The organism is Streptomyces sp. RG80 (assembly GCF_040446465.1).
Taxonomy (GTDB): domain Bacteria; phylum Actinomycetota; class Actinomycetes; order Streptomycetales; family Streptomycetaceae; genus Streptomyces.
In genome coordinates, this window is the sequence record NZ_JBEAAJ010000024.1 from 1 (window position 1) to 49,292 (window position 49,292).

General features: G+C 69.4%; 42 protein-coding genes and 2 pseudogenes. 19 read left to right on the plus strand and 25 right to left on the minus strand.

All coding sequences use genetic code 11. From position 1 onward, the window contains the following. The 13 genes from ahcY to ABKA17_RS47125 form a co-directional block, all read right to left on the minus strand. Window positions 1-1,299, minus strand: a 1,299-nt coding sequence (gene ahcY, locus ABKA17_RS47065) for an adenosylhomocysteinase (protein ID WP_353698634.1), incomplete at its 3' end; no start/stop codon positions are given. Continuing rightward, window positions 1,277-2,182, minus strand: a complete 906-nt coding sequence (gene metF, locus ABKA17_RS47070) for a methylenetetrahydrofolate reductase [NAD(P)H] (protein ID WP_353698635.1) — start codon at window positions 2,180-2,182, stop codon at window positions 1,277-1,279. The genes ahcY and metF, both read right to left, overlap by 23 nt. After that, the gene (gene metH / locus ABKA17_RS47075) at window positions 2,179-5,682 is read right to left on the minus strand and encodes a methionine synthase (protein WP_353698636.1); all 3,504 of its coding nucleotides are present in this window, start codon (window positions 5,680-5,682) and stop codon (window positions 2,179-2,181) included. Before metH ends, metF begins: the two co-directional genes overlap by 4 nt. Further along, entirely contained in the window at window positions 5,679-6,662 is a 984-nt protein-coding gene (locus ABKA17_RS47080) for a carbohydrate kinase family protein (RefSeq protein WP_353698637.1), read from the minus strand. The genes metH and ABKA17_RS47080 overlap by 4 nt, the downstream gene beginning before the upstream one ends. An 88-nt stretch (window positions 6,663-6,750) precedes the next feature. Then, entirely contained in the window at window positions 6,751-7,959 is a 1,209-nt protein-coding gene (gene metK / locus ABKA17_RS47085; protein ID WP_353698638.1) for a methionine adenosyltransferase, read from the minus strand. 213 nt (window positions 7,960-8,172) lie between these two features. Beyond that, a complete protein-coding gene (locus tag ABKA17_RS47090; RefSeq protein ID WP_353698639.1) occupies window positions 8,173-11,535 on the minus strand; it encodes a condensation domain-containing protein in 3,363 nt (1,120 codons plus the stop codon). Between the two features lie 516 nt (window positions 11,536-12,051). Further along, window positions 12,052-13,020, minus strand: a complete 969-nt coding sequence (locus tag ABKA17_RS47095) for an aromatase/cyclase (RefSeq protein WP_353698640.1) — start codon at window positions 13,018-13,020, stop codon at window positions 12,052-12,054. A gap of 191 nt (window positions 13,021-13,211) precedes the next feature. After that, entirely contained in the window at window positions 13,212-13,961 is a 750-nt protein-coding gene (locus ABKA17_RS47100; RefSeq protein WP_353698641.1) for a thioesterase II family protein, read from the minus strand. A gap of 408 nt (window positions 13,962-14,369) precedes the next feature. After that, on the minus strand, window positions 14,370-15,191 hold the full coding sequence (locus tag ABKA17_RS47105) for an AfsR/SARP family transcriptional regulator (protein ID WP_353698642.1): 822 nt from the start codon (window positions 15,189-15,191) through the stop codon (window positions 14,370-14,372). A gap of 370 nt (window positions 15,192-15,561) precedes the next feature. Continuing rightward, window positions 15,562-16,407 carry an AfsR/SARP family transcriptional regulator gene (locus ABKA17_RS47110; protein WP_353698643.1) on the minus strand — a complete coding sequence of 282 codons (846 nt, stop codon included), beginning with the start codon at window positions 16,405-16,407 and terminating at the stop codon, window positions 15,562-15,564. 290 nt (window positions 16,408-16,697) lie between these two features. After that, on the minus strand, window positions 16,698-17,363 hold the full coding sequence (locus tag ABKA17_RS47115; RefSeq protein ID WP_353698644.1) for a ScbR family autoregulator-binding transcription factor: 666 nt from the start codon (window positions 17,361-17,363) through the stop codon (window positions 16,698-16,700). 73 nt (window positions 17,364-17,436) lie between these two features. Further along, on the minus strand, window positions 17,437-19,026 hold the full coding sequence (locus ABKA17_RS47120; protein WP_353698645.1) for an acyl-CoA carboxylase subunit beta: 1,590 nt from the start codon (window positions 19,024-19,026) through the stop codon (window positions 17,437-17,439). A 123-nt stretch (window positions 19,027-19,149) separates the two neighbouring features. Next, window positions 19,150-19,338 carry an acyl-CoA carboxylase subunit epsilon gene (locus ABKA17_RS47125; protein ID WP_353698646.1) on the minus strand — a complete coding sequence of 63 codons (189 nt, stop codon included), beginning with the start codon at window positions 19,336-19,338 and terminating at the stop codon, window positions 19,150-19,152. Between the two features lie 336 nt (window positions 19,339-19,674). Here ABKA17_RS47125 and ABKA17_RS47130 point away from each other — a divergent pair, with 336 nt between their 5' ends. The 3 genes from ABKA17_RS47130 to ABKA17_RS47140 all read left to right on the plus strand — a co-directional run bounded on the left by ABKA17_RS47130 (window position 19,675) and on the right by ABKA17_RS47140 (window position 24,009). Then, window positions 19,675-20,667, plus strand: a complete 993-nt coding sequence (locus ABKA17_RS47130; protein ID WP_353698647.1) for a ScbA/BarX family gamma-butyrolactone biosynthesis protein — start codon at window positions 19,675-19,677, stop codon at window positions 20,665-20,667. Window positions 20,668-21,453: 786 nt separating this feature from the next. Beyond that, window positions 21,454-22,125, plus strand: coding sequence for a ScbR family autoregulator-binding transcription factor (locus ABKA17_RS47135; protein ID WP_353698648.1), 672 nt, complete (start codon window positions 21,454-21,456; stop codon window positions 22,123-22,125). Window positions 22,126-22,938: 813 nt separating this feature from the next. Continuing rightward, window positions 22,939-24,009: an NAD-dependent epimerase/dehydratase family protein gene (locus tag ABKA17_RS47140; protein ID WP_353698649.1), complete on the plus strand. Its 1,071-nt coding sequence runs from the start codon at window positions 22,939-22,941 to the stop codon at window positions 24,007-24,009. On the opposite strand, the gene ABKA17_RS47145 is transcribed toward ABKA17_RS47140, so the two are convergent. The 3 genes from ABKA17_RS47145 to ABKA17_RS47155 are packed head-to-tail and all read right to left on the minus strand — an operon-like array spanning window position 23,993 to window position 26,996. Beyond that, window positions 23,993-24,394: a DUF6009 family protein gene (locus tag ABKA17_RS47145; RefSeq protein WP_353698650.1), complete on the minus strand. Its 402-nt coding sequence runs from the start codon at window positions 24,392-24,394 to the stop codon at window positions 23,993-23,995. The two genes, ABKA17_RS47140 and ABKA17_RS47145, sit on opposite strands and share 17 nt — an antisense overlap. Next, window positions 24,391-25,902, minus strand: a complete 1,512-nt coding sequence (locus tag ABKA17_RS47150; protein WP_353698651.1) for a DNA primase family protein — start codon at window positions 25,900-25,902, stop codon at window positions 24,391-24,393. The genes ABKA17_RS47145 and ABKA17_RS47150 overlap by 4 nt, the downstream gene beginning before the upstream one ends. After that, window positions 25,899-26,996 carry a bifunctional DNA primase/polymerase gene (locus ABKA17_RS47155; RefSeq protein WP_353698652.1) on the minus strand — a complete coding sequence of 366 codons (1,098 nt, stop codon included), beginning with the start codon at window positions 26,994-26,996 and terminating at the stop codon, window positions 25,899-25,901. The genes ABKA17_RS47150 and ABKA17_RS47155 overlap by 4 nt, the downstream gene beginning before the upstream one ends. Before the next feature lie 795 nt (window positions 26,997-27,791). On the opposite strand from ABKA17_RS47155, the gene ABKA17_RS47160 reads away from it, so the two are divergent. The 6 genes and pseudogenes from ABKA17_RS47160 to msrA all read left to right on the plus strand — a co-directional run bounded on the left by ABKA17_RS47160 (window position 27,792) and on the right by msrA (window position 33,440). Then, window positions 27,792-28,364, plus strand: a complete 573-nt coding sequence (locus tag ABKA17_RS47160; RefSeq protein WP_353698653.1) for a transcriptional regulator — start codon at window positions 27,792-27,794, stop codon at window positions 28,362-28,364. Window positions 28,365-28,624: 260 nt separating this feature from the next. Further along, a pseudogene (locus ABKA17_RS48055) lies at window positions 28,625-28,867 on the plus strand (hypothetical protein); the annotation flags it as partial. Window positions 28,868-29,337: 470 nt separating this feature from the next. Then, window positions 29,338-30,609: a ParA family protein gene (locus ABKA17_RS47170; RefSeq protein WP_353698655.1), complete on the plus strand. Its 1,272-nt coding sequence runs from the start codon at window positions 29,338-29,340 to the stop codon at window positions 30,607-30,609. Next, complete coding sequence (locus ABKA17_RS47175; protein ID WP_353698656.1) at window positions 30,606-31,634, plus strand: ParB/RepB/Spo0J family partition protein; 1,029 nt, start codon at window positions 30,606-30,608, stop codon at window positions 31,632-31,634. Before ABKA17_RS47170 ends, ABKA17_RS47175 begins: the two co-directional genes overlap by 4 nt. A gap of 348 nt (window positions 31,635-31,982) precedes the next feature. Beyond that, the gene (locus tag ABKA17_RS47180) at window positions 31,983-32,819 is read left to right on the plus strand and encodes a prephenate dehydratase (RefSeq protein WP_353698657.1); all 837 of its coding nucleotides are present in this window, start codon (window positions 31,983-31,985) and stop codon (window positions 32,817-32,819) included. 105 nt (window positions 32,820-32,924) lie between these two features. Then, the gene (msrA, locus tag ABKA17_RS47185; RefSeq protein ID WP_353698658.1) at window positions 32,925-33,440 is read left to right on the plus strand and encodes a peptide-methionine (S)-S-oxide reductase MsrA; all 516 of its coding nucleotides are present in this window, start codon (window positions 32,925-32,927) and stop codon (window positions 33,438-33,440) included. 172 nt (window positions 33,441-33,612) lie between these two features. Here msrA and ABKA17_RS47190 read toward each other — a convergent pair whose 3' ends face one another. Next, window positions 33,613-33,840: a replication initiation protein, RepL2 gene (locus ABKA17_RS47190; protein ID WP_353698674.1), complete on the minus strand. Its 228-nt coding sequence runs from the start codon at window positions 33,838-33,840 to the stop codon at window positions 33,613-33,615. A gap of 80 nt (window positions 33,841-33,920) precedes the next feature. Then, window positions 33,921-34,355: a MarR family transcriptional regulator gene (locus ABKA17_RS47195; protein ID WP_353698659.1), complete on the minus strand. Its 435-nt coding sequence runs from the start codon at window positions 34,353-34,355 to the stop codon at window positions 33,921-33,923. A gap of 903 nt (window positions 34,356-35,258) precedes the next feature. On the opposite strand from ABKA17_RS47195, the gene ABKA17_RS47200 reads away from it, so the two are divergent. The 3 genes from ABKA17_RS47200 to ABKA17_RS47210 are packed head-to-tail and all read left to right on the plus strand — an operon-like array spanning window position 35,259 to window position 36,481. After that, window positions 35,259-35,501 (plus strand): hypothetical protein, encoded by a 243-nt coding sequence (locus tag ABKA17_RS47200; protein ID WP_353698660.1) that lies wholly within the window; start codon window positions 35,259-35,261, stop codon window positions 35,499-35,501. Further along, complete coding sequence (locus ABKA17_RS47205; protein WP_353698661.1) at window positions 35,501-35,878, plus strand: fic family toxin-antitoxin system, toxin component; 378 nt, start codon at window positions 35,501-35,503, stop codon at window positions 35,876-35,878. The genes ABKA17_RS47200 and ABKA17_RS47205 overlap by 1 nt, the downstream gene beginning before the upstream one ends. A gap of 12 nt (window positions 35,879-35,890) precedes the next feature. After that, window positions 35,891-36,481, plus strand: coding sequence for a TetR/AcrR family transcriptional regulator (locus tag ABKA17_RS47210; protein WP_353698662.1), 591 nt, complete (start codon window positions 35,891-35,893; stop codon window positions 36,479-36,481). 659 nt (window positions 36,482-37,140) lie between these two features. Here ABKA17_RS47210 and ABKA17_RS47215 read toward each other — a convergent pair. Beyond that, window positions 37,141-37,356, minus strand: coding sequence for a DUF397 domain-containing protein (locus ABKA17_RS47215; protein ID WP_353698663.1), 216 nt, complete (start codon window positions 37,354-37,356; stop codon window positions 37,141-37,143). Window positions 37,357-37,477: 121 nt separating this feature from the next. On the opposite strand from ABKA17_RS47215, the pseudogene ABKA17_RS47220 reads away from it, so the two are divergent. Continuing rightward, window positions 37,478-37,603: pseudogene (locus ABKA17_RS47220) on the plus strand (hypothetical protein); the annotation flags it as partial. A 241-nt stretch (window positions 37,604-37,844) separates the two neighbouring features. Here ABKA17_RS47220 and ABKA17_RS47225 read toward each other — a convergent pair. Both ABKA17_RS47225 and ABKA17_RS47230 read right to left on the minus strand, forming a co-directional pair. After that, the gene (locus ABKA17_RS47225) at window positions 37,845-38,057 is read right to left on the minus strand and encodes a DUF397 domain-containing protein (RefSeq protein ID WP_353698664.1); all 213 of its coding nucleotides are present in this window, start codon (window positions 38,055-38,057) and stop codon (window positions 37,845-37,847) included. Then, complete coding sequence (locus ABKA17_RS47230) at window positions 38,054-38,911, minus strand: helix-turn-helix domain-containing protein (RefSeq protein WP_353698665.1); 858 nt, start codon at window positions 38,909-38,911, stop codon at window positions 38,054-38,056. Before ABKA17_RS47230 ends, ABKA17_RS47225 begins: the two co-directional genes overlap by 4 nt. A gap of 798 nt (window positions 38,912-39,709) precedes the next feature. On the opposite strand from ABKA17_RS47230, the gene ABKA17_RS47235 reads away from it, so the two are divergent. Genes ABKA17_RS47235 through ABKA17_RS47245 form a run of 3 tightly spaced genes read left to right on the plus strand, consistent with a single transcriptional unit; the run spans window position 39,710 to window position 41,398 of the window. Continuing rightward, the gene (locus ABKA17_RS47235) at window positions 39,710-40,342 is read left to right on the plus strand and encodes an ATP-binding protein (protein ID WP_353698666.1); all 633 of its coding nucleotides are present in this window, start codon (window positions 39,710-39,712) and stop codon (window positions 40,340-40,342) included. 4 nt (window positions 40,343-40,346) lie between these two features. After that, window positions 40,347-40,742: a hypothetical protein gene (locus tag ABKA17_RS47240; RefSeq protein ID WP_353698667.1), complete on the plus strand. Its 396-nt coding sequence runs from the start codon at window positions 40,347-40,349 to the stop codon at window positions 40,740-40,742. Next, window positions 40,742-41,398, plus strand: a complete 657-nt coding sequence (locus ABKA17_RS47245; RefSeq protein WP_353698668.1) for a hypothetical protein — start codon at window positions 40,742-40,744, stop codon at window positions 41,396-41,398. The genes ABKA17_RS47240 and ABKA17_RS47245 overlap by 1 nt, the downstream gene beginning before the upstream one ends. A 1,304-nt stretch (window positions 41,399-42,702) precedes the next feature. Here the strand turns inward: ABKA17_RS47245 and ABKA17_RS48060 are convergent. Then, complete coding sequence (locus ABKA17_RS48060; protein ID WP_502994556.1) at window positions 42,703-43,509, minus strand: Ku protein; 807 nt, start codon at window positions 43,507-43,509, stop codon at window positions 42,703-42,705. 24 nt (window positions 43,510-43,533) lie between these two features. Between ABKA17_RS48060 and ABKA17_RS47255 the strand changes: the two genes are divergently transcribed. Continuing rightward, window positions 43,534-43,656, plus strand: a complete 123-nt coding sequence (locus ABKA17_RS47255; protein ID WP_353698676.1) for a hypothetical protein — start codon at window positions 43,534-43,536, stop codon at window positions 43,654-43,656. A 60-nt stretch (window positions 43,657-43,716) separates the two neighbouring features. Then, the gene (locus ABKA17_RS47260; protein ID WP_353698669.1) at window positions 43,717-43,839 is read left to right on the plus strand and encodes a hypothetical protein; all 123 of its coding nucleotides are present in this window, start codon (window positions 43,717-43,719) and stop codon (window positions 43,837-43,839) included. 83 nt (window positions 43,840-43,922) lie between these two features. Here the strand turns inward: ABKA17_RS47260 and ABKA17_RS47265 are convergent, their stop codons facing one another. After that, window positions 43,923-44,804 (minus strand): replication-relaxation family protein, encoded by an 882-nt coding sequence (locus ABKA17_RS47265; protein ID WP_353698670.1) that lies wholly within the window; start codon window positions 44,802-44,804, stop codon window positions 43,923-43,925. Window positions 44,805-45,013: 209 nt separating this feature from the next. After that, window positions 45,014-47,026, minus strand: coding sequence for an NACHT domain-containing protein (locus ABKA17_RS47270; protein ID WP_353698671.1), 2,013 nt, complete (start codon window positions 47,024-47,026; stop codon window positions 45,014-45,016). Window positions 47,027-47,530: 504 nt separating this feature from the next. Here ABKA17_RS47270 and ABKA17_RS47275 point away from each other — a divergent pair. Further along, complete coding sequence (locus ABKA17_RS47275; RefSeq protein WP_353698672.1) at window positions 47,531-47,740, plus strand: hypothetical protein; 210 nt, start codon at window positions 47,531-47,533, stop codon at window positions 47,738-47,740. Window positions 47,741-48,202: 462 nt separating this feature from the next. Here the strand turns inward: ABKA17_RS47275 and ABKA17_RS47280 are convergent, their stop codons facing one another. Then, on the minus strand, window positions 48,203-48,703 hold the full coding sequence (locus ABKA17_RS47280; protein WP_353698673.1) for a hypothetical protein: 501 nt from the start codon (window positions 48,701-48,703) through the stop codon (window positions 48,203-48,205). Between the last annotated feature and the right edge of the window lie 589 nt (window positions 48,704-49,292).

A 49,292-nucleotide genomic window follows, 5' to 3' on the forward strand; every position in this document is an offset into this window, starting at 1 on the left:
TCGGGCGACCTTCTCGTCGAGGTGCTTGGGCAGCGTGTAGACGCCGATCGGGTACTCGGCCTGCTTGGTGAACAGCTCGATCTGGGCCAGCGTCTGGTCCGCGAAGGAGTTGGACATCACGAACGAGGGGTGGCCGGTGGCGTTGCCCAGGTTCAGCAGGCGCCCCTCGGACAGGACGATGATCGTCTTGCCGTCGGGGAAGGTCCAGGTGTGGACCTGGGGCTTGACCTCGTCCTTGACGATGCCCGGCACGCTCGCGAGGCCGGCCATGTCGATCTCGTTGTCGAAGTGGCCGATGTTCCCGACGATCGCCTGGTGCTTCATCCTGGCCATGTCGGAGGCCATGATGATGTCCTTGTTGCCGGTCGTGGTGATGAAGATGTCGGCGGTCTCCACGACCTCGTCCAGCGTCGTCACCTGGTAGCCGTCCATCGCCGCCTGGAGCGCGCAGATCGGGTCGACCTCGGTGACGATGACGCGGGCGCCCTGACCGCGCAGTGACTCCGCACTGCCCTTGCCGACGTCGCCGTAGCCGAACACGACCGCCGTCTTGCCGCCGATGAGGACGTCGGTGGCCCGGTTGATGCCGTCGATCAGCGAGTGCCGGCAGCCGTACTTGTTGTCGAACTTCGACTTGGTGACGGCGTCGTTCACGTTGATCGCCGGGAACAGCAGGACGCCGTCGCGCTGCATCTCGTACAGACGATGGACGCCGGTCGTGGTCTCCTCGGACACCCCGCGGATCTCCGAGGCGATCCGCGTCCAGTCCAGCGGGCTGTTCTCCAACAGGGCCCGCACGACGGCCAGTTCCTCGTTCTCGGCGACCGGCAGCTCGCCCGTCTTGCGGTACTCGACGCCCTTGTGGACGAGAAGGGTGGCGTCACCGCCGTCGTCGAGGATCATGTTCGGGCCGGCGTGCCCGGGCCAGGTCAGGGCCTGCTCGGTGCACCACCAGTACTCCTCGAGCGTCTCGCCCTTCCAGGCGAACACCGGGATGCCGGCGGCTGCGATCGCGGCGGCCGCGTGGTCCTGGGTGGAGAAGATGTTGCAGGACACCCAGCGGACCTCGGCGCCGAGCGCGACCAGCGTCTCGATGAGGACGGCGGTCTGCACCGTCATGTGGAGCGAACCCGTGATGCGCGCACCGGCGAGCGGCTGCGCCTCGGCGTACTCCTTGCGGATCGCCATCAGACCGGGCATCTCGTGCTCGGCGAGGGTGATCTCCTTGCGGCCGAACTCGGCCAGGGAGAGGTCGGCGACCTTGAAGTCCGTGAAGTCAGCGCTGGGCTGCGAGGGCATGCTGGGCACTCCTTGAGTTCGTCACGTTGCGGTGGATTTCGAGCGTCGCCGTCGAGCGGTTCAGCGTGATGTAGTGCAGCCCCGGCGCGCCTTCGGCGAGGAGCCGCTCGGCCATCGCGGTGGCGTACTCGACGCCGATGCGGTGACCGTCCGCCGGGTTGTCGCGCACGGCGTCCAGCCGGTGGGCCAGGTCCTCGGGGAAGGCGGCGCCGCTGAGTTCGGCGAAGCGGGCGATCTGGCGTACGTCGGTGGCGGGCATGATCTCCGGGATGATCGGGGTGTCGCAGCCCGCGGCGACCACCCGGTCGCGCAGCCGCAGATAGTCCTCGACCCGGAAGAACATCTGGGTGATCGCGTAGTCGGCGCCCGCCCGGCACTTGGCGACGAAGTGCCGGATCTCGCTGTCCCAGTCCACCGAGCGCGGATGCCGCTCCGGGAAGGCGGCCACTCCGACACTGAACTCTCCGGAGTCCTTGACCAGCCGCACCAGTTCATCGGCGTGGGTGAAGCCGGCGGGGTGCGGGATCCAGGGCGCGTTGGGGTCGCCGGGCGGGTCGCCGCGCAGGGCGAGGACGTCCCGCACACCGGCGTCGGCGTACTGCCCGATGATGTGCCGCAGCTCCGCCACCGAGTGGCCGACGGCGGTCAGATGGGCGACGGGCCGAAGGGTCGTCTCGGTCGCGATCCGCTTGGTCACCTCGACGGTACGGTCCCGGGAGGAGCCGCCGGCCCCGTAGGTGACCGACACGAAGCTCGGTGCGAGCGACTCGATCCGGCGGATCGCCTCCCACAGCGTCCGCTCCCCCTTGGCCGTCTTCGGCGGAAAGAACTCGAAGGAGAACGACGGCGTCCCCCGGTCGAGGATGTCGCGGAGTGTGCTCATTCCCGGCCTCCGGCGTTGAAGTAGCTGGCCTCGGGGTGGTGCAGGACGATCGCGTCCGTGGACTGCTCGGGGTGCAGCTGGAACTCCTCCGACAGATGGACCCCGATGCGCTCGGGCCGGAGCAGCTCGGCGATCTTCGCCCGGTCCTCCAGGTCGGGGCAGGCCGGGTAACCCAGGGAGTAGCGGCAGCCCTGGTACTCGGTACGGAACATGCCGTCCAGCGAGCCCGGGTCGCCCCCGGCGATGCCGAGCTCGTCGCGCACGCGCGCGTGCCAGTACTCGGCGAGCGCCTCGGCCAACTGCACGGACAGTCCGTGCAGTTCGAGGTAGTCGCGGTAGGCGTTCGCCTCGAACAGCTTCGCCGTCTCCTCCCCGATCCGGGAGCCCACGGTGACGACCTGAAGTCCGACGACGTCCGTCTCCCCCGACTCCTCGGGGCGGAAGAAGTCCGCGAGGCACAGCCGCCGGCCCCGGCGCTGACGCGGAAAGGAGAACCGGGTCAGCTCGGACCCGTTCTCGTCGAGCAGGATCAGGTCGTCGCCCTTGGAGACGGCACGGAAATAGCCGTGTACGACGGCCGCCTCCAGCAGGTTCTCCGTCTGGAGCTTGTCCAGCCAGCCGCGCAGCCGGGGCCGCCCCTCGGTCTCGACGAGCTCCTCGTACGTGGGACCGTCGCCTTTCCGGGCCTGCTTCAGCCCCCACTGCCCCTTGAACAGGGCGCCCTCGTCGAGCCAGGAGGCGTACTCCTTGAGCTGGATGCCCTTGACGACACGGGTCCCCCAGAACGGCGGGGTGGGCACGGCGTTGTCGACCGCGACGTCGGAGCGCCCCAGCTCGGGGGTCTCCGCCACGACGGGGACGGCGGTGGTGGTGCTCTTGACCCGCCGCTGCTTCAGCTCGGGCAGCTTCGCCCCCGGCACACCCCGCTTGACGGCGATGAGCGCGTCCATGAGGCGCAGGCCTTCGAAGGCGTCGCGGGCGTAGCGGACCTCGCCCTCGTAGATCTCGTGCAGATCCTGTTCGACGTACGCCCGGGTGAGGGCCGCGCCACCCAGAATGACCGGGTAATCGGCCGCGAGACCACGGGAGTTGAGCTCCTCGAGGTTCTCCTTCATGATCACCGTGGACTTCACCAGCAGCCCGGACATCCCGATCACATCGGCCTTGTGCTCGGCGGCGGCCTCGAGGATCGCGGAGACCGGCTGCTTGATACCGATGTTGACCACGTTGTAGCCGTTGTTGGACAGGATGATGTCGACGAGGTTCTTGCCGATGTCGTGCACGTCGCCGCGGACGGTGGCGAGGACGATCGTGCCCTTGCCCTCGGCGTCCGACTTCTCCATGTGCGGCTCGAGATGGGCCACGGCCGTCTTCATGACCTCGGCGGACTGGAGCACGAACGGCAACTGCATCTGGCCGGAGCCGAACAGCTCGCCGACGACCTTCATGCCCTCCAGGAGGGTGTCGTTGACGATGTCCAGGGCCGGGCGCTCCTGGAGAGCCGCGTCCAGATCCTGTTCGAGCCCGTTCTTCTCACCGTCGATGATCCGGCGCTGGAGACGCTCCTCCAGCGGGAGGGCGGCGAGTTCCTCGGCCTTGCCGGCCTTCAGCGACTTGGCCGTGGCGCCCTCGAACAGCGCCATCAGCTTCTGCAGCGGGTCGTAGCCCTCGGCACGCCGGTCGTAGACGAGGTCGAGGGCCGTCTGCACCTCTTCCTCGCTGAACCGGGCGATGGGCAGGATCTTGGAGGCGTGCACGATCGCCGAGTCCAGGCCCGCCTTCACGCACTCGTCCAGGAAGACCGAGTTCAGCAGGATCCGGGCGGCCGGGTTCAGTCCGAAGGAGATGTTCGACAGGCCGAGGGTGGTCTGCACGTCCGGGTGGCGGCGCTTGAGCTCACGGATCGCCTCGATGGTGGCGATGCCGTCCTTGCGCGACTCCTCCTGACCGGTGCAGATGGTGAAGGTCAGGGTGTCGATCAGGATGTCCGACTCGTGGATGCCCCAGTTGCCGGTCAGGTCGTCGATCAGCCGCTCGGCGATGGCGACCTTGTGCTCCGGGGTCCGGGCCTGGCCCTCCTCGTCGATGGTCAGCGCGATCAGCGCGGCGCCGTGCTCCTGGGCGAGCTTGGTGACCTTGGCGAAGCGGGACTCGGGGCCGTCGCCGTCCTCGTAGTTGACCGAGTTGATGACCGCACGCCCGCCGAGCTTCTCCAGACCGGCCTTGATGACCTCCACCTCGGTGGAGTCCAGCACGATCGGCAACGTAGAAGCCGTCGCGAAGCGGCCCGCCAGCTCCTCCATGTCGGCGACACCGTCCCGGCCGACGTAGTCCACGCACAGGTCGAGCATGTGCGCGCCCTCGCGGATCTGGTCCCGGGCCATCTCCACACAGTCGTCCCAGCGGGCCTCCAGCATGGCCTCACGGAACTTCTTCGACCCGTTGGCGTTCGTCCGCTCACCGATCGCCATGTACGACGTGTCCTGCCGGAACGACACCGTCTGATAGAGCGAAGCCGCTCCGGGTTCCGGACGCGGTTCCCGTGCGGTCGGGGCCAGGCCGCGCACCCGCTCGACGACTTGCCGCAGATGCTCCGGCGTCGTACCGCAGCAGCCGCCGACCAGCGAAAGTCCGTACTCGCGGACGAAGTTCTCCTGCGCGTCCGCCAACTCCGGCGCGCCCAGCGGATAGTGGGCGCCGTCCTTGCCCAGCACGGGCAGGCCGGCGTTGGGCATGCAGGACAGCTGGATGCGGGAGTGGCGGGCCAGATAGCGCAGGTGCTCGCTCATCTCGGCCGGACCGGTCGCGCAGTTCAGGCCGATCATGTCGATGCCGAGGGGCTCCAGCGCGGTGAGCGCGGCGCCGATCTCGGAACCGAGGAGCATCGTGCCGGTCGTCTCCACCGTCACCGACACGATGAGCGGTACGTCCAGGCCGAGGGCGTCGAGGGCGCGGCGGGCGCCGAGGACGCCGGCCTTGGTCTGGAGGAGGTCCTGGGTGGTTTCGACGAGCAGCGCGTCGGCGCCGCCGGCGATCAGGCCCTCGGCGTTCTGCTGGTAGGCGTCGCGCAAGGTGGTGTAGGGGGCGTGGCCCAGGGTGGGGAGCTTGGTGCCGGGGCCGATGGAGCCGAGGACCCAGCGCTGGCGGCCGTCGCGGGCGGTGTACTCGTCGGCGACTTCGCGGGCCACGCGGGCGCCGGCTTCGGAGAGTTCGAGGACGCGTTCGGGGATGTCGTACTCGCCGAGGGCGGCGTGGTTGGCGCCGAAGGTGTTGGTCTCGACGCAGTCGACGCCCGCGTCGAAGTACTCGGCGTGGACCGAGCGCACGATGTCGGGGCGGGTCACGTTGAGGATCTCGTTGCAGCCCTCGAGCTGCTGGAAGTCCTCCAAGGTGGGGTCCTGCGCCTGGAGCATGGTGCCCATCGCCCCGTCGGCGACCACCACCCGGGTGGCGAAGGCTTCGCGGAGCGCGGTGATGCGGGTGCGGTGGTCAGCGGTCATGAGCGTGCTCCGAGGACTGGCGCGAGCGGGGCGGCCGTACCGGGGCCGTAGGCTCGCTCGACGATGTCGGACAGTTGTGCCAGGTCGACCTCGTAGGACTGCGAGCCGACCGCGCCGAGGACCACGGAGGCCAGGGCGCAGCCGAGGCGGGCGGCGGGCTCGAGCGGTACGCCGTGGCTGACGGCGGCGAGGAAACCGGCGCGGAAGGCGTCGCCGACTCCGGTCGGGTCGGCCGTCTCGGTGTCGGGGATCGCGGGGACGACGAGCGGGGGCTGCCCGGCGCGTTCGATGCGTACGCCCTTGTCACCCAGGGTGGTGACCCAGGTGCCGACGACCGCGAGGATCTCGACGCGGCTCCAGCCGGTGCGTTCCTTGAGCAGGGCGGCCTCGTACTCGTTGGTGAACAGCCAGGTGGCGCCGTCGACCAGGTCGCGGACCTGGTCGCCGTCGAGGCGGGCCAGTTGCTGTGAGGGGTCGGCCGCGAAGGGCAGGCCGAGGGCCCGGCACTCGGCGGTGTGGCGGAGCATCGCGGCCGGGTCGTTGGGCGAGACCAGGACCAGGCCGGGGCGGTCGGGGCCGGTGACGAGGGCGCCGAGGTCGATGTCGTGCGCCTCGGTCATGGCGCCCGCGTAGAACGCGGCGATCTGGTTGGCGGCCTCGTCGGTGATGCACATGAAGCGGGCCGTCTGGTGTTCGGCGGAGACGTGCACTCCCCCGGTGTCGACGCCGTGCTCCTTCAGCCACACCGCGTACTCGGCGAAGTCGGTGCCGACCGCCCCGACCAGGAGCGGTGACAGGTCGAATCCGCCGAGCCCGTAGGCGATGTTGGCGGCGACACCGCCCCGGCGCACCTCGAGGCGGTCGACGAGGAAGGAGAGCGAGACGTGGGCGAGCTGGTCGGGCAGCAGCTGGTCGGTGAACCGGCCGGGGAAGACCATCAGATGGTCGGTGGCTATGGATCCTGTCACCGCGATGCGCACGGGAACTCCTTCGGTCGCTTCGGTCGCTGATCGCCGGTGTCGCACGGCGTCGGCCGCGACCGTCGGGCCCGGCCGTCAGGTGTCGGGCTCAGTTGCCCGCGGCTGCCTTGAGCTGCTGGGCGCGGTCGGTGCGCTCCCAGGTGAAGTCGGGGAGTTCACGGCCGAAGTGGCCGTAGGCGGCGGTCTGGGAGTAGATGGGGCGCAGCAGTTCCAGGTCGCGGATGATGGCGGCCGGGCGCAGGTCGAAGACCTCACCGATGGCCTGCTGGATCTTCTCGACCTCGACGGTGTGGGTGCCGAAGGTCTCCACGAACAGCCCGACGGGCTCGGCCTTGCCGATCGCGTAGGCGACCTGGACCTCACACCGGGAGGCGAGACCCGCGGCGACGACGTTCTTGGCGACCCAGCGCATCGCGTACGCCGCCGAACGGTCCACCTTGGACGGGTCCTTGCCGGAGAAGGCACCGCCACCGTGGCGGGCCATCCCGCCGTACGTGTCGATGATGATCTTGCGGCCGGTGAGGCCCGCGTCGCCCATCGGGCCGCCGATCTCGAAACGACCGGTCGGGTTCACCAGCAGGCGATATCCCTCGGTCTCCAGCTTGATGCCCTCGTCGGCGAGCTGCTTCAGCACGTACTCGACGACCTCGTCGCGGATGTCGGGGGTCAGCAGCGACTCCAGGTCGATGTCGGAGGCGTGCTGCGAGGAGACCACGACCGTGTCGAGGCGGACGGCCTTGTCACCGTCGTACTCGATGGTGACCTGCGTCTTGCCGTCGGGGCGCAGGTAGGGGACGGTGCCGTCCTTGCGGACCTGGGTGAGCCGGCGGGACAGCCGGTGGGCCAGCTCGATGGGCAGCGGCATCAGGTTCGGCGTCTCGTCGGTGGCGTAGCCGAACATCAGGCCCTGGTCACCGGCGCCCTGCTTGTCCAGCTCGTCGTCGTCGCCCTCGACGCGGTTCTCGTAGGCGGTGTCGACACCCTGCGCGATGTCCGGCGACTGCGCGCCGATCGACACCGACACACCGCAGGAGGCGCCGTCGAAGCCCTTGGCGGAGGAGTCGTAGCCGATCTCGAGGATGGCCTCGCGCACCAGTTGGGCGATGGGCGCGTAGGCGGTCGTGGTGACCTCGCCGGCGATGTGCACCTGACCGGTGGTGATCAGCGTCTCGACGGCGACACGCGAGGTGGGGTCCTCGCTCAGCAGTGCGTCGAGGATGGTGTCGCTGATCCGGTCGGCGATCTTGTCGGGGTGACCCTCGGTCACGGACTCCGAGGTGAACAGGCGACGGGACATGGCTCTCCTGATGGCTGCGGCTCAAAGCCTGAAAGGGGGTCAGAATCCGGGCGTGGTCACCCGTGACACAGCCAAAGATGTACGACTTCGAACGAGGAGCACTCGAAGAGCGGCGGAACCCCAGCGGAGAGAGCCGGCCCGCCGGCCGTACCGCCATGTCAGCCGTGGTACGCCGATGTCGTGGCGCCCGCCCCGGACTTCGGGGCGGGCGCCTCAGCCGTCCGGTGAGGCGGTGGCGTCCTCGAGCGCCCGGGCGAGATCGCGGGCCCGTTCCTCCTCGTCCGCGCCCGCACCGGCGAGCACCACGCGGGGTGGCCGCCCGCCGTCCGCGGCGATGCGTCGGGCGAGGTCGCAGGCCAGGGCGCCGGCCCCGGAGAAGCCGCCGAGCAGCAGGGACCGGCCGGTGCCGTGCGCGGCCAGGGCGGGCCGGGCGCCGTCGGCGTCGCCGGTGAGCACCAGCAGCTCCCGGGAGCCGTCGTAGGTGTGCGCCAGCAGGTCGTAGCAGGTCGCGGGCGCACCCGGCGGCGGGACCAGGCAGATGGTGCCCGCCTGCTCCTGCGCGGCCGGACGCAGGGTGAGCAGCGGCCCGTCCGGGTCCGCCCCCGAAGACTCCGCCATCTGCGGTACGGCCCTGCCCTCCAGGAGCTTCACGGCGTCCGCGACGGTGGTGGACTCCCCTGCCCACAAGGGGAGTTCGCGCAGCAGCAGGGCGCTCTGCATCAGCAGTTCGGCAGCCGCTTCCTCGTCGAGGACATCACGGTCGTGCACCCCGGTCAGGACCAGGCCACCGGTGCTGTCGTGGTGGGCGAGCAGCCCGATGGGCAGCACCGAGCGTGCGGGTACGGTGCCCGAGAACTCGGCCCTGATCCCCTGTGCGGCGAGTTCGTTCTCGAGGCCCTCCACCGGGTGCGGGGGGTCCTCGAAGACGATGACGGTGGCGGCGGGGTCGGTGCCCGTGCCGCGCCTACCGGGGGGCCGGATCCAGTCGGCGGGGACCCATTCGTAGGCGGCCATGTCCAGGGCGTTGTCCCGTAGTTGCCGCATCAGGTGGGGCAGGGTTCCGGCCGGGTCCACCTCGATGGACATGGGCAGCGAGTTGCGCAGCGGTCCCAGCATCCGGGCCGCGCCGTCGAGGGGGATGCCACGCCCCGGGACGGTCACCGCGAAACAGACCGGGGCCGGTCCGCCGGCGCCGGAGGCCCGGTGGATCAGAATCGCCCAGACGGCCTGCAGCACGCTGCTCTCCGCGATGCCCCACATGCCCGCCCAACGCGCGAGGCGGATGGTTTCTGCGGAGTCCAGGCGCAGCCGGGTGCGGCCCACCCCGGTCAGCCCCGTGGCCCCGCCGGGCCGGGCCGGCCTCGATGCGGCGTCGGCCGGCGGCACGGACCGCGCCCAGAACCCCCGTACGGGCTCCAGGTCCTGGGCCGCGATCCAGGCGGTGAAGTCACGCAGATCGGGACGGCGCTCCCCGCCCGGCAGGGAACCGCCCGCGAGATACGCCCGGTGGAACTCGCGCAGCATGATGTGCGCGCTCCAGGTGTCCAGCAGCGCCCGGTGATAGGTGAGCACGATCCGGGTGGGTGAGGCGGCGCCCTCCAGCGGGCTGCCCTCCGAGCCCAGCAGCGTCAGGCGCAGCGGTCCGGGACAGCGCAGGTCGAAGCCGCGCAGCCGGTCCCGCTCCAGCAGGCCCGACAGGTCCTCGTCGCCGCGCCGGACCCGGACGGTGATCTCGGGGGCGACCCGGCTGTGCACCATGAGCTGCGGTTCGGGGCCGCCGGTGAAGGAGGTGCGCAGCACGGTTTCGCAGTCGAAGACCGACTGCCAGGCGGAGGTGAAGCGTTCGACGTCGAGCGGGCCGTGCCAGACCCACACGAGCTGCTCGACATGGCGGCCGGTGCCGGGCTGCGCGTCGCCTTCCGTGTACAGGGCCGTCTGCTGGGGGGTGGCCCGGAAGACGGACGGGATCGGGGCGTCGGCCGCGTCGGCCAGCTCCCCGAGCGTCTCGCGCAGCAGGTCCGCGAGGGCGGCCACGGAGGTGTCGGTGATGCCCTCGGCGGGGTCGGGCACCCAGTCCAGGCCGAGGTGCAGCTGGCCGCCGGTGACCTGGACCCGCACCTCGAGCCCGTGCGCGGGCCGGCCCGGCGCGCTGCCGGGCACGGGACGGGCGGCGCCGGGCAGCGCCTCCTGCGGGCCGTGCAGAACCAGGCAGACCGGGGCGGGCGCCAGAGCGCGCAGGGTGTCGCGCAGCAGCGGGTCGGGACTCCACTCCCGGCAGGCGCCGAATCCGGCGCCGCCCGCGGCCTGCCCGGCGGCGGCCGCCAACGGGCCCGCCACCGCCGCCAGTTGACCGAGGGGGTCCAGTCCGGGGTCGAGGGCGAGATGCACGGGGTGTACGCCGGTGAGCCGGCCCACGTGACGCCGTAGCCCCGGATGGCCCTCGCGGGGGTCGCTGCGCACGTCGAATCCGATGTCGTCGACCCGCTGCCAGCGGGCGAGTGCCAGGGCGAACACCCCGGTCAGCACCTGCCCGGCGGTCAGTGAGAGCCGGCGCGCGAGCCCCTGGGTGATCCGCCCGGTCAGCTCCTCGTCCACCACGAACTCGAGGTGCCGCTCGCCTCCGGGCCCGCTGTCCCACACGGCCGCCGGGGCGCTGTCGGGCATGTCGCCCGACCGGGTCACCGCGGCGGAGCGCCGGGAGCTGAGCGCGCGGGCCCTGCGGTCGGCGACGAGGGACCAGTGCCGGACCTCGTCGGGGTCGCGGGCCAAATCCCGCAGTTCACCGACCCAGTCGGCCAGTCCGTCCGGCACGCGCCGCGGCCGCGGCCGGACGGTGGCGGTGCCGAGGGCGGCCGACAGGTCGTCCAGGAGGGTCTGCCAGGACGCGGCGTCCACGGCGAGTTGATGGACGATCACCGCGAGCCGGTCGGTGCGCGGCCCCGCCGCCCGGCGGTCCCGGGCGAGCAGGGCCCGCAGCTGCACCCCGCTGCCCGCGTCGAGGGCGCGGCCGATGGAGGCGACGGCCGCGGCGAAGCCGGCCTCGTCGGTGAACTCCCCTTCCGCCAACGGGTCCTGACCGTCTCCGGTCGCCACCTGTCCGATCAGCCGGCCGCCCGTCGCGTCCAGACGGGAGCGCAGCTGAGGGTGGGCGGCCACGACGGCCCGCAGCGCCTCCCGGACCGTGCCCGCGTCCAGCGGTACGTCCGGCTCGATGTACACCGCCTCGTAGCGGTGCCGTACGGGACGGGTCAGGACCGCGCACTGGGCGGGGACGAGCGGACGGTCGGCGAGCGGCGGCTCGGTGAGCAGATCGGCGATACGGCCCACCACGGACGCCGCGATCGCGCCGTCCCGCTGGATGAAGCGCAGCGTGTGGTGGTCGGGCCCGTGCCGCAGCAGCCGGTGCTGCCAGCCGGGCCGGCCCGGGTCACCGCAGGCGAGTTCGCCCAGGACGTCTTCCAGCGCGGCGGCATCGAGGGGTCCGCGCAACTCGAGGTCCCACGGGGCCGTGTGCGGAGGGGGTCCGGGGTCGACGATCACGGAGATCGCCGCGTGGGAGGAGCGGGAAACAGTCATGCGTGTCCGGGGACGTGCGGTCCGCTGAGACCGGCGCGGTCCCCTCCCTCCTCTCCTCTGTAGGCGCTGGATGAGCTGCGACGCCCGGCCCCCGCGGGGACCGTGCCACCGATGCGGTGGCCGACGTACGGAGGCCGGCCCTGCCGGCGTGCTGGACGGTTCGCGTCCGGTTGCGCCGTGCAGGGCCGTGGCGAAGACAGGGAAGCGCCCGAGGACGGGTGGTCGGCGGTGCGGACGGGCCGCGTGCGTGCCCGGTGGAGCCGGTACGGCCAGGACGCACGGAGTGGCTGCGACACGGCGGGCGGGGCGCGGGACGCACGGGGGCGTTGCCACGCTGCCTCGCTTCCATGACGCCTCCTGGTCAGCAGATATCCACAATCCTTCGACTCAGCACGCTAGTGGCAGCACCGGCCCCCCGTCCGTTTTCCCAAGCGGGTGTGCAGCGGTGCCCAAGCCCGTCAGGGCCCATCCATGAGCGGCCGGCCCGGATATCCCTCTCCCGCGCCCGGGGCGCCGTCACAGCATGCGGACGGCGGTCTCGGCGTGCTGCTTGGCGTGGGCGAGCAGGACCCGGCTGTTCCGGCCGATCGCCTCGCGCACCCGTCGGCGGGCGTGGTCCAGGGTCGCGTGCTCGCCCAGTTCGGTGGCGATGTCCTCCTCGCGCAGTACGACGGTGTGCTGCGCGATGACGGTCACGCCCCGCTCGTCCGGGACGACGGACCACTCGCCGGTGTGTGCCTGGATCAGGGCGGGCGTGGTGACCTGCTTGTGGATGATGCGCTCCGCGTGCGGGAAGCAGATCCGCACCGAGTCCGCGGCCTGGGTGCCGTACTCGGTCAGGGTCTCCATGCTCATGCGCTGCACTCCGGGCTCGTCCTCGGTGAGGTCGACCCGGGTGACGTGCGGCACCATCTCGGGCCAGTCCGCGGCCCGGTACAGGAAGTCGTAGACCAGCTCGGCCGGGCCGTTGACGTGCACCGACTCCTCGAAGGTCAGGATCAGTTCGTCCAGACGCGCCCACCGCTCGGCGATCGCCTTGAGGCCCGAGAGCTGGCTGCGGGTGTGCCCTTCCGCGGCCCGCTCCGCCCACGCCACGTCGGCGGGCAGGCCGTCGACGACGCTGAAGTCGTAGACCAGCTCCAGCTCACAGCTGTCCGGCCCGTCGGAGCGTACGGTCACGATGCCGCCCAGCGCGCTCAGCGGAGGCGCGGGCAGCTCCTGCCGGAACTCCACCCGGCGCTTGACCGGGTCCAGGCGCCGCCACGACGTCCATGACTTCAGCTCGCCGTCCAGGAAACACCACGTCCGCAACCGCTCCCGTTCGCCGTCGAACTCCAGGCGTTCCACATGAACGCTCGGGGAGAAATAGAGCGGCCAGTTCACCGCGTCGGCGAAAAGGGCGTAGACGACACCGGCGGACGCGGACACGCGGACCTTGTGCGTCGTCTTCTCGTGTGTCGTCTTCTCCGCGAACTCAACAGACATGTGAACACCTCTCCTACATTGCGCCGACGAGTACGCGAACAGAATTCAGACGGCCGGATGAAAACCGCTGAAGAACGAGCGGAAAGCAGATCGAACAATGCTGGTCCCGTCAGCCGTCGACTGCCGCGTCGCGCAAGGATTCAGGGGCCGGCGGGCGGGCGTGCCCGCACCGGGAGACCGGGGCCGAGGGCTCAGCCGACCGGCACGCTCTCCCGGGCGAGGCGGCTGCTGACACGGCAGGCCCGGCCCAGCAGCCCGGGCAGTTCACGGCCCCGTGCGAAGAAGTGGTGGCCCGGGACGGTACGCAGCCAGGTGGGTCCCTCGGTCCACCGCCGCCAGCCTTCGGCGATCGTGGGCGGCGCCAGCGGGTTGTCCTGCGAGGCGACCACGAGCACGGGCGTGGTGAGCGGCCCCGCGGACGAGGGCCTGCGGGCCGCCTCCTCCAGGGCCTGGGCGAGCTCCAGGTCGGCGCGGAGCACCGGCAGCATGGCCCGCAGCCAGAGCCCTTCGTCGCTCTGGGGCGGCACGGCGCCCTTGCCGCCCAGGACGTGCAGCAGTTCGGCGTCCGTCACCGCGCGGGCGTCGGGCAGTTCCGAGGGAGTGTCGGGTGGCGGGCAGGCGCCCACGGCGAGGAGTGCCGGGCCGGGCAGACCCGCCTCGTGCAGGGCGCGCGTCACGGTGAAGGCGACCATGGCACCGAGACCGTGGCCGTAGAGGACGTACGGCTGCGGGCGCGGGTCCGCGAACCGGGGCAGCACCTCGGCGAGCAGCGCCTCATGGGTGGTCACCCGGGGTTCGGAGCGCCGCCGTTCGCCGCCCGGCAGGGCGACGGGGAGCACTTCGACACCGGGGCCGGTGTGGGCGGCCCAGTGCTCGAAGATCGAGAGGCCCCCCTCGGAGTGCGCGAAACAGTGCAGTCGCACCGGCTGTCCGTCCGACATGGCATCCTCCTCTCCCGCCGCCCCTGGACACACGGGGGCGGGGTTCGAGAATCGCCGGACGACCTCAAAGGCCGCTCGAGAACGGCCAGAGGTCGACCTTCGTCGGCTGTGCCGCACCGCCGAACGGTGTGATCATGGAGAAGACCTCCCTTGCGGCGAGCCTCCAAGAGGTCCGCGCACGGAGGTCTTCGGGCCGGCACCGGCGCCGGCCGGTCGAACGGATGCCGGGCCGGCGCTGTTCCCCCAGCCGCCCGGCCCGCGGCCACTCCGTCCCGCACACTGTCCCGAGGCGCGTTCCACCTGGTCGGGGCCGTGTCCGCCGGCCCGCCGTCCCCCGGCGGGTCACAGGACGAGGCGATGGTGGAAATCGGCCTCTGAGTACGACTCGAGCCCCCGCTCCGGCCGGCCTCAGGCGGCGTAGAGATCGAAGGTCGAGCTGCGCCGGACACCGGCGGCGACATCCAGCTGCGGGTCGACGGCCAGCATCGCCTGGTGCAGCCGCTGCACCTGCGGTGAGGGCTCGACGCCCAGTTCCTCGATGAGCCGGATGCGCAGCTTGCGGTAGACGGCGAGGGCCGAGGCCTGCCGTCCCGACCGGTACAGCGCCACCATGGCCTGCGAGTGCAGCCCCTCGTGCTGCGGGTAGCGGGCCGTCAGTTCGGCCAGTTCCGCGATGAGTTCGGAGTGCCTTCCGAGCCGCAGATCGGCGTCGATGCGCCGTTCCACGGTGCCGAGCCGGCTCTCCTCCAGGCGCATGACCTCGATCCCGAGGATCGGTCCGACCCGGACGTCGACCAGTGCGGGGCCGCGCCACAGTTCCAGTGCCTTGCGGAAACAATTGGCCGAAGTCTCGTCGTCCCCGGCCTCGAACGCCGACCGGCCCTCGGTGACCATGCGCTCGTACTCGTGGACGTCGACGCTCTCCGGCGATATCTGGAGGAGATAGCCGCCGTGCCGGGTGGCCAGCACCTCCTTGGCCGCGCCGGGTGCGTCGGGTCCCATCGCGGTGCCCAGGCGCCGGCGCAGTTGCAGGATGTAGGTCTGCAAGGTGGTGAGCGCGCTCTGCGGCGGCTCGGTTCCCCAGATCTCTTCCATGAGCATGGGGACAGGCATCACCCGTCCGGGGTAGAGAGCGAGCAGGGAAAGAATCTGCCGCGGCTTACCGGCCGTCGGGACGATCGATCCCCCGTTGACCTCGGCACTCAACGGACCCAGAACTTGAATCTTCACTGCTTTCCTCCGTACCTCGTCGAGTTCCTCTCGTGGCTGAATTCCATCACCGTCAGCACACTAGCCGGATTCGCGTCACACCCGACTTTCCTCAACCGGAGCTTGAGGACGTTTCAACCGAAGGCCACAGTCCGGAAATTGATCCACTCAAGGGCATGTGAACGACGACTGGAAGAAAGTGTCCCGCACTATCACGAAATGATTGGCCGGGTTACCTTTTCCATTGAATTCCGTTGCGGAGAAACCGAATTGCGGAATGTGCGGCCCCGCTTGTCGGCGGCCCCTGCGGGCCCGGACATGCCGCTTCCCAAGGCGTCGGCGTACCGGACGAACCGACCGCGCGGAGGCCCTGGGAAAGGGAGGCAGGCACTCAACTCGTGGGAACGAGGCGGTCCTTGGTGGTCTTGGGTGCCGCCGTCGTGGTCTCGGGGTTGGCCGTGAGGATGGACCGCTGAAGGCGCCGCAGCCCCGCCGACGGCTCCAGACCGAGGTCCCTCACGAGCGTGGCGCGCAGCCGCTGGTAGACCTCCAGGGCCTCGCCGCGTCGTCCCGAGCGGTAGAGCGCGAGCATGAACTGGCCGTGCAGGCTCTCATGCGTGCGGTAACGATTCACCAGTACGGTCAGCTCGGCCAGCAGCTCACGGTGGCGTCCCAGCCGCAGATCGGCCTCGATGCGCTGGTCCAGCGCGCACAGCCGGCTCTCCTCGAGACGCTTGATCTCCATGTCCAGCTGCGTCCCGGCCTGGACGTCCGCGAAGGCGGTCCCCGACCACAGCATCAGCGCGTCCCTCAACTGCCGTGCGGCGCCGGGGAAGTCACCGGCGTCCATGGCCCGGTACCCCACGCCCGCGAGACGCTCGAAGGTGCGCACGTCGCTCTCGCCGCCGCCGCTGGCCAGCAGATAGCCGCTGGGCATCGTCACCAGCACATCCTTGGGGGTGCGCGGCCGGCTCTCGCCCTCCGCACCGTCCCGCTCGTCCTTCTCCAGGGCCACGGCGATGAGTTCGCGCAGCTGGAGGACGTACGTCTGCAGGGTGGTGCGGGCGCTGCGCGGCGGGGTGGTGCCCCACAGCTCCTCGATCAGTGCGGTGACGGGCACGACCCGGTCGGCGTGCAGCGCCAGCAGGGCCAGCACCTGCCGCGGCTTGGGGGCCGTCGGTGTGATGGAGACTCCGTTCTCCTGTACGGCCAGTGCGCCGAGTACCTCGATGTCCACGTGATCTCCCCTGTCTTGTGCCCGAGTGCTCCGGTCGGTCCGCGGCCGTCAGCAGATGCCAGTCCGGCGCCATGACAAGAGTAAAAACCGCACGCGCGGTCTGTCAATACCAAACCGCACATCCTGTATTTTCTTAGTGGAGGCATAGCGGCTCAACGCCACTGACCTGCACTTATATATGGTCTCTAGCGCGGCTCAAGGGGTTCTGGATCTGCCCTCCAGGGCGCAACAGGGCGACATGGAGGGAGAACGATACAGAAACAGACCATGTGGTCTGCTAGAGCGGGAGTTCAGCCCGCGGGGCGCTCCGGCGAGGAAGCGGACGAGGAGAGGCCGGCCGCGGGCCGCGAACCGGCGCTCACCAGCCGGTGCAGGTCCCCTCCGTGGGCGAGCCGCGGCAGCAGCACGTCCCAGAAACGGGTGACGCTCTGCCGCGACAGCCAGGAACTGTCGTCGCCGCCGAGAACCTCGAAGCCCGTGGTCGCGGCGACGATGACACGGGCGCTGTCCGCCCAGGACACCCCCTCCGCCAGCGCACCGCTGCGCTCGGCCCGGCGGAGGCTGTCCTCGACCCAGTGCCGCCACTGGGTCCGCAGGGAGGTCTCCCCCCGGCGGGTGCAGTCGCCGGCGAGTTCGAAGCCGCCGCGGACCACGATGTCGTGGGCGAGGCTGCCCATCAGTTCGTGCGTGGCGTCCACCACGGCCTGGAGCGAGTCGCCCTGCCAGGCCCGCGCCGTCTCGGTGATGCGGTGGACGGCCTTGGCGGCCTCCGCCTCGACCGCGTCGGCGAGCATGCCCTTGTTGGCGAAGTGGAAGTGCAGCGCGCCGTTGCTGACACCGGCCCGCCTGCTGATGGTGCTCAACGCCGCGGTGACGAAGCCCTCCTCGGCGAACACCTCGGCCGCGGCCTGGATCAGTGCCTGCCGGGTGCGAGCCGCTCGCTCCTGTTTGACCATGTGCTGTCTCCTGAGAACAGGGACGTCGAAAGCCGGCACCGCACCGACATCCCCGGTCCCTCGGAACGTACTGCTACTGCGGTGGGTTGCCGTGCTTGCGGGAGGGCAGCTCGGCGTGCTTCCTGCGGAGCATGGCCAGGGAGCGGACGAGGACCTCGCGGGTCCGGGCGGGGTCGATCACGTCGTCCACCAGACCGCGCTCGGCCGCGTAGTAGGGGTGCATGAGCTCCGCCTTGTACTCCTTGACCATCTTCTGCCGCATGGCCTCGGGGTCCTCGGCCTCGGCTATCTGCCGGCGGAAGATGACGTTGGCGGCGCCGTCGGCGCCCATCACGGCGATCTCGTTCGTCGGCCACGCGTAGGTGAGGTCGGCGCCGATGGACTGGGAGTCCATGACGATGTAGGCGCCGCCGTAGGCCTTGCGCAGGACCAGCGAGATCCGCGGCACGGTCGCGTTGCAGTAGGCGTACAGCAGCTTCGCGCCGTGCCGGATGATGCCGCCGTGCTCCTGGTCGACGCCGGGGAGGAAACCGGGGACGTCCAGGAGGGTCATGATCGGAATGTTGAAGGCGTCGCACATCTGCACGAACCGTGCGGCCTTCTCACTGGCCTCGATGTCCAGTACGCCGGCCAGGGTCTGGGGCTGGTTGGCGACGAAGCCGACGGTCTGCCCGTCGAGGCGGGCCAGCGCGCAGATGATGTTGCGCGCCCAGCCCTCGTGGACCTCCAGGTACTCGCCGTCGTCGACGACCTCCTCGATCACCTTGGCCATGTCGTAGGGCCGGTTGCCGTCGGCGGGCACCAGGTCGAGGAGCGCGTCCGAGCGGCGGTCGATGTAGTCGTCGCCGCGCACCCTGGGCGGAGCCTCCCGGTTGTTCTGCGGCAGCAGCGACAGGAGGTAGCGCACCTCCGCGATGCAGGTCTCCTCGTCGTCGTAGGCGAAGTGGCAGACACCCGACACCTCGGCGTGCACGTCCGCGCCGCCCAGACCGTTCTGGGAGATCTCCTCACCCGTCACGGCCTTGACCACGTCCGGGCCGGTGATGAACATCTGCGAGGTCTCGCGGACCATGAACACGAAGTCGGTGAGGGCCGGGCTGTAGGCCGCGCCGCCGGCGCACGGGCCGAGCATCACGCTGATCTGCGGGATGACACCCGACGCCTTCGTATTGCGCTGGAAGATGCCGCCGTACCCGGCGAGCGCCGACACACCCTCCTGGATGCGGGCGCCGGCGCCGTCGTTCAGCGACACCAGCGGTGCCCCAGTAGCGATGGCCATGTCCATGATCTTGTGGATCTTCGTGGCGTGGGCCTCGCCCAGCGCACCGCCGAAGATCCGGAAGTCGTGCGCGTACACGAAGACGGTACGTCCCTCGACCGTCCCCCAGCCCGTGATCACACCATCCGTGTACGGCTTCTTCACTTCCAGTCCGAAACCGCTTGCCCGGTGCCGGCGCAGCTGTTCGACCTCCTGGAAGGAACCCGGATCCAGCAGCAGTTCGATGCGCTCCCGGGCGGTCAGCTTGCCCTTGGCGTGCTGCGCCTCGGTCGCCTGCTGGCTGGGGCCGGCGAGCGCCTTCTCCCGGATGCTGTCCAGTTCCGCCACGCGCCCGCGGATGTCGGCGGCTCCCGGGGCCATCGATGCCCGGCTCGTCATAGCCATGTCAGGTGCCTTCCTGGGACAAGGCCGAGGAGGTCCCGCCCCGAGTCCGTGAAGCCATCGTAACAAACCGCTCATGCGGTTTCTGGTTGAGAAGTGAAGGAATTCGGGAGATGCACCTCGCCATCAGCGCCAACTCTCGGGCGCCGCGTAGGCATCCGGCTCTCGCCACCAGCTGATTTCAGCCGTCGGCGGTTCCTCGGGCGCCTCCTCCGCGCCCGGCCGCAGGCCGAGCAGCACCGCGACCACGGCGGCCAGTTCGACCTCGTCAGGATGGCCTCGCTCCACCCTGATCAGGGCTTCTCCCGTCTCCATGCCACCGATCCCCCTTTATGTCGGGCCTGGAGACACGGTCGGGGAAGCCACTCAAGGACGACTTTCGGATCACTCGAGGTAGGGGCCGGGCCGTGTTCCGCAAACCCGGACCGATGGCGGGCACCCCACAGATCGGCGCACCACGGGAGGCGTGGACGGGGGTCCCTCACCCCAGGAGCCACCCCGTGATCATCTACACATCCAGGAACGCACCGTTCCATTTATCGCACGGTTGAGCGACGCGTTCCTTCTAGAAATTAAACCGGATGGTATGTATCTTCGCTCTCCTGAGGGATCCACCACTCACATTCAAGCCGAGGCGGCTCAGGGGGAGCTATGTCTGCGAGCACGTTCCACATGAACGATGTGAAACCCGGCGCGGCGCTCATCGAAAGCGACACGATGACCTCCATCGAGGCTCGTGCCCTGCTCTACAGGTCTCTGACCACCACTGTTCCCAAGGAACTCGTCCACCGGGCGAGTGTCGCCGAGGTCATGCTGACCGACTGGGAACGCGTGCACGACGAGCACTTCAGCGTCGCCGCCCAGTGGCCTCGCGGACACAGCTTCTTCGCCAACGTGGACGGCTGCCACGATCCTTTGATCGCAGCCGAAACGATCCGGCAGGCCGGAACGCTCCTGGCTCACGCGGAGTTCGGCGTCCCCCTCGGTCATCACTTCCTCATGTGGGACCTCTCGGTCTCCGTGCAGCCGACGAACCTCCACGTCGGCACCACGCCGGCCTCGGTCGACGTCGAGATGACCTGCCAGGACGTCAAGCGACGCGGAGACAGGCTGGCAGGCTGCCGCTACAACGCGGTGATCCGCCGCAACGGCCAGGTCGCCGTCACCGGAAGCGCCAACTTCACCTGCGCCTCCCCCAAGGTCTACGAGCGACTGCGCGGCGAGCACGGCGATGCCATGCACCAGCCGCTGCCGCTCACCGCGCCCACTGCGCCTCAGAACGTCGGCCGGGTCTCCCCCATGGACGTCGTTCTGTCACCCATCGGAGAGCCGGACCGCTGGCTGCTGAGGGTGGACACCCGCCACCCCATCCTCTTCGACCACCCCGTCGACCACGTGCCCGGCATGGTTCTGCTGGAGGCTGCCCGCCAGGCCGGGACCGCGCTCCTGGGCCACCCTTGCCTGCCCCTCGACATCACCAGTGAGTTCAAGAAGTACGTGGAACTGGACGCTCCTTGTGTGATCGAGGCGCGCCGCCTGCCCGACTCGGGCACGGACCGAGGGGAGCGCGTGCTCGTGACCGCCTATCAGGACGAAGCGCCGGTGTTCCGGTCCACCGTCACCATGGCACCGGTCGCCGAGTGACGACCCGGCCGGCCCGGCGGAGCCCCGCTCCCACCGGGCCGGCCATGGCACCGCGGTCCGCGAGTGAGCCTGGGCCCCTTCGCGAAAGCCCGAGGACGGTGCTCCGCGCGAGGAGCTCGCCGGGCGCCAGCCACTGATCGAGGCGCCCGACGCATCGAAGGCGTGCCGACGGCCCGGAGGCTGCCGTTGCGCAGGTACGGGCAGGTCCGCGCCCTGCCGTAGGCGCCTGACGCCCACTGACCGACGCCGTGTCACCGAGAGCGGACGCCGTCGGCCCGGCCCCCGAGAAGGGCCGGCGAGGTGGTCTTGCCACCCGTCGCACTCCAGCCATTTATGCGGTCCGGACGAAGCGGGGCCCGTCGTCACCCGCGACGCGGACGACGCCTGTGATCACCAGCCGCGCTCCCCCATCGGTGATCACAGGCCCTCGATGCGTCCGGCCGCCGTCGCCTCCGCCACGACCGCCCCCGCGCCCTTCGCGGAATTCCCTGGCCATGAGGCGGACACGTAGTTCGGCCGGAAGCCGCCCAACCACTTCACCGCCTACCGTTCCGGCGACTCTCCGACGCCAGGATCACGAGATCCTCCGCCCCCGCCCGGTCGCGTGCGGCGCCGCCGCGCACCATGATCGACTGGTTGCGCCCCGCATCCCCGACCCGGTGGTTTTCCGCAACTCATTGAATGCCGTACGGCCAGAGGGGTGCGCGATCTCCGATTGCCTGTAAGATACAAACTGGGCGGTTTTTTTAGTGGGTCTCCGGGCTCATCGATCAGAGGAGGCCGAAAGTGGCGAAACAGGACAGGGCTATCCGCACCCGGCAGACGATCCTCACGGCAGCGGCAAGGGTCTTCGAGGAGCACGGCTACCAAGCCGCCACGATCTCCGAGATCCTCTCCACGGCCGGCGTCACCAAGGGAGCCTTGTACTTTCACTTCAACTCCAAGGAAGAGTTGGCGTTCGGCGTACTCGAGGCGCAGCACGTCCAGTACCTGATCCCCGAAAGGCCCTGCAAGCTGCAGGAGCTCGTGGACACCGCGATGCTGCTCGCGTACCGGCTGCAGAGCGACCCCATGGTGCGGGCCAGCGTGCGTCTGGCCATGGACCAGACAGCGACCGGCCTGGACCGCACGGGCCCGTTCCTGCGCTGGCGCGAGCTCACGAACGATCTGCTCAAGCAGGCCTACGACCGGGGCGAACTGCTGCCCCATGTCGTACTGAGCAAGACCTCTGACGTGTTCGTGGGAGCCTTCACCGGCGTCCAGTCCATGTCCCAGGTCCTGAGCGGCTACCAGGACCTCACCGGCAGGGTCAGCGAGTTGATGCGCCATCTGCTGCCCAGTCTGGCGCAGCCCTCCGTGATCGCCTCGCTGCGGCTGTCGGCCTCCCGAGGGGCCGAGGTGTTCGAGGAGGCTCAGAGCGTGATGGCGGAGCAGAAGGAACCGGTAGCGGTCGACTGAGCGGCAGAGTCATGTGACGGGCCGTGTCACTCCCGGTCCGCGTGTACTTTGGGCTCCAGAGTCACATCCGGTTTCGAGACGTTCGGCAGTTGACGCGCGGTGCCGGTGGCAGGGGTTCCCCCACGCCCCTCAGCGAACGCCGGGAAGTATGCACGGCCAGTGCATCCGACGTCTGCTGCCCAGGGGGGGTTGGGACATGAGATCGCTTGTCGGAAAGACAGCCTCGGTCACGGTTCACGACGGCGCGGACGAACAAGCAGCCTGTGAGACCCCCGAGCCGACCGGCCAGGAGGGCGGGCCGTCCCTCCATTGCCCGAACACCAGGTCACCGCGGTTTCTCTCACCGCGGGGCCTGAAGAATCCGCGCACCGGCGCCCGTGCCGTCGACGTCCCGCCGACGGCCGCCCGGGGCGCGTACCCCGAGTCCGTCGTGAACTCGATGACGACAGGTCCTTGAGCTCCTGCACGCCGGCCCCGGTGGCGGCACGGTGAATGCGGTCGACCCCGGGCACACGGAGACCGAGTGAACGCGCGCACGCGGGCGACCGCGGACGCCGTAGCACCGGAACTCTCCGTCCTTCCCTACGTCGGGCGCATCCCGCTGGATCACCGGCGGGCGCCTCGACGCCGACGGCGGCTCCCCTCTCCCTGACGCCACGCCGTAGCCCCCTCCGCTCCCCCTGAGCGACCGTGGCCCGACCCGCATGGCCATGCACCCCTTTATAACAAACCGTATGTGCGGTATGTTTCTGATCTGGGAGGCCACGCTCGCCAGAGCGTCAGGATGCCTGCCTTTTCACAAGGAGCCCAGTCATGCTCTCTCTGACATCGAGGCCGACCAGCACCACCACCACGACCAGGAACGGCACCGATCCGGTCCTGGTCGTCGGGGGCACCGGTTTCATCGGCGGCGCCGTGCTGAGGGAACTGACCCGACAACACCCCTCACCCGACGCCGCGTCCTCGCTCCACGTACTGTCCCGCACGCCGCCTCGCGTAGCCGCGGCCACCGGAGTGCGCCATGTGGCCGGCGATCTCACCGACCCGTCCAGCCTGCGCGGCGTCTGCTCCGGCATCGAGACCGTCATCCACGCCGCCAGTTACGTGGGACGCGACCAGCAGAAGTGCCACGACATCAACTACCTGGGCACACAGGCCCTGCTGAACGAGGCCCGCCGCAGCGGCGTCCGGCGCTTCATCTACGTCAGCACCGCCTCCGTCTACGGAATGGGCCCCCATCGCGGGGCCGCCGAGGGCGAGTTGGCACCCTCGCCGACCTCGCCGGCCAGCACCTCGCGCCTGCGGGCCGAGGAGGCGGTCCGGGCTGCGGGCGGCATCGTCCTGCGCCCCCACCTCGTCTACGGCATCGGCGATGACTGGTTCATCCCCACCCTGGCCCGGGTGCTGCGCCAGGTGCCCTTCTGGCCCGCCGACACCACGCCCCAGGCCTCCGTGATCGCGGCCGAGGACCTGGCCCGTGTCATCGTCGCGCTGGCGCGACAGTCAGGGCCGCACTGGGGCGGCGGCACCTATCACGTGGCCGACCCCCGACCTCTGCTCATGAACAGCCTCCACTCGGGCCTGCGCGCCCTGCTGCGGCTGCCGGTGGCGCAGGAGGTGCCGATCGGCGACCACCGCTCGCTGGTGCGGCAGTTCATGCCCGACCTCTCCGACCACCAGTACGCCCTGCTCACCGAGGACTGCTGGTTCGACTCGAGCAGCATCTGGCAGCGAACGGGCCTGAACCCGGGCCCGGGCTTCGAGCGGCGCTTCGCGGCCTGCTCCGCCTGGTACGCGAAGCAGCTGACTCCCGCCCTGCGCGCGGAACCGAAAGCCTGCCAGTCCCTGCTCAGCCTCCCGGCCACCGCTACAGCGGCAGCGTGATCCCCAGTTCCCGCATCGCCGAGGACGGCGGCCCGCCCTCCGACCGCTCGGTCTTGCACCCCTTGCTGCCCGGTGCCAGCGTGCGCGGATCCACGGCCTCGGCGGGCGCGCCGGTCGCGTAGAGGCCTTCGGGGTCGGTGTCGCGGTCGTGCGGGAGCAGCCAGAACACCCGGCGGCGGAAGGTACCCGAGGAGCGCGACGGCTTGGCATCGGGACCCAGCAGTGCGTAGCCGACCATGCGTCCGTCGCGGTGATAGGGGGGCTTGCCGCGGCGCGTCGGCAGCCGGTCCAGGCTCTGGCGCACGTAGTCGAGCGTGCTGATGTCCTCGAGCCAGACGAAGTCGTCCTCGTGAACGAGCTCGTCCTCGGCGATGAGCGCGCTCATGCTGTCTCCTCGTCGGCAACCAGTCCGATGCCCGGATAGTACTTGCGCTGGTTGGACAGGATCATTTCCTTGGGCGACGCCAGTCCCACCACCTCTCGGACCCGTGCCGCGAAGGCCCGGGACGAGATCGCCGGAGCCCCTTCATTCTGACACCACGCCTTGTAAACCGCGTAGAGCTGTGCCTGTTCCGCTCTCAGGGCCGGGGCGAGCCGGCAGGACTCGGAGAGGAAGCGCCCGGTGTGGTCCTCGGTCTCGGCGTAGGCCGTGGTGGCGATCCGTACGCGTTCGGGACCGGTGAGGTCCTTCTCGCCTCTCAGGTAGCGACGGGCGCCCAGGATCAGCCAGTTGAGGATTCCCGGGCCCTCCTCCGTGACGAGGATGTCGGCCAGGTTGTCGATCTTGCGGTCGTCGGGCACGACCCTCTCGAACGGGATCAGCCGCATCCGCCGCCAGAACGCGAAGCCTCCGGTGCCGACTTCGGGCCGGTGGTTGCCCAGCAGCCAGAGTTTGTGGGTGGGTTCGAAGCTGAAGAAGTCCTGGCGCATGCGGCGGGCCTTGATCCGGTCGCCGCCCGTCAGCAGCTTCACGCGGGCCTCGTCGAAGCGGTCCCCCGGCTTGACCTCGCTGCACACGATGACCCGCCGGCCGTGCAGCTCGGCCAGGTCGGTGGGATGCCCCTCGTAGGGGCGGGCCATCAGGAAGCCGGGCGGCGCGGCGTCGGCGTAGTCCCCCACCAGTTTCATCAGGACGTCCAGCAGCACCGACTTGCCGTTCTTGCCGGACCCGAACAGGAACGGCATGACCTGCCCGCCGACGTCGCCGGTGATGGAGTACCCCAGCAGCAGATGCAGGAAGTCGATCATCTCGGCGCCCTCGGGCCCGTCACCGAAGGTGTCGACGAGGAACCGGTCCCAGCGCGGGGTGGGCATCGGCTGGGGGGCCGCGGTCGTGGACCGGGAGTGGAAGTCCTTGTCGGGGTCGGGCGTACGGATCAGTCCGGTGCGCAGGTCCACGACACCGGCCGGGGTGCACAGCGCGTACGGGTCGGCGTCCAGGCGGGCCGCGTTGAGCACCATGCCGGGCGCGGACCGGGCCTGCGCGAGCATGGCGTTCATACCGCTGGTGCTGAGCGCCCGGCGGCGGTGCTGCTGGAGCGCGGTGGTGGTGAACACGCCGCGCGGGTCGTTGCTCGCCAGGGATTCGGCGAGATCCCCGGCGGCCCACATGACGGTGTCGTCCTCGTCGATCTGCCAGCGGGTGCTGTCCCAGCGGAACCAGCCGAGACCGGGCACGTGCCGGTAGTCGTTGGAGTAGAGCTTGACGAACAGCTTGGCGTTGCCGCGGTCGCTGAGGGTGTCGGGCAGCAGCCCGTCGGCCGTCGCCTGTGCCTGCGGCTGCGCGTCGGCGGGAGCGTCCTCCTCGGCACGCGGGTGCGGCACGGGCTGGGCGAGGATCTGCGCGGCGACGGCCTGCGCGTCGAAGAGGGCGTCGTCCTGGCGGGACGTCATACGCGTCCTCCTGGGGCCAGTGGGCGCCTGCGGCCGGCGTTCAGGCCGCTGCGGATGATGGCGGTGTATCGGCGTTCCTGACCCGGTCGGGCGTGCTCGGCGGCCTCGCTGAGGATCCGCTCGGCCTCGGTCGCCGCGAGCCCCCCGCCGGCGACGAGTCCGCCCGCGGTGTAGGCGGCACGGTTCAACTTCTCGGAGAACGCGGCTCCTTCGGCCACGGCGGCACAGGCGGCCACTTCCGCCAGCAGCGCCCCCAGAGCCCGGCTGACGGCTCCGCGGCCGCCTCCGGCGGCAAGGACGGCCTGCCGGGCCCTCGGGGGCACCGGTCGCGGCGTGGGCACGTACGCGGGCGGCAGATGGCCGGTGCGCTCCAGTTCGCGGGCCAGCCAGTCGGGCAGCGGCGCCGGCTCCCGGGCGGGACCGACGGGTTCGTACACCCCGGCGCTGGTCACGGTGCCGGGCGCGACGATGTACCCGCCGTGCGCCCGAACGTCGACCTGCCAGGCCAGGCCGCGGCCGCCGGAGCCGGTGGAGCACTGCCAGCGGTGCCCGCTGTGGGCCCGGTACCAGACGTGCAGGCCGCCCGAGGGGGTCCTGACGCGCAGGGTCGTCTCGTCGTCGGCGGGGCTCGGGAAGCCGCGCAGGGCGGCCAGCACGCCGATGGTGTGGAAGCCGTTGGCCAGCCCGCTCAGGTCGATGCTGCCGGAGATCGTGATGCCCGGCAGCAGGCGGTCCCGGTCGGGGAGTTGGCGTTCGTGCGCGTCGATGTCGACGACCAGCAGACCGGCGGGCCCGCAGGAGATGCCGACGCCGAAGCCGGCGTTGGCGCCCCACCACTGCTCGATCCGGGCGAAGTCGAGGGTGGCGGCGTGGAATCCGTGGCACCAGCGACCCGCGGCCGGACAGCCGCAGCCCCTGTGGTGATGGCCGGGTCGACGGCAGTCCTCGCAGTTGCCCGCAGGGGTCTTGCGCCCTGGGGCCAGCGGATGGACGGGCCATCCCCGGCTGGCACACCACCGAGCCGTCACCAACGCGCCCGCGACCGGGGCGGACAGAGATGAGTAGCTACGTGAGTTGTGCAGCTCAGAGGCCATGCGCACCCCCCACCAGCGACCGAAGCGACTGAGCGACCGGAACAGCCTAGCGAAGCAAGTGGGAGCGGAGAGCCCCCTGTGGAAAACAAAGATTCGATTCGTTTGATGGGCCCAGCGACTGACCGAGTCGGGGCCCAGCGACCGGGCGTTTTCAGTAGCCGCTCAGTCGTTCGGGGAAAACCACAGGTCAGTGACGTAGGAGAGACCAAAACAGCGACTGAAGCGACTGAGCGACCGTATATATGACGCGCACGCGCACACACACGCATACGCGAATGTCTTCATATACCTGGGACTTGAGTCGCTTCAGTCGCTGTCTCATAGGGTGTATGCCGTCTGACCTGGTACTTCTTCTCAGCGACCGAAGGCGACCCAAGCCGATGTCGGTCGCTGGTCTTCGGTCGCTGCCCGCCGCACAGGCCCACCCGCGGGCAGCGACCGAAGCGGGAGCCCTCAGCGACTCAGCGATCGAAGCGACTCAAGCGACTCTGGACCTGACCTGAAGGCGACCCGGGCCCTCCGTCCGAAAAGCACCGGTGCGGGCGTGTCCCTCGGACATCTCCGACTTTCAATCGCTTCAGTCGCTGTCTGCCTGCCGAAGCCGCCGTGACCTGGGTCGTCTCGAGGACGACCGGGAGCGACTCAAGGCCGCGCCGTCCCGGGCCCTGCGCGCCAACACCCCTGCCCCCTACTGGGGACTTCTCCCCCTCCTGGCCCATACTGATCTCCTGCAAGAACCCCGAGCCCGTCCAGAACCGCGGGCCGACACCCACCCGGGGCGAGGGAGGAGACGGCATGCCGGAGCGCACTCATCAGTTCGGCGTGTTCGGTGCCCGCGGCATCAAGGGCCACGAGGCCGTCGCCCGCCGCCTGGACGCCCTGGCCGGATACATCGTCACGCCGGTCACGACCCGCCGAGGTCTGCTGGCGCGCCTGCACTACCTCACCCGCAGCGAGCACGCCCGGGGCTCCGCGCGTGCCGCTGGTCTGACGGTCACGGACCGCACCCTCAAAGCGTGGCTCGACGGGAAGCGCAGTCCGGCGAGGAAGAACCTCGAACGCATCGAAACGGCGTACCGCACCGTCCGCCGCCACAACGTGGCTCGCTATCTCCTGGCCCGCCTCAACCGAGAAGGCCGCGGCACCCGCGTCGAGATCCACCCTCTCAACCAGTCACAGGTCCCCCGCCCCCGCCAGCGCGTGGTGGAGTTCCGCACCCTCAACATCCGCCACTGGGACCGCATCGTCGAGGCCTGGGCCACCGACAACATCCAGGCCCTCGACGACGCCTGGGTGGACCAGATCGTGGACCTGGGCTCGCAGTGGGGCCAGTACGAGTACGTCACCAACGTCGGGTTCGCGGCCTGAGTTGTGACCCGTGACGGTGCGTAGCCCGAGCCATAGACACGTATCTCTATGGGGTCGCAGGCCGGAAGGTCTCCTGGAAGACACCCTCAGACTCGCCCAGCAGTATGAGGACTTCGCGGACAAGACCCGCCTGCCCGGGCAGTTGCAGGACGAGCCGGCCGTAGCAGAGATGAAGCAAGTCCCGCGCGCAGCCTCTTCCCAGCGCCCGACACCCGAGCGGAATCGCTACGGCTGGCAAGAAAGCGACGGCGAAGTCGGATGCGTCGAGGAAGTCGCGCCAGCCTCTGCTTGGTGACCTCCTGGCGGATCTGCTCGGCAACCACGACGAGCCGCGTCTGGCAAAGGAGTTGCGTGATGAACTCCTTGAGAAGCACCCCCACCGCACCCCCACGCCTCAGGTCGTGCGGAACATCCTCGAGTCCCTCGCAGCCAAGGGACGCATCAGGCGGCACAAGCAGAAGCGGTCCGTGCTGTACACCCTCATGGAGCCGGACGCCGACTGACCCCCTCCCACCGCAGTCCCCATCTCTGGCCGAGGAGGGAGTAGCGTCATACAGCCCTCTTCCGCAGGAGCAGCCACTCCCCCACGGGACCGCTAGGCCTATTACGGCGTAATAGGCGACGGGCCAGTCCGCAGCTCGAGCAGTCCAAGCACCCCCCTATTACGCCGTAATAGGGGGGTGCGCCGCACCACCTCTCCCCTCCCGGGAACCAGCCACTCAGTCGCGGCACTCAAGCGCCGCTCTCTGCCCTCCTGGCCCAGCTGCTTAGGAAGAGGAACCCTCAAGACCCGCTGGCCTCCGGCTCGGTCGCCGCTTCAAGCACAGCTCCCCCACCGCCCCCTCTGATGTGCTGTGGCTATTACGCCGTAATAAGGGCGTCGGCCCCCTGTCTTGGCTCACCCGCAACCCAAACTCGCACTAACTAACGTGTCGCTACAGTAGATGATCTACGACGTTAGTAAGGTAGCGCCATGACTATGCCAGCCACCTCTGGCGACCGGGCCAAGGTCGTCTCCAAGCTGCCGGGATGGCTCCGGCAGAACCTCAAGGTCAGAACCGCCCAACTAGGCATCGAGATCCAGACCGCCGTCGAGCAGGGCATCGCCGCCTGGTGCGACCTTGCCTCGGCCACCGCTTCGGTCGACACCGCGGGAGCCGAGTCCTTCTCCACCTTCCTGCCACCAGGGCAGTGGGAGACGTTCCGAAGCGTCGCGGAGGGGCGTCGTGTCTCCCTCATTCAGGGTCTCGCCCAGTCCGTTCAGCTCTGGCTCGACACCAACCCGGCGCCCGACGTCCAACGTCCCGCCATCACCCGCCGCATCGTCGTCTGCAACCAGAAGGGCGGCGTGGGCAAGACCGCCATCACCGCCGGCATGGGCGAGGCGCTGTCGGAGGACCCCAACCAGCTCTTCCCGGTGCGCGTGGCCAAGGCACTGGTCGCCGCACTCCGGGCCGGTGACCCCGACGCCGAGGCCGACGTAGGCCACATCGACGCCGACCCCCTCGACATCGAGAAGCTCCCCGGACACGGACTCCGCGTTCTCCTGGTCGACTTCGACCCCCAGTGCCACCTCACCAACCAACTCGGCGCCGCCCCCCTGGCGATGAACGGTGACAGCCTCACCAACCACATGGCTGGCGACCCCAAGGGCGAGTTGAAGGACCTGATCGTCTCCATCGACGAGGACCACTTCGGTGGCCGACTGCACCTCCTGCCCGCATGCCATGACGCCTTCCTCCTCGACGTACGCCTGTCCGCGGTGCGCGCCCGCGAGGCCGCCCTCGAGCGGGCCCTCACACCGCTCGAAGCCGATTACGACGTAATCCTCGTGGACTGCCCGCCCAGCCTCGGCCTCAGCATGGACGCAGCCGCCTACTACGGGCGCCGACGGGACGGCGAAAGGCCGGGCCAGTCCGGAGCGCTCATCGTCGTCCAGGCTGAGGACAGCTCCGCTGACGCCTACGACCTGCTGACGAACCAGATAGAGGATCTCCGCAACGACCTCGCCCTCGACATCGACTACTTGGGCATCGTCGTCAACCTCTACGACGGTCGGCGCGGCTACATCGCCACATCCTCGCTTCAGGGATGGGTCGACATAAAGGATCCGCGCGTCGTCGGCCTCATCAACGACCTCAAGGAACAGAAGGAAGCCGTCCGCATGAAGCAGCCACTGCTGAGCTACGCGCCCGCCTCCCAGCAGGCCGTCGCCATGCGCGCACTGGCCCGGGAGATCTCATGAGCAAGGCCGACCAACTGGGAGCAGGCCGCTTCGGAGGAGGTGCCCGGCCTGTCAGCGCCCGCCGGACCGCCATCGGTGCCGCCACCGGCGTACCCACAGAAGGAGTGGCAGCTCCGACCCGACTCCCGGTCAGGCGAATCAGCCCCAACCCCGAGAACCCGCGCTCCGCCCTCGGTGATCTGACCGACCTCGCAGGCAGCCTCAAGGAGCACGGCCAGAAGCAGGCTCTCACGGTCATGAACCGGGACGCCTACGTCAAGGCCAACCCAGCGCGCGAGAAGGACCTCGAACCCGACACCACCCACGTCGTCGTGGACGGCAGCAGCCGACTGGCAGCCGCCCGCGAGGCGGGCCTCACGCACCTCAACGTCATGGTCGACGACGAGCAGGGGAGCGACGGCGACGCCATCCTCGAGTCCGCCCTCGTCGCGAACATCCACCGAAGCGACCTCGACCCTCTCGACGAGGCACGGGCCCTGCAGCGCCTGCTCGCCATCCACGGGTCGCAGGTCAAGCTTGCCAAGCGGCTGAGCAAATCCCAGGGTTGGGTCTCCCAGCGCCTGGCTCTGCTCAACTTGAGCCCTGAACTCCAGGCAGCAGTGGGGGAGGAGCCCGTCGAACTCCTGCGGTCCGTCGCCAAGGAACCGCACGACCGGCAGGGAGCAGTCCTCCAGGAGCTCAAGGCCGAGCGTGCTCGCAAGGACGCCGAGCGGCGGGTGCCCGTACCCGCACCGGCCGCACCCTCCGAAGACCCCGCGCCGGAAGTTCCAGTGCCTTCCCAAGCCGTCGGCGAGCCGGCAGCCGTCGAGGAGGCGCCTGTTCCCCAGGCAGCCGACACCACGTCCGGCGATGCGAACCCACTGAAGGAAGACGCCGGAACGGCTCGCCGACTCCCTTACGACGACGGCGCGTTCATCGCCATGCATCTCATCCAGAAGATGAACGGCACCGAGTTCGACAAGATGCTGGACATCCTCAACGAGCATCAGAACCAGCGAGCCGGATCTCGGCCCCCTGCTTCCTGATCATCACCTCTGTGGTGGGCACGAGCAGTGCTCGTGCCCACCACAGAGGTCTCTCCCCCTATTACGGCGTAATAGGGTCTCTGGCTATTACGCCGTAATAGGGGGAGAGGGCTTCGCCTGGCCGTCCGACGAGCAGCTGCTCACCACGCGCACCCAAACAGGCCAGTCCAGACACGGTCCACCATGTGGTCGCCATGGCAACCGCACCCGCGTGGACGTCAGACTGAAGCAGCGCCTGGTACCCCTGGTGATCCTCATCGAGGCCGGTTCACCGACACTCCGCCGGCGCACTACGTGACGGAGCTTCTGGTGCCCACGACAGGACCTCCCTCAGGAAGGCTGAACACGGTGACGACCGCCGCATACCAAGGTGAACCCGGCTCCAACTCGGCGACCGCCGCACACGCCCTCTGCCCCGAGGCCGACGAGCTGCCTTGCACGGGCTTCGAGCAGGCCCTGGAAGCCGTGACACTCGGCGACGCCGACGTCGCCGTGATCCCGGTGGACAACTCCGCAGCCGGGCGCGTCGCCGACGTACACCATCTGCTGCCTGAGTCGGGGCTGTTCATCGTCGCCGAGTACTTCCTCGCCATCCGCTTCGACCTGATGGGCGTACCCGGCGCGACACTCGACGACATCGAGTGCGTACGCAGTCATGTGCACGCCCTCGGACAGTGCCGCAAGGTGCTACGAGAGGGCGGATGGCGCACCCTCGTCAGCGACGACACCGCCGGAGCCGCCCGCGAGGTGGCCGAGCTCGGCGACCCGCGACACGGGGCGCTCGCCCCGCCCGCCGCAGCCGAGCTCTACGGCCTCGAGGTGATGCGCCCCGAGGTCGAGGACGACCCCGACAACACCACTCGGTTCGTCGTCCTGTCCCGGGACGCCGCCCTGGCTCCGCACACGGGGGAGCCGACGATGACGAGCCTCTTCTTCTGCGTGCGCAACATCCCCAGCGCCCTGTACAAGGCGCTCGGCGGCTTCGCCAGCAGCGGCGTGAACCTCACCAAGATCGAGAGCTATCAGATGGGCGCAGGGTTCAACCCGAGCCGTTTCTACGTCGAGATCGAAGGCCACCCCGACGAGGAGCACGTCGCCCTCGCCTTGCACGAGCTGCGCTTCTTCTCCACCGAGGTACGCATTCTCGGGGTCTACCCAGCTCACCCGCACCGACTGAAGAGCTGACGGCCCCCTTCACTGGTCGAAACGACGCCCGAGGTACGACCTTTCCGGACCGACGTGCGAGCCTGGAACCTGCGCGAAAAGACGCGAACGGAAAGGTGAGGTGCCATGAGCGACGCCGAGGAGAAGGCGCTGTTGGCAGGCGGCTGCTTCTGGGGCATGCAAGAGCTGATCCGGGCCCTGCCCGGGGTGAAGGACACCCGGGTCGGCTACAGCGGCGACAACGACAAGCCCAACGCCACCTACCGCGACCACGGAAAGCACGCGGAGTCGATCGAGATCACCTTCGACCCCACGGCCACCGACTACCGCACGATCCTGGAGTACTTCTTCCAGATCCACGACCCGAGCACGAGGAACCGCCAGGGCAACGACATCGGCCTCAGCTACCGCTCCGCGATCTTCTACTTCGACGACGAGCAGCGCCGCATCGCGCAGGACACCATCGCCGATGTCGACGCGTCCGGCCTGTGGCCGGGACCGGTAGTGACCGAAGTGGTACCGGCTGGCCCCTTCTGGGAGGCGGAACCGGAGCACCAGGACTACCTTCAGCGCTACCCGAACGGCTACACCTGCCACTTCCCGCGCCCGAACTGGCGCCTGCCCCGGCGCAACGCATCCTGACTCACGGAGCGTCTCCCGAGCCGCCTGAAAGGCGCCGCACCAGATCCAAGGTGCGGCGCCTTCTCGACGCTTTCAGGCGCGCATCCCGACATGCTGACCGACCGAGAAGTCGTTTCACATGAACGATACGTACATGCCTGGGTCGGAACTCCAGCGATCAGCCGGTGAGCTTTTAGAGTGCGCGCCGCATGGGCACGACGTTCTCCTCACCCGTCGCGCGGGGAGTCAGTCGGTAATAGACGATGTTGGAGAACCGGTCTGACTGCTCCAACCAGCCGGCTTCCACCAGCTGCCGCCGCATCCGGGAAAACACGGTGGGTGTCATGTCGACCTCTGCCGCCAGTTCCTGTCCTGTCATACGGACTGCACCGGCCCGGTCGGTCGGCATCATCGCGTACATGAGGACGATCAGCCGCTGGCTCGCGGACAGGCCTGCGGTGCGCCGCAGCAGCGTGCGGTAGTACGTGCCGTTGGTTGCGTTCACTGGCCCTCCCAGCCCCGCGGCCCCGTTGCCGTCCATCCTGGGATGTCGGGCGGATTCCAGTCCCTCACCGCTTCCCTCTGTTCGAGGCCTGATCCATGGAAAGCGATGTATGGACTGATCCTGTACAGCTTGATCCTGCCCAGTTTCCCAGTCTCGACGATGAGACGGTGCCTGGCCAACTTCTTGATAATCCGCCCCAGGGCGTCTGGCGTCATACCGACTTCCTCGGCGATGTCCTTACCGGTTCGCTGGACCGGTTCCATCCCCGGAGGCGAGACGCCGATGAACCACAAGACCATGAACTTCTCAGCCGGCGTGAAGCCCGACGACTTGCGCGTGATCGCGCGCACTCGCTCCTTGTCGACGGTGGCATGCCAGCCGCTGTAGGCGTACGGGGCGGTGGGGACGTCGTTGCCGAACTCATCGACCACGCGCCGTACGGGCCGTGCTGATGCCAACGTTCCTCCGAACCTCAGGCATTGCTGATCGAGCGATGCGAACCGACTCAGGGATCGGCTGAGATGAACCTAACGTACATGCACCTCCCGTCAATGCATTCCGCTCCCTCGGTCGTGTCGCATGTCCGCCAAAGCCATCCATCCGAGAGAAGCGAGAGCCTGATCTCCGGCCCCAGACATGTACTTCACGTTCATCTCAACAGATCTCAGGATCGGTTGCACCCGACCCTACGATCGGGTGCAACCGATCCTGAGGTCGGGTAACCCGAGGCTGCGATCGGGTTACCCGACCTCAGGATCGGTGAGAACCTCACATATTCGCAGGTCAGAACGTTATTAGTTCGGCGTCCTCTTATACAGGGTGAACTCAGTTCAGCTCCGACCTCACCTGCCCCACCATCTCCCCACACATCAGTGGTGCATGTGGCTTCGCGTGCGGCTCCGTACAGCTCCTACAGGCAGTGGACGGCAGCAACGGCTCTGAGTCTCGGGTGGTGCCGACCGTGACGGACAAACAGCAACAGCAGGCGTGGTTGCGGCCATCGTTGGGTGCCGCCGCACGGCCCTAGGGGGCCACGCGGCTGGGTGACCTCCGCACGCTGAACTCCGGCTCCCGCTTTCAGGGGTTCCCGTTCCGGGGCTGGGCTTGGGGACGGGCAGGTGGTAGCGGCAACCGTCTGTGTCTGGCGGGCTGTTACGGATGCCTGGACCTTGCCTCCACCGAGCACCAGTACCAGGTACCAGGTACCAGTCTTCAAGGACTCAGGACAGTGGGTCGTAGGGGGTAGGACTTGGTAGGGGAGTGGGAAGGTGTTTGAGACCTTCGCCCGTGTATAGCGCCCCCAAAGATCTGGTAACGGCTGTTACCATGCTCATATGGCAAAGACCCAACTGGGCGCCCGCGTCGACGACGAGGTCGCCGAGCTAGCCAAAGCCCGCGCGAAGGACCGTGGCCTGAGCGTCGGCGACTACATCGCCGCCCTCGTCCGCGAGGACACCGACGGCCTGCGCGCCCGCGGCCTGGACGCAGCCCGCCGCTTCCTCGACGAACACCAGACCCTCTTCGACGAGGCTGAGGACGCCGACCGCGCCGCCGCCCCGGGAGCCCACGCCGCCTGATGGACCTGCACATCGACGTTCCCTGGATCCTTCAGGTCGCCGAGCTCGCCGGCGCCCGCGACCCCGCCCCCGACGACTACGGCATCCCGGTCGCCGCCGTCGCCGCCCACCGCGCCGAACTCCTTGACCAGCCGGTCTACGACGGCCCGTACGCCCGGGCCGCCGCCCTCGTCCACGTCCTCGGCCACTGCCGCTGGCTGGAACGCTCCAACATGGCCGTCGCAGCCGCCACCGGCGTCATGTACCTGGAAGCCTCCGGCATCCCCCTCAAACCCACCCGCGACGACGCCCTCGCCCTGCGCGACCTGCTCCGCGACCCCGCCTGCACCACCGCGAGGATCGCCGCCCAGCTGCGCACCTGGCCCACGGCCACCTGAAAGGGCAGAACCATGGCGCGCGCAGGACTGACCGCACAACGCCTCACCGACGTCGGCGCGGACCTGGCCGACGAGATCGGCTTCGACCAGGTCACCGTCTCGGAACTCGCCCGCCGCCTCGACGTCAAGGTCGCGAGCCTGTACTCGCACGTGAAGAACTCCCACGACCTCAAGACCAGGATCGCCCTCCTCGCCCTGGAGGAACTCGCCGACAAAGGCACCACCGTCCTCGCCGGCCGGGCGGGCAAGGACGCCCTCACCGCCCTGGCCGACGTCTACCGCGACTACGCCCGCGCACACCCCGGCCGCTACGCCGCGACCCAGATGAGACTCACCCCCGAGTCGGCAGCGTCCAGCGCTGGCGCGAGACACGCCCAGATGACCCGGGCGATCCTGCGCGGCTACGACCTGACAGAACCCGACCAGACCCACGCGGTCCGTCTCTTGGGCAGCACCTTCCACGGCTACATCAGCCTGGAGATGGGCGGCAGCTTCAGCCACAGCGCCCCCGACACCCAGGAAACCTGGACCTGGGTCCTCGGCGCCCTCGACACCCTGCTGCGCGACTGGCCTACCACCCCACACCCTGACCAGCCGTCATAAGGCCTACGACGACGCCCCGCTGCCTTCCACCACCGCCTCCTGCGCCCGCGACCGCCCGACCTACGGACGGGCGGCCACCAGCGCGAGCCCCGGAAAGGCCATCGCGGCGTGGAACGCCAGCGCGAAGGCGTTCACGGACACCGACCACGCGCCGACCCCCGCGTAGGCGACGGCCACACCGAGGTTGGACCACGCGCACACTAGGGCCCGTCTTCAAAGATCATCGGATGGTGGATCATGGCGGAGGGATACGCCGTCATGAACTCACCGTGAGCGCAGTACCGGCACGCTGAGTCCGCCGCTGTCAGTCCCGCGAGTGAAGCGGAGCCTTAGAAAAAGATCTCCGGAGGACCTATACCCGTCCCGGGTTCCCTGCGCGATGAACTGGATGGCAGGCATGGTCGATGGGGAACAGGGGCAGACGCCCGCGCACTCCCAGCCGCTGATCCCGTACACCACGACAAGGGACACCATCCGCCAAGTCCCGTGCCGAGCTCGCTCGGACGACCGCCGTCGTACTGCCTGCGCAGAAGGATGCGCGCGACCGCACAGTCGACCAGGTGCCCGCTCTCGTGTAACCGGGGAAGCGGCATGGCACTGCACAAATACGGGAGGGGCCGCCCCGATCGGGGCGGCCCCTCCTTCGCGCACGGGTTGTGTCAGACGGTCTGGCCTGCCATGCCGCCGATGAAGGCGGCGAAGGCCTGCGCGTCGAGGGCGAGGTGAGGGCCGGCATGCACCTTGGAGTCCCGCACGGCCACCCGGCCGTCCGGCACCTGCGCGACTTCCACGCAGGCGCCGTTTTCGGAGCTGTACGAGCTCTTGTACCAGGCAAGAGAGCGTGCGTCGTACGGGTGCAGGGTGGGACAGTTCATGATCATTTCTCCTCTGCGGCCAGGGATTGCAAGAGTGTCGCGGACTCCTCGGGGTCGAGTGCGGCCGCCCTCAGGCGGTCGAATACGTCGACCAGCGACCGGACTTGCCGGTCTTTCTCCAATGAACAGCAAGAAGGAGTCCCTTGTGTCGCTGGCGCCGCGCTTCGATCTGGTGCGCGAGGACGACCTGATCGTCTTGGACACGGTTGCCACCCACGTAACGGAGCCCGGCGCCCGCCCCCTCTGAACAAGATCACAAAGAGTCTTCACGATGGGACTCGGGCGCCAGCCTTGCTCCTCAAGCACGCCGAACTGCTGGACGGGGATGCAGTGGGTACAAGGAGGCAGTCCCAGTATCGACCACGAAGGTCCGACCACGGGCACGATGCGATAACCCCGCGCACACTCCCGCCGACAACTGTCCGTGCCTGTACCGGGCCTGAAGCGCGCACGGTCGAAGCGCTCCTCTTTCGTGTGCCGATATGGCGTCAGGTCGGGATGTTGAACTCGCCGCGGCCAGCGCCGTCGAGGAAGCATGTCCAGACGTGGGCGGAGACGATGAAGGGAGGGTTGCTCGGGTCTTCGTTGTCCCGCAGTGCTACCCGGCCGTCGTCGAGGAATGCAACCTCCAGGCATCCGCCGCTGCCGGAGGAGGCCGAGGCCTTGAACCAGTTCAAGCCGTCAAGGTTGGTGTTGCTCATGGTTTCTCCCTGACGGCTGTCCGCAGGAGAGCCGCCGAATCGTCGGGGTCCAGCGCGTGTGCCCGCAGCAGGTCAAGTGACCGGCTGAACTTCTTCACGTCATGTGGTCGGTCGAGGTACAGGTTTCCGGCCGGTGAGTCGACGTAGGCCACGGGCGGCGCATCCTCGAACTCCAGGATGGCAAAGGCCCCGCCCAGGCCGGGGTGTGCCCCCTTGGTCATCGGCATCATCTGCAACGTCACGTTGGGCAGAGCCGCCATCTCTAGGAGGTGTCCGATCTGCTCGCGCATGACGCCGGCGTCACCGATCGGGCGCTGAATCACGGTCTCGTCGAGGACCGCCCACAGCTCCAGCGGATTGCCGTCCTGCCTTGTCAGGAGTTCGGCGCGCTTGGTCCGCAGGTTCACCAGGTCCTCGATGTCGAGAGGGCGGTTCGCGGGCCAGGCCGCCAGGATCTCGCGCGCGTAGCCCGGGGTCTGGAGGAGTCCGTGCACCAGCACCGGCTCCCACGCCCGTTCGGTCGTTGCGTCACTCTCGAATGCCAGCAGAGGCTCAAGTCCGCTTGGGAGAACTTCCCGGTAGCCGTCCCACCAGGCTGATCCGCCGGTAGCGCCGCTCGCGAGGTTGCGCAGAGTCTGGATTTGCTGCTCATCGGAGATCTCGAACAGCTCGCAGAGGGACGTCAGTTCGTCGTCGCGCAGGCGGGTGCGGCCGGAGCCGGTCTCGATGCGGCTGACCCGGGTTTCGCTGCACCCCAGATGCCGTGCCACGTCGGCGGCTTTCAGGCCGCGGGACTTTCGCAGCCGGGCCAGCTCTGAGCCGAGCTGACGTCTGTTGGCCGCCGTCTGTGCCACTCGCCATCGCCTCCCTCGCGTGCGCAGCGTACGCGCAACTTGCGCAGCTTCCTGCGCACAGTCTGCCTCACCCGGCCTTTGTGCTGCACACACGGGCCCGACCTCCCTGATGCATATTCCGCATGCATGTGCGTACTTGCTGGAAACCTGTCGAGAACTTGCTGCGCACTTGCGCAGCAAGTGCGCATAGGGTCACTCTAGGGCCTGTTGAACACGACAGGTAGCGGGCCGGTTGCACACAGCCCGCAGGTGATCGGGAGCGCACATGCCACCGTTGGCGCAGGCCACAGCCCAGGGCCACTACTCGGCTGTTCCCGCCGACGCTGACATCTGGGCGGGGTTGCTTGACTCCCTGCGGATGACGGGAGAGCAGGGCCGGCAGTTGCACGGCCACGCCGGCGCCCGCCGTCCGCGCTCAATCGCCGCCGACACGATGTCCCTCGCAACCGAGCGAGGCCATCCCCTGGGGCCGCTGATCAACCTGCCGCGTCGATGCGTCGAGGTCCTAGTGCCGCGCGGCTCGGCCGCCGCCTGGCCGCTCCTGCAGCGGCACACGGTCTGTTCGGCTACTGCCCTGATGAGGTGTCCGGCCCCCCAGGTGACCCGGGCAAGCGGCCGATGGGTGGCAGGCCGGACCCCGACACGCTCACCCGGCACCATTCCCGCCACCACCAGCGCCGTTGCGCTCGCCGCAGCCGTCCCCGAGGTGCTGGCCCGGTGGCGCGACGTCCTCAGAGGGCGGATCGAGGGATGGGCCGACGACCGCCCCACACCAGCCCGCAACAGAAAGGAGCGGCCATGACCGACCCCGAAGGCGTCGCCAGCACCGAGGCCCCGCCGCTGGAAATCGTCTGGGGTCCGTTTCCCCAGGCACGGCCCGCACCGTCACCCGGCTTGACCGGCCCCGCGAACCGACCGCCGCGCCAGGTGTCGACGGTTCAGTCCCTGGACCAAGTCCGCCGCTTTCCGGGGCACGACCTGCGTACACCGGCCGAGGCCCGCACTTGGGCGGCCGAGGTCTGCCGGGTGTGGCACGTACCGCACCGGCTCGTCGAGGACTTGACGCTCATTGTCTCGGAGCTCGCCACCAACACGGTCACGCACGCCAGCGGGCCGGACATCTGCGTCGGTGTCTCCCTCACCGCCCTCGAGGTGTGGGTGATCGTGGTGGATCAGGGACCGCACCGACGGCTCCAGCCGCAGCAGGCTGCCGCCGACGACGCACACGGCCGTGGCCTGTTCCTCGTCGACGCACTCGCGACCCGCTTTGAGGCCACCCCCGCAGGAGACGGCACAGCCGTACGTGCCTGCCTCCCGCTCCCAGGCTCGCACCAGGACACCGCCGCCCCCACCATCCACACCCCCACGCCTGACGGCTCCGCCCCCCACCCTCTGGAAGACGCCACCGATGCCGCCCGTAGCCATAACTGACCCCGTGGCCGTGACCCGCCAGCGGCGCCTGTCGGAGGCCATCCGCTGGACATGGCCCGTCACTGACGTGGTAACGGACCTGGTCTGGGACTGCGTGGCCAGCGCCTACACCAGGTGGGGCACGCCGGAGCACCAGGCCGATCTACTGGCCGATCTCGCCGTCGATTTCGTCATCGCGGTGCTGAAGGCCACACCTCAGCCGTATGTGACCGTGACCGTGGCGTGCGATGGGGTGCGCGCCACGGTCAGCGTTATCCCGGCGGTGCTCCCCGAACGCACTGCCGTCGTTCCTCTGCCCTGCCGCGACGTGGTCATGGAGAGCTCTTGGGGCGAGGCCCGCTTAGGTCCCGGCCTGTACCGATACGCCATCGTCAACCTGAGTCCCTGGCGGAGGAACTGATGCCCTCAGCAACGAGGAGCGAGACCCGCCGGTACGCAACCGCCGACCCGGACACGGCCGAGCGGGCTGCGCTCGACGCCGGTGCGGTTCTGGGGGGATGGCAGGTCCCCACGCGGATCGTCGAGGCCCTCGTTACGCGCACCCGTGACCTCGTCGCCGAGGCCGTCGAGGGGTACGCAGGGGACCGGGTCATCGTCACGACCATCCATGAGGGCCGCCACGCCGAGGTGCACGTGATCGACAGCGCCCGCCGGCGCGAGACCCGCCACTACTCCACTACCAAGCCGACCACGATCGAGCGCGCCGCACTCGATGCCGGTGCGGTGCTGGGGGGATGGCAGGTCCCCACGCGGATCGTCGAGGCCCTCGTTACGCGCACCCGTGACCTCGTCGCCGAGGCGGTCGAGAAGCACACAGGGGACCGGGTCATCGTCACCACCACCCTCGATCAGGGCCGGGCCGCCGTGCACGTCCTCTCCGTCGCGTGCAGTCAGGACCACTACGACCTGATCGACCCGGCCACCACCGCCACCCTCCACGAGTCGGCCCGCTACTGGGGCGCCACCACGCCCCCACCCTGCATGTGCGCGACGCTCGCCCTGCCGGGCGACGACTGGCCCACCCAGAGGCTGTTCATCACCACCGGCCACCCCTAGACCCGCGGGTCCGCGCCCCCGTCGCGGACCTGCGGTGTGTCCCTGCCCGGACTCCCCGTCACCACCCGGGCAGGGGCACTGCCCCGCCCATCCCAGGACAGAGAGCGTCATGACACACACCGAACACCTGGCCCTTGCCGCCGACGGCCTGCGCCTGCTCGCCGCACCCGGCCATCACCCGTGGCTGAAGGTCGCCCGGACGCCGCCGAAGTGCCACTGCACCTCCACGCCGCCTTACAGGAGCACGAGCGGCGGGACGGGCTCCCAGCAGCGGAACAGGTGGCGCTCATCGCGGCCATCGTCGACGGGCACCTGAGCCTCCGCCTCGGTTCGGCCGGGCTCCACCAGAGCGGAGGGCCTTCAGTAACCACCCGCTTGTCTGCCAGGTGACTGAGTTCGTACGCCACCGGCCACCTGACGCCCGGGCCGCACCGCGGACCAGGACCCGCACCTTCGTGCCATCCGCCGGCACCTGCTCGGCGGCCGCAGCCTTCTCGACAGCGGACTCCTGCTGGACCGAGCCGACCGAATGAGGCGCCCTCGCCTGCGGCAGCAACCGGCACCGCGTAGTAGCGCACCGATCCGCCGTCGTACTGCGCAGCCACCGTCACCGACCACCTCCCGCCGGAGCGCTGCGCACTGCCGTCACCGAATGCGGCGACTGCGCACCCGTGGCCGGATTCGGCATCACGACGCCGGGTGCCAGTGACTGCGCAAGCCGCGTCTGCGCACTCATGGCGTGGTTGCGCTACTGCGCAACCACGCACTGACGAACAACTGTGTCGGCGACGCCTCAGAAGTTCGCACGACGCCGACACAACTGCGCATGGCCACTCGGGTCGGCGGCGAGTGCCGGCGTGCGCACGGCAGGGAGCGGGGCCGGGGGTAGCCGTCTCGACCATGGTCGGGATGGAGGCGACGGCGCCCCCAGGGCGATCGGGCCGGCCCCGACGACGGTCTAAACCGCCAGGCGCGAGAGGCGGGCACGGCGCCGCATCGTCTCCAGCCGGGCGCCGGCCGCCATTGCAGCAGCCGCCTCACTCCGGGGCCTGCTTGGCACGGGACATGGTCAAACTCCATGGTCAGAACGGACGTTGCTGACCTTGAGGAAAACCGTCGGCCTCGACCAGACCACGGGTTCGCCGCGAACAATTGAGCGGCAACCGGGGCCAGCCCTGCACGGCGCGCCAGGATCGCTGTGCGACCACCCGCGTGCGGCCACCCGACCCCGCCAACCGATACGTAGACACACCCCGCCCGGGCCTGACCGGGCACCTGCGCAGTGCCCCACCCGGACCTGCGCATCACACCGGCCGGCCAGCGCACGGTAGCCGTCCCACTTCAACTGCGCAGCCCACCCCGCGGGCAGCACGGGGTCGTTGACCGGTATAGCGCGCATCGGCTCGGGCAGTGGCCAGGCGGGTGTGGGCGAGGGCATGCTCAACGCCTTCCACCTCTGGGGCCTTCTGCCAGCACGAGACCCACGGAAGGCCACGCGGACAGCCTGCGCAATCGCTGCGCAGCGTGCCGGTGTCCAACGCGCAGCGCCAGCACACCAGACGCACTCCGGTGCGCAACGGTCTAGGTCGCTGCGCAGTCTGCGCAATCGCGGGGCGGTGGCTGGCTTCGTGCGATGCGCAGTGACCAACCCGATTGCGCAGCCTTTCGGACGTGATGACTGCGCAGGTCTGTGACCTGCATGGTCTGGTCCGTGGTCGGGAGTGGTGGGGGGTGGTGGGGGCCGTGGTCTGGTCTGTGGTCGGGGGCGGTTGAGCATCGTGGTCGGGGGAGGGGATGGACGCACACAGGCAAGGCCACGCGCACACCGGCCCAACTCCCGGCTCGGCCGCATCGAGGGATGGCCAGGCGCTCTCGATGGCCTTCGCTGTCGGCAGCCGCAGATCGCTCAGATCCTCGTCGGTGATCGCCACGACCTGGTCGCGGGCGTACTCGTATCCTTTGCCGGTCTCGGCCTGGGTGACCTCGCGGTCCTCGAGCTCGCACACCTTGCGCACTCGCACCCGGCGGCGGGACGTACGAGATCGGACCGCCGTGCAACCCGACCGCGGTTGAGCGGGTGTGTGGAGTGACCGCTTCGAGCGGTTCACCATCTCGATCCCTATCAGGAGGAGACAGTGCGTAAAGCCGTACTCGGCCTCTTCATAGCGCTGACGGCGGTGCTCGCCGTCGTACCGCTGGCCAGTGCCGACCAGACCCAGACCGTGGCCTGCTGCGGTAAGCCCCCTGGCCAACCGTAGGCAGCCGCCGGTGGAGGGGCGCTCCATCCGGATCTTCCCTCAACTCGACGAGGAGGTGTGATGCGTAAAGCCGTCATCGGCTTGTTCCTCGCCCTAGCGGCGGTGCTCGCGGTAGTACCGCTCGCCGGCGCCGAACAGTCCCGGACCGTGGCCTGCTGCGGTATGCCGCCCGGCCATCCGTAACAGCGCGCTCTGCGGGCCCCCGACCACGGCTGTGCCCGGCCGTGGTCGGAGCCCGCACAGGATGGGCCGGGTGGGTCCTCGCTTCATGCGTGCCAGCTGGTCTGCTGTTCGGGGTTGGTGAGGGGCCGCCAGACGGGCGCGGAGGGCCCGTCACGGAGCAGGTCGGTGAGGGAAGCGGCCAGCATCGGCACCTCGGCACGGAAGCCAGGCCCGGCGAGTCCGACGCCGGCGGCGAGGGCGCTGATGCGGTTGGCCACCCCGGTCGGGCCGGTGGCGTCCAGGACGAACAGCAGGCGTGGGAACTTGCGGTAGCGGCGTTGCCAGGCCTGCTCCAGCGGCTGCTGCCCGCCCCGGGGCCGGCCGACGGGAACCGGTACGTACTCATACAGCCGCTGATAGGCGTGGATCTTTGAGGCGAGGCGTTCGGGGCCCATGGTGGCCCGGTCGATCTCGACGAACGCCCGCAGCATCGACCATCCTTCGCCGTCGTCCCGCTCGCGCCGGTAGTAGAGCAGCGCGTCCGGTATCACCGCCTCCCCGCCACCAAGGGAGTGGTAGACCTCGGGAATCCAGTCCAACGGCCGACACACATCCCCACGCCGACGGGCGTCCTGCACGAACGCCAGGCCGGTCTCGGTCACGGTCAGGGAGTGCCCGACTTTCAGCCGGGCGGCGGTGCGGTCAGCACCCAGCTTCGCCGGCTGCCACTCCCGCAGTTCCGGCCACTCGGCGGCGACCTCGGCGCCGTAGTGGGTGGCGAACCAGGCCCGCGTCCGGCCCGCCTGAGGCAACGTGACCCGGTCCACGAGCCCTTCATCCCGCAGCTTCGCCAGGCGGCGCCGGGTCTGCTCGATCCGCACACCCGGCGCGATCAACACATGCATCTGCTCGGTCGTCGCCATCCGGTACTGCGCCAGCACCGCCAACGCCAGCCGGTCCCCACCACCCGCATCCACCTTCACCATCACCCGACGCCTCCCGTACAAGGCGGCACCACCGATTGCGGCGCCGCGCGTACGGGACAGGCCAGCAGCCGGCCCCGACCAGGAAGCAGACCACCAGGGCCCGACCAGCGTCACGATGCGATAACCCCACCCCCGACCACGCCCACAACCCCACCCACGTACGGAGTTGAGCGGCGTGGCGACGTCCAGCAGGGCGACGTTCCCTGCGCTCAGGGCAGGTCTGGGGGTTGGGGGTGTTGACGGAGCCAGTGCTGGAGTTCGCGGTGGCGGTATTGGTAGGCGGGTCCGCTGTAGCGCATGAGTCCTGCGGTGACGGCCCAGTCCAGGAACAGGCCGAGCCGGAACGGTAGGTGGCGGCGCGAGCAGAGCAGGAACACCGCATACCGCCGCGAAGCCTGCGCGCCGCTCAAGAGCGCGGTCGCGAGCCCGAGTGGGAGCCCGAGTGCGAGCCCGAACGCGAGCCCGCCTGTGAGTCCGGCTGCGAGCCCGGTCCCGAGGCCGACCGCGAGCCCGCACGTGAGCCCGGCCCTGGCGTCACTCCTGATGACGGCCCGGGCTCCGAGATTTGTGCCCGGCTCCCGCGTGAGCCCGCCGGCGAGTCCGAGTCCGAGCCCGACTCCGAGCCCGGTTGTGAGTCCGGCCGCGAGCCCAAATGTGGGCCCGATCATGAGCCCGCCCACGAGCCCGACCGTGAGCCCGAACGCGAGCTCCCTGGGTCCTTGAGGAGTCCTGAGCGGGTTCGCCGCACTCGTGGGGTGGTCGGTTGTGGTGGCGAGCGCTCCGGAGATGAGGGCAAGTCCAGTAGCCAGGGCGGTCAGCCCTGTCAGCCGTAGGGGGGCTGTCCAGGCGAGGGGGAGGAGGGTGAGGGTGGTGAGGAGGGCGTCGGTGGTGCGGACACGGGTGCGTCCGGCGAGGGGCCACAGTTCGTGCAGGACGAGGTCGGTGGCCTCCGTAGCTGTGGGGGCCGTGGCCGAGAGCGTGCCGGTGGGGTCGAGGTGGGTGGTGAGGCGGTGCAGCCAGCGGTGGACGTCCTGAGGGGCGTAGCCGCGAGGGTTGGGAACAGTGCGGGTGGCGGCGGGGATGTACCGGGCCAGGAGGTAGCCGTCCAGGGCGATGACGTCGGGGAGGGTGAGGAGTTCGGCGGGGTCGCCGTCACGGTGGTAGACGGTGGCGGTCAGGCACAGCCGCCAGGGGGTGGACAGCGCCGTTGCCAGGAGGCCGCCAGGATGGGCGGTCAGATGGTCGAGCAAGGGCTGCCAGCGGGCCGGGTTGAGGGCGCGGTCGGCAAGATAGGCACGGGCGTCGCTGGTGTGGACGGGGGCGATGGCGATGCGGGCAGCGTCCAGGACCTCGATATGCGTGGCCAGGGTGTCGTAGTGGTGGGTGCGGCAGGTCAGGATGAGAGGCCCGGCATCACGGCCGCGTTGGTAGGCGTTGAGGGCGCGTACGACGGCGGTGGCGCGGGGCGCGGCGGGGTCGGGGGAGCCGTCGGGGGCCAGCGGGTCCATCTCGTCCAGGCCATCCAGGACCGGCAGCACCATGCCGTACCGGACCAGACCGGCCGCCAGGTCGATGGGCCAGTCGTACGCCTCGACCAGCCGCTGCTGCAACAGATCGGGCAGGGACTGGTGTTCGGTGTCCCACCGGGACAGTGGGATCCGGACCGGGACGGGGGCGTCCTCGGCTCGGCCGTCGATGAGGGCCAGCATCAGTTCCAGGGCCAGGACGGTCTTGCCCGCGCCGGCGGCGCCGGTGACGACCAGGCGCAGCGGCTGGGTGGCGCGGTAGTAGGTGACGATGTCCGGCAGCGTCACCGGGCCCGGTCCGTCGGTGGTCAGGCGTCCAGCAGCCGGCGCCACGGCTGGGCGGGCCGCGGCGGGGTGGAGGTTGTAGGTGAGGTTGATGCGCCGGGTGTCGTCGCCCAGCAGCTGCCGCCACACCCCGCTCTCCCCGTCCTCGACCTGCCGGGCCAGCGTCGCGGCCCAACCACGCGCGAGCTCAGCATCGTTGCCCTCGATGGGCTTGCGCAGCGCCACCACCGCGACCACCAGCCCGGCCACGCCCAGGGGCAGGCCCAGCAGCCCGGCCGTGTCGGACGGTTCCAGACCGCCGTGCATCAGCTGCCGAATTGCGTACACGGCGCTCGCCATGATCGCCAGGGCGCCCAGAGTCCCGATCGCCTGCCATTTACGCCGTCGGCGGCGTCCCCTGAGTCCTGCCATCTTCCGATCATCACCACCGTGATCCCACCACGCAGGCGACTTCTCTCACCTGTGACCAGGCGGACGAACAACCCGTCAGCCCAGACATCCCAGGCGTCTGCGAACGCCCGCCACCGACCGGGGCAGGCCCAGTTGACCAGCGTCCTGAGCCCCGCCACGACGCTCAGGTTGCGATAACCCCGCCCCCGACCGCACCCGCATCCCCACCGGCTACCCCTCCCACAACCCCGCCGACAACTGTGTGCGCCCCTACCGGGCCTGACGGTGTATCCGCAGTTCACCACCCCTGACCAGGCGTGGTCTGCAGCCCGACATCCCCCTCTGCACACCCCCACGCCCCCGACGAGACAAGAAGGAAGGGAAAGGGAAGGGCGGGGACGGGTGAGGGTGCGCCTCGGGGGATCGGGGCGCCGTCCTCTTAGTGTTGCGCGTCGGCGGGGCCTCCGCGCTCGGCGCCGGACGCAGCCGGCGCAACAGGCCGGGCACTGGCAGCGTGGGGCGCCGTTGAACCTCCTCGCCAAGCGCGCTTCCCTGTCCGACCGCACACCTGCGCTCAGTCCGCTCGACGGATTCACCGCGAAGCGCGAGCGACGCGATCACAGCGCGCAGCCCGCCGACGCCGGCCCGCGCGGCCCGGCGCAGCACAACCCCGGCAGATCAACCGACGCGATCAAAAGGCACCCACCAACCCTGCGCCGGGAAGACATCGCCTAGGATAGAAGATGCTTCTTTGAGGGAAGCACTGCTGGCGGGGATTTCCGGCCCGGGTTTGCCGACCCACCGGATTCGCTATTCCCCGCCAGCAGGCAAACTTCAACAACACACAGGGAACAGCGAAATACGGCACCAATAAGGGCGCCTGCATATTTTCGCTCCACTTCCCGAATTCTTTGCGCGCGGTCTGCTCCGCAGACACGGGGCGCCGCCGCTACGCGGCGGAGACCCCGGGCTGCTCCGCGCCCGGACGAGAGCAGCGGTGGCATCGCTACGCGATGCACGACGTAGGGGGCGGCCCGTTGATGCGGGCCACCCCCTACTTGGTCTCTACGACGCTTCGCGTCGTCGTGGGTGGGGGTGCCGGGTCCCTTGACCGGCACCCCCACCCACCCTGCCCCGCCCGGCGGTCCACGGAGCAGGGTGCGGGCCAGGTCGCCATCCCAGCCCGCCCCGGGGCAGCTACAGGACGGTGTAGGCGACGGGCGGGTAGACCGCCTCGCCCTCATCCTTGTCGCTGCCGTGCAGCCCGAACGCATCCAGGAACACGGCCGGTTCGCGGTCGCCGATCAGCGCGGCCGCCTCGGACGCAGTGCACTCGTTGAGCGTGCAGTAGGCCAGATGCCAGGCCCGGATCACGGACGCGCCCTCCGTGCCCTGCGCAGGCGAACGCAGGAACAGCGTGCCGTACGACAGCGGCTGCGCCAGCCCGACCATCAGCAGAAACGCCATGTTGTCCAGGTACTTCTCCTCGGCGCCCACCAGGTCATCCGGGCCGCCCTCACCCTCCACGCTCAGCGGGAGCGCCGCGCACAGCGGCTTCTCCTGGCCGTCCATGGTCACGCCCAGCCGCACCATATGCTCGCCCGGTGCCAGCTGGCCCATCAGACGGGCCAGCACCCCATAGGCCTCCTCGCGGGCCTCCGCGATCCGGGTCGGAGAAATCGGCTTCAGCTTCGCCATTGCACTACCCCTTCGCTTACTTTGAGGGAATTTCCACCCGGTGAGGTTGCCGCCTCACCGAACGCAGTAATTCTATTACGGCCCCAGACCCATCGGAATAGAGCGATCAATCAAGCAGGGGCGGAATTAGGACAGTTACTGTTCGTGACTCCCATACAGGCCCGGAGGACATGCGAAGTGAACCCAGAATGCAGCCGAGACGCGAAATGACACACCCCGCAAGGAAGCTGACCCAACGTCAACACCAGACCCTCAAACGGGGAGAGGAGGGTGGCTCTTAATCCCAAAACTCATCTGGCACCCACTTTGACGCAGAGTCTGATGCGCAGTGAGGACTGCGACCCTCCCCAACTCGCCCAGAGGACCGGCCCTTTGCAGCCAGCCGCCTTTATGGCAGGCCCGGAGGGCATGCCGGGTCTCGTACAGGACTGCGGAGCAGGCCGGCACGAGACGCATCTGACCGAAGTGATGTTGTGTGTTGTTGTGTCGGTGGGGTCTCGTCATTGAGTTGTCAGTGCTTGGGATGGTTTTTAGGCAGGCCAGGGCGGGTTCTTGTGGCTGACTCATGATGTGGCTCGGTTGCTGTCAT

What these genes read in the sequence shown, in the direction of transcription:
- ABKA17_RS47125 (WP_353698646.1), bottom strand. Translation starts at nt 19,338, where the DNA reads ATGGAGACGGGAGAAGCCCTGATCAGGGTGGAGCGAGGCCATCCTGAC.
- ABKA17_RS47120 (WP_353698645.1), bottom strand. Translation starts at nt 19,026, where the DNA reads ATGGCTATGACGAGCCGGGCATCGATGGCCCCGGGAGCCGCCGACATC.
- ABKA17_RS47145 (WP_353698650.1), bottom strand. Translation starts at nt 24,394, where the DNA reads ATGAGCGCGCTCATCGCCGAGGACGAGCTCGTTCACGAGGACGACTTC.
- ABKA17_RS47170 (WP_353698655.1), top strand. Translation starts at nt 29,338, where the DNA reads ATGACTATGCCAGCCACCTCTGGCGACCGGGCCAAGGTCGTCTCCAAG.
- ABKA17_RS47130 (WP_353698647.1), top strand. Translation starts at nt 19,675, where the DNA reads ATGTCTGCGAGCACGTTCCACATGAACGATGTGAAACCCGGCGCGGCG.
- ABKA17_RS47160 (WP_353698653.1), top strand. Translation starts at nt 27,792, where the DNA reads ATGCCGGAGCGCACTCATCAGTTCGGCGTGTTCGGTGCCCGCGGCATC.
- ABKA17_RS47235 (WP_353698666.1), top strand. Translation starts at nt 39,710, where the DNA reads ATGACCGACCCCGAAGGCGTCGCCAGCACCGAGGCCCCGCCGCTGGAA.
- ABKA17_RS47200 (WP_353698660.1), top strand. Translation starts at nt 35,259, where the DNA reads ATGGCAAAGACCCAACTGGGCGCCCGCGTCGACGACGAGGTCGCCGAG.
- metK (WP_353698638.1), bottom strand. Translation starts at nt 7,959, where the DNA reads ATGTCCCGTCGCCTGTTCACCTCGGAGTCCGTGACCGAGGGTCACCCC.
- ABKA17_RS47115 (WP_353698644.1), bottom strand. Translation starts at nt 17,363, where the DNA reads ATGGTCAAACAGGAGCGAGCGGCTCGCACCCGGCAGGCACTGATCCAG.
- ABKA17_RS47210 (WP_353698662.1), top strand. Translation starts at nt 35,891, where the DNA reads ATGGCGCGCGCAGGACTGACCGCACAACGCCTCACCGACGTCGGCGCG.
- ABKA17_RS47225 (WP_353698664.1), bottom strand. Translation starts at nt 38,057, where the DNA reads ATGAGCAACACCAACCTTGACGGCTTGAACTGGTTCAAGGCCTCGGCC.
- ABKA17_RS47205 (WP_353698661.1), top strand. Translation starts at nt 35,501, where the DNA reads ATGGACCTGCACATCGACGTTCCCTGGATCCTTCAGGTCGCCGAGCTC.
- ABKA17_RS47215 (WP_353698663.1), bottom strand. Translation starts at nt 37,356, where the DNA reads ATGAACTGTCCCACCCTGCACCCGTACGACGCACGCTCTCTTGCCTGG.
- ABKA17_RS47155 (WP_353698652.1), bottom strand. Translation starts at nt 26,996, where the DNA reads ATGGCCTCTGAGCTGCACAACTCACGTAGCTACTCATCTCTGTCCGCC.
- ABKA17_RS47100 (WP_353698641.1), bottom strand. Translation starts at nt 13,961, where the DNA reads ATGTCGGACGGACAGCCGGTGCGACTGCACTGTTTCGCGCACTCCGAG.
- ABKA17_RS47270 (WP_353698671.1), bottom strand. Translation starts at nt 47,026, where the DNA reads ATGGCAGGACTCAGGGGACGCCGCCGACGGCGTAAATGGCAGGCGATC.
- ABKA17_RS47265 (WP_353698670.1), bottom strand. Translation starts at nt 44,804, where the DNA reads ATGGTGAAGGTGGATGCGGGTGGTGGGGACCGGCTGGCGTTGGCGGTG.
- msrA (WP_353698658.1), top strand. Translation starts at nt 32,925, where the DNA reads ATGAGCGACGCCGAGGAGAAGGCGCTGTTGGCAGGCGGCTGCTTCTGG.
- ABKA17_RS47245 (WP_353698668.1), top strand. Translation starts at nt 40,742, where the DNA reads ATGCCCTCAGCAACGAGGAGCGAGACCCGCCGGTACGCAACCGCCGAC.
- ABKA17_RS47150 (WP_353698651.1), bottom strand. Translation starts at nt 25,902, where the DNA reads ATGACGTCCCGCCAGGACGACGCCCTCTTCGACGCGCAGGCCGTCGCC.
- ABKA17_RS47175 (WP_353698656.1), top strand. Translation starts at nt 30,606, where the DNA reads ATGAGCAAGGCCGACCAACTGGGAGCAGGCCGCTTCGGAGGAGGTGCC.
- ABKA17_RS47190 (WP_353698674.1), bottom strand. Translation starts at nt 33,840, where the DNA reads ATGTACGCGATGATGCCGACCGACCGGGCCGGTGCAGTCCGTATGACA.
- ABKA17_RS48060 (WP_502994556.1), bottom strand. Translation starts at nt 43,509, where the DNA reads ATGGTGAACCGCTCGAAGCGGTCACTCCACACACCCGCTCAACCGCGG.
- ABKA17_RS47280 (WP_353698673.1), bottom strand. Translation starts at nt 48,703, where the DNA reads ATGGCGAAGCTGAAGCCGATTTCTCCGACCCGGATCGCGGAGGCCCGC.
- ABKA17_RS47095 (WP_353698640.1), bottom strand. Translation starts at nt 13,020, where the DNA reads ATGTCTGTTGAGTTCGCGGAGAAGACGACACACGAGAAGACGACGCAC.
- ABKA17_RS47260 (WP_353698669.1), top strand. Translation starts at nt 43,717, where the DNA reads ATGCGTAAAGCCGTCATCGGCTTGTTCCTCGCCCTAGCGGCGGTGCTC.
- ABKA17_RS47140 (WP_353698649.1), top strand. Translation starts at nt 22,939, where the DNA reads ATGCTCTCTCTGACATCGAGGCCGACCAGCACCACCACCACGACCAGG.
- ABKA17_RS47090 (WP_353698639.1), bottom strand. Translation starts at nt 11,535, where the DNA reads ATGACTGTTTCCCGCTCCTCCCACGCGGCGATCTCCGTGATCGTCGAC.
- metH (WP_353698636.1), bottom strand. Translation starts at nt 5,682, where the DNA reads ATGACCGCTGACCACCGCACCCGCATCACCGCGCTCCGCGAAGCCTTC.
- metF (WP_353698635.1), bottom strand. Translation starts at nt 2,182, where the DNA reads ATGAGCACACTCCGCGACATCCTCGACCGGGGGACGCCGTCGTTCTCC.